The sequence below is a fragment of the Azospirillum sp. NS33 genome, from assembly GCF_059703765.1.
The window spans coordinates 1-57268 of record NZ_BAAKJB010000024.1; the positions used below are offsets into that span (position 1 = coordinate 1).

Sequence of the window (57268 nt, forward strand, 5' to 3'; positions counted from 1 at the left end):
CGTAGAGGGCGTCGGACTGCTGGTTGCCGTAGAGGGCGTCGTCGCCGAAGTCGCCGAAGATGGTGTCGTCGCCGAGATCGCCGAAGATGGTGTTGGCGTTGCCGTCGCCGGTCATGGCGTCGTTGGCGCCGGTGCCGAACACGGTCTGGCCGACCACCGGCGGGGTGCCGCCGGAGCCGCCGTCGCCGCCACCGCCCGAACCACCGCCCGAACCACCGCCGTCGGAGCCGCCGCCACCGGTGCCACCGTCACCACCGCCGATGGTGTCGCCGCCGCCACCGCTGCCGCCGTCGCCGCCCGTGCCGCCGTCACCGCCGTCGCCACCATCCGTGGTGTCGTTGCCGGGGCCACCGTCGAGGGTGTCGTTGCCGTCACCACCCGACAGGGTGTCGTTGCCGTCACCGCCCGACAGGGTGTCGTTGCCGTCACCACCGGACAGGGTGTCGTTGCCTTCACCGCCCGACAGGGTGTCGTTGCCGTCGCCACCGGACAGGGTGTCGTTGCCGTCACCGCCCGACAGGGTGTCGTTGCCGTCGCCACCCGACAGGGTGTCGTTGCCGTCACCACCGGACAGGGTGTCGTTGCCGTCGCCACCGGACAGGGTGTCGTTGCCGTCACCGCCCGACAGGGTGTCGTTGCCGTCGCCACCCGACAGGGTGTCGGGGCCGCCCGGCGGGACCGTGCCGGCGAAGTAGATGTCGGAGTAGCCGGCGTGGGGGTCGACCACGAACTGGTCGGCGGTGTACTCGCCGTTGATGCGGATGAAGATCTCGGGGCCGGGGATGGTGTCGGTGCCGATCATGATGACGGTGTTGGTCTCGCCGCCCGGCACGGTCGGGGCGTCGGGGTCGACGCCGCTCTGCAGCTTGACCCGCACCTCGCCCATCAGGATGCCCGACGCGTTGCCCTGGACGATCGTGCCGTTCAGCGTGGTGTCGAGGATGCGGATGACGTCGCCACCGTTGCCGAAATCGGTGAGGAAGTCGCTGTGCAGGCTCGTGAAGGTGAGGTCCAGGTTGTAGTTGTGGGACTTCTCGAAGATGAACAAGTCGTTGCCGGGGCCGCCACCGATCTCGTCGTCGCCCTGGCCGCCGAAGATGGTGTCGTTGCCGACCTTGCCGTAGAGCTCGTCGGAGCGGTCGGAGCCGATGATCCAGTCGTCGCCGGCGCCGCCCTCGACATGGGTGAAGTCGATGTTGTTGAGGCTGACGGCGCTCAGGTCGACGGTCTCGGGGGCGTCCGTGCCCATCACGTTGAGGATGTCGCCGTCGTCGATGCCGGCCGCCGTGGTGACCCGGGTGATGTGGGCGAACTGCTCCGGCGTCAGGGTCAGGACGGTGCCGCCGTCGAAGGTGCCGCGGATCTCGCTGACCCCGGTGAGGTCGACGCCGCGCAGGTCGGCGTCGGCGCCGGTGGCGGTGTAGATGGACCCGGCGGCACCGCCGGCGTCGTCGGTGTACGCCACCGTGATGTCGGCGCCCACCTTGCCGCTGAGGTCGCCCACGTCCTCGGCCGTGCCGACGATGCGCAGCACGTCGCCGGCTCCGCCGGTGATGGAGGTCAGCCCGTTGACCTGGTCGGCCGTCAGCTTGACGTCGTGGGCGCCGCCGCCGGTGAGGTCGACCCGCTCCACCGCGGTCAGCGTCATGCCGGCGAAGTTGACGGATTCCGACGTCGCCACCTCGATCGAGTCGGTGCCATCGCCGCCGTCGAAGCTCATGCCGGCGTTGACGTCGTCGGCGTCGGCGACGACGAAGCGGTCATCGCCGGCCTCGCCGTACATGTGGTCGAGCTGGCCGGCCACCCGGTCCTCACCGTTCTGGGTGAAGAATCCGCGGGCGACGCCGTCGGGGTCGCGGATGTCGTAGGCGCTGTAGAAGGAATCGTTGCCGTCGCCACCATACATGGTGTCGGACTCGGCGTCGCCGGCCATGGAGTCGTCGCCGGCCCCGCCGTACAGCACGTCGGACCCGCCGTCGCCCTCGATCAGGTCGTTGCCCGCGCCGCCATAGGCGACGTCGTCGTCGGCCCGGCCGGCGATGTAGTCGTCGCCCGCCTCGCCGTACTGGGTGTCGTTGCCGCCGCCTGCCTCCAGGCTGTCGTCGCCGAGGCCGCCGTACTCCACGTCGTCGCCGTTGTGGGCCCAGACCTGGTCGTTCCCGTCGCCGCCGACGAAGGTGTCGTCCTGGTTGCCCAGCACGAACAGCTCGACGTTGGCGAAGCTGTCGCCCGCGGCCTCGCCGGCGTTGTTGGCCGGGTTCGCGAGGTCGACCACCAGGCTGCCGGTGGTCTGCTCGTAGGAGACGATGTCGAAATTGGCGCCGCCGTCCATGTGGTCGGCGCCGGGGCCGCCGTCGAGGGTGTCGCCGCCGCTGCCGCCGCTCAGCGTGTCGTCGCCGGCGTTGCCGTAGAGGTAGTCGGCGCCGTCGCCGCCCGACAGCAGGTCGTTGCCGCCCAGGCCGCGGATGGTGTCGGCGGTGGCGAGGCCGCGCAGGTGGTCGTCGCCCTCGGTGCCCGACGCGTCGCCGCTCACCGCCTCGCCGCTGGGGTCGGCGATGAACTCCACGGTGACAGCGGCATCGATCTTGGAGACGTCGACGTCGGCAGCGGTGCCGATGATCCGCACGACGTCGCCGGCCGCACCGGTGACGGTGTCGAGGCCGTTGATCTGGGCCGCGGTGACGGTCACCTGATGGGTGCCGCCACCGGTCAGCTCGACCCGCTCGACATTGGCGAGGGTCATGCCGTTGAAGTCGACGGCTTCGGCCGTCCGCACCTCCACGGTGTCGGTGTCGGCGCCGCCATCGAAGGTCATCGCGGCGTTGACGTCGTCGGCGTCGACCACCACGAAGCGGTCGTTGCCGGCATCGCCGAACATCTGGTCGGCCTGGCCGGCGGCACGGGAGCCGGTCACCCCGTCGGAGATGTCGTAGGCGTTGTAGAAGGTGTCGTCGCCGCTGCCGCCATAGAGCGTGTCGGCCAGCTCGTCGCCGGCCAGCACGTCGTTGCCGGCGTCGCCGTAGAGCACGTCGGCGCCGCCATCGCCCTCGATGGTGTCGTCGCCCTCGCCGCCATAGGCCAGGTCGTTGTCGGCGCGGCCGGCGATGAAGTCGTTGCCGGCCTCGCCGTAGATCGTGTCGTTGCCGCCGCCAGCCTCGAGCTGGTCGTCGCCGCCGCCGCCATACTCCAGGTCGTCGCCGCCATGGGCCCACACGCGGTCGACGCCCTCGCCGCCGCGGAAGGTGTCGTTGTGGGCGCCCAGCACGTAGTAGCCGATGTTGGCGAAGGTATCGCCGGCGCCGTCGCCGACGCCGTTGGCGGGGTTGGTCAGGTCGATGCCCACCGGGCCGCTCGCCGTGTCGTAGACCGCGAAGTTGGTGCCGCTGCCGCCGTCCATGTGGTCGGCCCCGGCGCCGCCTTCCAGCGTGTCACGCCCGGCACCGCCCAGCAGGGTGTCGTCACCGCCGTTGCCGAACAGCACATCGTTGCCGCCGGCGCCGATGAGGGAATCATTGCCGTCCAGGCCCGACACCGTGTCGGCCGCGTCGTCGCTGGTCAGGGTGTCGTCGCCATCCGACGGGGTGCCGGTGACGGCCAGCAGGTGCGGCCAGGCCTCATGGCCATGGAAGGGACCGGCGCTGCGGACGGGCGCGCTGGTGACGTCGAGCGCCCAGCTGCCGCCCTGCGCGCCGTCGCCCACCGGGTGGGACGCCGCGGCCACGCGGGCGCCGGTCGCCGCGGCGAGCCGCGCCACGAAGCGCTGGCCGACGGCACCGGCGCCGACGTCGCAGGCGTGGATCAGGATCTCGGTGCCCGGGGCCTCGGCCCAGGCGCGGTCCGCCAGGCTGTCGGCGGTCAGCGGGTGGGACCCCAGGCGCAGCTCACCCGGCGCGCCATGGGCCACGAGATGGATCGCCGCCGGTCGTTCCGCCAGGACGCTCGCCAACACCGGGTGCGCGTCCGCCCCGTCGGGAACGAGGATGACGCGCAGCGTCGTGGAGCGGTGCTCCAGCAGGTCGGCGAGATCGCGAAGGCCGGCAGCCGCGATGAGAACGTCTTGCACCGTGTGTCCCTTTCTCGGTTATCGGAGGCCCGCCGCGTGCGACACTGGCGGCTGGTCCGGGACATCGGTGTTGAAAAGCCATCCTATAAGCTGTCAAATTTGCCAGTATCGATAGAGACGATCCGCTGCACTCACGGTGTTACGCCCCTCATCAATCGGACATCATCTGGGGCGCCCAAAGTCGTCGAGGCGCACCACCGGCAGGTGGGATTTCCCCGTTGGCCGCATTCCGGACTTGTTCGGCCTCGAACGGGGTATCCAGACGAGGATCAACTTCGATTCCGGGCAACAGGAAGGGGTGGTCGAGCGACGGGAAGGGGGCTCCCCGGATGGCGACCCGCCCATCCCTCTTGCACTGAGATGCATCAAGATATATCTTGATTGGATCGTTGTGCCGGAACACCGCCCATGCGCTCAGCCCCCCACCCTCGCGACGCCGCGCGCCGTCCGCATCATGATGACGGGCCGTCCCGCGGCGACGGCACGCCGCGGGACGGCCGGGGCGGACGCCGGCGGCGGCTCGACGCGTCCGAACTCCGGCTCGTGCTGCTCAAGCTGGTGGCGGACCAGCCGCGCCACGGCTACGACCTGATCCGCGCCGTCGAGGAGATGACGGGAGGCGCCTATGCACCGAGTCCCGGCGTCGTCTACCCCACCTTGACGATGCTGGAGGAGATGAACCACATCGAACGCGCCCGGTCGGAGGGCACCCGCAAGGCGTTCACGGCAACCCCGGAGGGGCGGGCCGTCCTCGCCGACGCGGCGGCGACGGTCGCCGCGGTGTTGGCCCGCCTCGCCCGCCTCGCCGCGCGCCAGGGCCGAACCGACGGTGCCCCGATCCGGCGCGCCATGGACAACCTGCGCACCGCGCTGATGGACCGGCTCGGCCAGGACGAGGTGGGCGCCGGGACGATGCTCGCCGCGGCCGCGATCCTGGACGAGGCCACCCAGCGCATCGAGCGCCTGCCCTGGCCGTCCCGGTCGCCGCCCGCCGGACCCCCATCACCGACCGCACCCCACCCATCCCCTGTGGAGACCATGATGACCCACCGCAGCGCGGCGCACGTGCCGACCGCCAACGCGAGCCGCTATCTTCAGCAACTCTGCAAGCATTGGAGCCACACGCTCCTGGTCGATTTCACGCCCGACAAAGGCAGCGTCGTGTTCCCGCGCAACGCCCGCGGCGCCGACTGGCCGGGCGACGCCACGCTGCTGCTGGCGGCCCATGACGGCCACCTCGCCTGCCGGCTGGAGGCCAGCACCGGCGAGCAGCTCGCCGCCCTTCAGGGGGTGGTGGCGAGCCACCTCGACCGCTTCGCCTTCCGCGAAGCGCCCCTCCAGGTCGACTGGCAGGCGGCGTAGCCGCGGCGGCCCGGTCAGGCGGGGCCCGCGAAGCGCCAGGCCAGGGTCTCGCCGCTGCGGAACGGCAGGATGCCGTCGCCGTCCGCCACCAGCACGGCGTCGGGCACCGTGGCCGCCCGGCGCTCCAGGACCACCCGGTCCGCGTTGACCGGCAGACCGTAGAAGCGGGGGCCGTTCAGGCTGGCGAACGCCTCCAGCCGGTCCAGCGCGCCGGCGGCCTCGAAGGCTTCGGCGTAGAGCTCCAGCGCCGTCGCGGCGGTGAAGCAGCCGGCGCAGCCGCACGCCGATTCCTTCGCGGCGATGGTGTGCGGGGCGGTGTCGGTGCCCAGGAAGAACGGCCCCTCGCCGGAGGTGGCGGCCTCCAACAGGGCGCGCCGGTGCACCTCGCGCTTGGCGATGGGCAGGCAGTAGAGGTGCGGCCGGATGCCGCCGACGAACAGGTCGCTGCGGTTGATCAGCAGGTGCTGCGGCGTGATCGTCGCGCCGACGCGGCCGGTGGCGGCGTGGTCGCGCACGAACGCCACGGCCTCGCGGGTCGTGGCGTGCTCCAGCACCACCTTGAGGCGGGGGAACCGCGCCACCAGCGGGGCCAGCACGCGGTCCAGGAACACCGCCTCGCGGTCGAAGACGTCGACGTCGCCGTCGGTCACCTCGCCGTGCACCAGCAGCGGCAGGCCGACCGCCTCCATCCGCTCCAGGACGCCGTGGATGCGGGCGACGTCGCTGACGCCGTGGGCGCTGTTGGTGGTGGCGTTGGCGGGGTAGAGCTTGGCCGCGGTGAAGACGCCGTCGCGGGCTCCCCGCGCCAGGTCGTCGGGATCGGTGGTGTCGGTGAGGTAGGCGGTCATCAGCGGGGTGAAGGCGGCGCCCGGCGGCAACGCCCCCAGGATTCGCGCGCGGTACGCGGCCGCCTGGCCGGCGGTGGTCACCGGCGGCTTCAGGTTGGGCATGATGATGGCCCGGGCGAACTGGCGCACCGTGAAGGGCAGCACCGCCGCCAACGTGGCGCCGTCGCGCAGGTGGACGTGCCAGTCGTCGGGGCGGCGCAGGATCAGGCGGTCGGCGGTCATGGGCGGGCACCGGGTTGGATCGGGGGCTGGGCGGTGTTTTAACCGGCGTGACGGGGCCGGTGAAAGGGGATAGAAGGGGGGCCTTCCCGCCGTCCGTCCGCAACCGACCTGCATCGAGCCGCCATGAGCCTCGTCACCCCCCGCACCCCGCCCGGAACGATGGAACTCCTGCCGCGCCGCCAGGTGGCGTTCCAGCGCATGCTGGACACCATCCGCCGCGGCTACGAGCGCTTCGGCTTCGTGCCCGTCGAGACCCCGGTGTTCGAGACGGTCGACACCCTGCTCACCAAGTCCGGCGGCGAGACGGAGAAGCAGGTCTATTTCGTGCAATCCACCGGGGCCATCCAGCAGGGCCACAAGCCCGAGATGGCGCTGCGCTTCGACCTCACGGTGCCGCTGGCCCGCTATGTGGCGGAGCACGAGCGCGACCTCGCCTTCCCCTTCCGCCGCTACCAGATCCAGCGCGTCTACCGCGGCGAGCGCGCCCAGCGCGGCCGCTTCCGCGAGTTCTACCAGTGCGATATTGATGTCATCGGCAAGGACAGCTTGTCTTTGCACTACGACGCCGAGATTCCGGCGGTGATCCACCACGTCTTCAAGGAACTGGACTTCGGCGGCTTCACCATCAACATCAACAACCGCAAGGTCCTGCTGGGGCTGCTCGACGGGCTCGGGATCGCCGAGGCGGAGCGGCGGGTGCTGGTGCTGCGCGAGATCGACAAGCTGGACAAGGTGGGCCGCGACGCGGTGCATGCCAGCCTGACCGGGGAGGCGCTGAACGTTCCGGCGGCGGCCGCCGACCGCATCCTGTCGCTGATCGCCGAGACCGCGTCCAACGCCGACACCCTGGACGCCCTGCGCGGCCTGGGCATCGACAACCCGACCTTCATCCAGGGGGTGGAGGAGCTGGGGACGGTGGTCGCCGGACTCGCCGCCTTCGAGGTGCCCGACGACGCGGTGCGCGTCAACCTGGCGATCGCCCGCGGCCTCGACTACTACACCGGCACCGTCTACGAGACCTTCCTCGACGCCCACAAGGGGATCGGCTCGGTCTGCTCGGGCGGGCGCTACGAGAACCTGGCCAGCCACTACACCAAGTCCAAGCTGCCCGGCGTCGGCATCTCGATCGGCGCCACACGCCTGTTCTACCAGCTCATGGAGGCCGGCCTGATCGCCGAGGGCGGCGCCACCGCCCAGGTGCTGGTGACCCAGATGGACCCCGCCCTGCGCGACGACTACTTCCGCCTCGCCGCGCGCCTGCGCGCCGCCGGGCTCAACACCGAGATCCAGCTCGAGGGTGGCAAGATCGCCCGGCAGATGAAGTACGCCGACAAGGCCGGCATTCCCGTGGTCGTGCTGATGGGCGGCGACGAGCGGGCGCGCGGCACCGCCACCGTCAAGCACCTGGCCCGGGGCCAGCAGGTCGAGGTCGCCCAGGACAGCCTGGCGGAAACCATCGGGGCCATGCTGGCGGACGACTGATCCGCCGCCGGACGCTCAGCCCCCGGCGGCGGCGGGGCTGCCCTCCAGCACGCGGTCGGCCGGCAGGGTGATGGTGACGCAGGTGCCGACCCCGAGCCGGCTCTCGATGGCCAGCGTTCCGCCGTGCGCCTCGACCAGGCGCTTGGCGAGCGGCAGGCCGAGGCCGGTCCCCTGGCTGAGGCGCCAGCGCCCGCTGTCGACCTGGCCGAACGGCTCCAGCGCCTTGGGGATGTCCTCGGGGGCGATGCCGACGCCGGTGTCCTCGACCGTCAGGGCGATGGCGCCGTCGCCCTGACGGCGCGCCCGCACCACGGCGCGGCCTCCCGCCGGCGTGAACTTCACCGCATTGGCGATCAGGTTCATCAGGATCTGCCGCAACCGGATGTCGTCGGCGTGCAGGAGCGGCAGGTCGTCCGGAAGGTCGGTTTCGAGCGCCACCTCGGCCTGGCGGGCGGCGGGGTGGAGAATGCGCTGGCAGGCGACCACCGCGGCGGCGAGGTCGACCCGGACCTCGTTGAGGACGATCCGGTCGGCCTCCGCCCGCGCCATGTCGAGGACGTCGTTGATGACCCGCAGCAGATGCCGGCCGGCGTCGTTCACGTCCGAGGCGAAGTCGCGGTAGCGGTCGTCCAGCGGCGCCACCTCGGCGTCGCGGATCATCTGCGAGAAACCGATGATGGAGTTGAGCGGCGTGCGCAGCTCGTGGCTCATGGTGGTCAGGAACTCGGACTTCGCCCGGCTGGCCCGCAGCGCGTCGTCGCGCGCCGCTTCCGCCGTGGCGACCATCTGCTCCAGCCGGTCCAGCATCCGGTTGAACTCGGCCCCCAGCACCGCCACTTCGCCGCTGCCTCCCGCCTCCGTCACCCGACGCGACAGGTCCGCCGCGGAGGTCACCGCCAGCACCCCCTCGGTCAGCCGGCCGACCGGCCGGAGCACCAGGCCGCGCAGCAGGACCCACATCAGGACCTTCACGGCGATGCCGACCGCCAGCAGGGACAGGACGCCGATCCAGACGCTGCGCGCCCCCAGCGCCGAGATGCTGCGGGGCGTCATCGCCTCCGCCGCCAGCAGCGGCCGGCCCCGCAGGTCGGCGACGACCCGCCGGGCCGTGATGGTGTCGGCGCCCACCGACACCGCGTCGGCCGGAGCGGCAGCGGGCGGCACCGGCCGCAGGTCGACGCGCTGGCGCAGGCGATCGGCGAGCCCGCCGACCATCGCCTCATCGATCAGCCGGCCGAACACCACCGTCCCGCGCGCCGGCCCGTCGCCGGCCGAGGTGACGATCGGCCGCGCCCCGACCAGCATCGGACCGGCGTCGGTGGCGACCAGCCCGTCCACCTCCCCGGTCCCGCCGTCGTCCCCCCGCAACGCCGCCGGCGCGGTGTCGCCCCCGTCCAACCGGGGCAGGGCGATCGGTTCCGCCGTCGCCGGATCGATCGCACGCCCCCACACCAGACGGCCGCCGGCATCGAAGAAGTACATCGCCGTCAGGCCGAGATTCTGCAGGGCTGCCGGGGTGAGATCCGCGGCGTAGCCGTCGTTGGCGTCGACGATGAAGCGGTAGGTCTCGTCCCACGCCGCGTAGTCGGCGGCGGCGCGACCCAGCGCCTCCGCCTCGCCGTCCACGGCACCCACCAGCCGTGTCACGGCGCGAGTCGCCTCCTCCAGCTCCAGCCGCTGATAGCCTGGCAACACCGCCTCGCGCAGCACCAGAATGTTGATGGCCAGCATGAAGGTGAACAGCGCCACGATCGCTAGCAGGATGCGCGCTTGCAGGGACACCGACACTTCCTCCGGTACTGGCCGATGGCCACCTCAGATGAAAAATACATGAAGGGGCCACGTTAACAAGTCCTGTCTTTATACAAACGAGTTCATATTGATTTGCGACTATGCATTTATCCCTTTGGCAAAGTATCTCCGGCGAAAACAACGCACGCAAAGCAAATAAGTCGAAAACTGGCAATGAAATCCTCACCATGGGATCGGCCGTCGCCGCGGCCGCGTTACCCCCGCAACCACAGCGCGACAGCGTTGCGTCACGGCAACGCCGTGTGACAATCGCAGCGGCGGGCGCCCGGATCGGGGGATTTCACCGCGAACCCCGCCCAGGATATACCCGCCATTTACCAACACCGCCGTACGGTGAGCGTCGTGCCCCAGTGTTTCCCGCGCTTCGCGGTCGGCACAGGGCGGGGTGCTTAACCATTCTCGCGAGCGAAGTGGACGGTCCATGGCCCGATCGGTGTGGCGCAGCGTGGTGGCGGGGGTCAGCGCGGTGGCGGTCCTGGCCGGGGCCTGCGCCCTTGCGGTCGAGGAGGCCCGCACGTCGCGGTTGCAGGCGCGCGTGCTGTCGGCCTATGCGGGCGACCTCACCTTCGCGCTGCGCGAGGGGCCGAACCCCGCGTCCCGCCACCCGGCCGAAGGCCCCTACGACGTCCGCCTCGGCTACGTCGCCCTGCCCGACCGCCTGCGCGCCCTGCGCGCCGATGGCTACACCATCGAGATGCAGGCGGTCGCCTCGCCGCGGCTCGACGGGCTGATGGCGGCGACCGGGACCGCGATCTACCGCGAGAAGACCCGGGCCGGGCTGACCCTGCTGGACCGCGGCGGCGCGACCCTCCACGCCGCCCGCTTCCCGGAGCGGGTGTTCGAGCGCTTCGAGGACGTGCCGGCCCTGGTGGCCGACACCCTGCTGTTCATCGAGAACCGCGAGTTGCTGGACCCATCCCAGCCACGGCGCAACCCGGCGGTGGAATGGGACCGCTTCGCCGGCGCCGTGCTGACCCTGCCGCTCAAGTACATCCATCCCGGCACGCGGGTGGCCGGCGGCTCAACCCTGGCCACCCAGATCGAGAAGTACCGCCACTCGCCCGACGGCCAGACCGAAGGGCCGCTGGAGAAGCTGCGGCAGATGACGGCCGCCAGCGTGCGCGCCTACCTCGACGGCGAGGACACCGGCGCGGCGCGGCGGCGCATCGTCGTCGACTACCTCAACTCCACGCCGTTGTCGGCCCGCCCCGGCTTCGGCGAGGTCAACGGCCTGGGCGACGGGCTGTGGGCGTGGTTCGGCACCGATCTGGCCACGGCCATGGCGGTGCTGCGGCAGCCCGCGGGGGACAAGCGGACGCTGCGTCTGAAGGCGCTGGCCTACAAGCAGGTCCTGGCGCTGATCCTGGCCCAGCGCCGGCCGTCCTTCTACCTGGCCGCCGGCCGCGACGCCCTGGAGGCGCTGGCCGACCGTCACCTCCGCCTGCTCGCCGCCCAAGGGGTGATCGACCCGGCGCTGGCCGACGCCGCGCTGGCCACCACCCTGGCCTTCCGCGCGGAACCGCCGCCGCCGCCCGCCACGTCCTTCGTCGAGCAGAAGGCGCCCAACGCCATCCGCGCCCGCCTCCTGTCCATGCTGGGGGTGCCCAGCCTCTACGAGCTCGACCGCACCGACCTCACGGTGGAAGCGACGCTCGACGCGCCGACCCAGCAGCGGGTGGTCGACGTGCTGGCGCGCCTCGGCGATCCCGCCTTCGCCCGCGCCATGGGACTGACCGGCGAGCGGCTGCTGGACACGCGGGGCAACGACCTCGCCCGGATCGTCTACAGCTTCACCCTCTACGAGCGCGGCGCCGAAGCCAACTACCTGCGCGTCCAGGCCGACAACCTGGACCAGCCCCTGGACATCAACGAGGGCGCCAAGCTCGATCTCGGGTCGACGGCCAAGCTGCGCACCCTGGTCACCTACCTGCAGATCGTCGCCGAGCTGCACGCCCGCTACGCCCATCTGCCGCGCGACTTCCTGACCGACGTCGAGCGCGAAGCCTCCGACCCCCTGACGCGCTGGGCGGCGGGCTGGCTGCGCGGCACCGCCGAACGCGGCCTGCCCGCCCTGCTGGACGCGGCCATGGCGCGGCGCTATTCGGCGAGCCCCGGCGAGGCGTTCTTCACCGGCGGCGGCGTGCACCACTTCGTCAATTTCGACAGCCGCCACAACGGAAGCGTCCTCAGCGTGGCGGAGGCGCTGCGCCACTCGATCAACCTGCCCTTCATCCGCATCATGCGCGACGTCGTGCAGTTCTACATGGCCGAGGGCGGCGAGGACACGGCGGCGATCCTCCACGACCCCGAGCATCCCGCCCGCCAGGCCTATCTCGCCCGCTTCGCCGACAAGGAGGGGTCGGAGTTCCTGAACCGCTTCTACACCCTCTACCGCGGCCACTCGCCCGACGAGATGCTGGCCCTGCTGGCCAGCCGCTCGCGCCCGGCGCCGTACCGCATGGCCGTGGTCTACCGCACCGCCCGGCCCGACGCCGGGATGGACGACTTCGCCGCCTTCCTGCGCCGGCGCCTGCCCGACGCCCGCCTGGGCGAGCGCGACATCGCGGCGCTCTACGGGAAATACGCCCCCGGCTCTTTCCCGCTCAACGACCTCGGCTATCTCGCCCGGGTGCATCCCCTGGAACTGTGGCTGGTCGGCCACCTCACCCGCAACCCCGGCGCCACCCGCGCCGAGGTGCTGAAGGCCAGCGCCGCGGAACGCCAGGAGAGCTACCGCTGGCTGTTCCGCAAGGGGCTGAAGGCGCAGAACAGCCGCATCCGCGTCGGCCTGGAGGAGGAGGCCTTCCAACGCATCACCGCGGCGTGGCGGCGCCTGGGCTATCCCTTCGAGACCCTGGTGCCGTCGCTGGCCACCGCCATCGGCAGCTCGGCGGACCGGCCGGCAGCCCTGGCGGAGCTGATGGGGATCGTGCTCAACGACGGCGTCCGCCAGCCCACCGTGCGGGTGCGCAAGCTGCACTTCGCCGCCGGGACGCCCTACGAGACGGTGGTCGGGCTGGGTCCCCTGGCCGGCGAGCGGGTGCTGAACGCCGAGGTCTGCCGCACCGTGCGCAAGGCGCTGGAGGACGTGGCGCGCAACGGCACCGCCAAGCGGGTGTGGGGCGCCTTCACCGACACCGCCGGGCACGTCATTCCCGTCGGCGGCAAGACCGGCACCGGCGACCACCGCCTGGACCGCTACGGCCCCGGCGGCCGCCTCATCGAATCGCGCGCCGTGGCACGGACCGCCACCTTCGTCTTCCACATCGGCGACCGATTCTTCGGCACCATGACGGCGTTCGTGTCGGGGGAGGAGGCCGACGCCTACCGCTTCACCAGCGCCCTGCCCGCCCAGCTCCTCAAGGGGCTGGCGCCGGCGCTGGGTCCGCTGATCGACCCCACCAGCGCCGCCACCGCCGACGCCGCACGCCCCCAGACCGAACTGTAGGCGCGGCGCCGGCGGCGACCGGCGGGATCAGTGGCGGAAATGGCGCATCCCGGTGAACACCATGGCCAGGCCTTTGTCGTCGGCGGCCGCGATCACCTCGTTGTCGCGGATCGAGCCACCGGGCTGGATCACCGCGGTGACGCCGGCCTCGGCCGCCGCCAGCAGGCCGTCGGCGAAGGGGAAGAAGGCATCCGACGCCACCACCGAGCCGCGGGTCAGCGGCTCCGCCAGGCCGGCCGCGGTGGCCGCCTCGGCCGCCTTGATGGCGGCGATGCGGGCGCTGTCGACCCGGCTCATCTGCCCGGCACCGATGCCCGCGGTGGCGCCGTCCTTGGCGTAGACGATGGCGTTGGACTTCACGTGCTTGGCCACGCGGAAGGCGAACAGCAGGTCCGCCAGCTCCCGCGCGTCGGGCGCGCGCTTCGTCACCACCGTGAGGTCGGCCGCCGCGACCCGGCCGGAGTCGCGGTCCTGCAGCAGGAAGCCGCCGGACAGCTGCTTGACCATCACCCCGGGCTCCGCCGGGTCCGGCATGTCCTTGGTCAGCAGCACCCGCAGGTTCTTCTTGGCGGCCAGCACGGCGCGCGCCGCGTCGTCGGCGTCCGGGGCGATCACCACCTCGGCGAACAGCTTGGCCACCTCGGCCGCGGTGTCCGCGTCGAGCGGCCGGTTGAGCGCGATGATGCCGCCGAACGCGCTGACCGGGTCGCACAGCAGGGCGCGGCGGTAGGCGTCCACCAGGCTGTCGCCCTCGGCCACGCCGCAGGGGTTGGCGTGCTTGATGATGGCCACCGCCGGGCGCTCGAACTCGGCGACCAGCTCGAAGGCGGCGTCCGTGTCGTTCAGGTTGTTGTAGGACAGCTCCTTGCCTTGCAGCTGGATCGCCGTCGCCACCCCCGGGCGCGCCGTGCCGGCAACGTAGAAGGCCGCCTGCTGGTGCGGGTTCTCGCCGTAGCGCAGGGTCTGCGCCAGCCGGCCGGACAGGGTGTGGCGCGGCGGGAACGCCTCGCCCAGCTGGCCGGCCATCCAGTGGGCGATCGCGGCGTCGTAGGCCGCGGTGCGGGCGTAGGCGCGCTGCGCCAGGGTCTTGCGCAGCGCCAGCGTGGTGCCGCCGTCGGTGCGCTCCAGCTCGGCCAGAACCGCCTCGTAGTCGCCGGGGTCGGTGACCACGGCGACGAAGTCATGGTTCTTGGCGGCGGCGCGGATCATCGCCGGGCCGCCGATGTCGACGTTCTCCACGCAGTCGTCGTAGGAGGCCCCCTTCGCGACCGTCGCCTCGAAGGGATAAAGGTTCACCACCACCAGGTCGATGCCGGGGATGTCATGGGCCGCCATGGCCTCGGCGTGGTCGTCGCGGCGCGCCAGGATGCCGCCGTGGATGCGCGGGTGCAGCGTCTTCACCCGGCCGTCCATGATCTCCGGAAAGCCGGTGTGGGCCGCGACCTCGGTCACCGCGACCCCGGCCTCGGCCAGGCGCTGGGCGGAGCCGCCGGTGGACAGGATCTCCACGCCGCGCGCGGCCAGGGCCTGGCCGAGGGCCACCAGCCCGGTCTTGTCGGAAACGGAGATGAGGGCGCGGGCGATCCGGACGGTGCCGGCGGCGGACGAGGCGGTCATGGCGGAGCAATCCTGGCTGGGGCGGACCCGGTCCACCCCAAGCGGAGGGGGCCCGCGGTTGCCGCGGGGTTTACCCCCCCTTGCGTTCGCGGCGCAAGGCCCATTTGACGGTGGCACCCCGTGCGTCGGCCTGGCCGGTGATGGTGACCTGGGTGGCGCGCTGCGGCTCGTCGCCGCCGCCGAGGTAGACGCTCTCCGCGATCTCCAGAACGCCGCCGGTGGCGCGCAGCCGCCAGCCGGTGCCGCTGGGCAGGCGCAGCAGCACCGCGGCGCCGTCCGCCGTCGCCTCGACCGCCACGCCGGGGTGGAGGTGGAAGCGGGCGACGAAGGGCTGCGGCGCGGGGTTGGCGCCCAGCACCGGCTCCAGCGTGTCCTCGCCGCGCAGGTCCTCGCCGTTCTCGGCCAGATAGACGCGCCGGCGGTGCAGGTAGCCGAAGCCGCGGGCGTAACCGTTGTGGGTGGCCACCACCAGCACCGCGCCGTCCGCCTCCTGGCGCTCGCAGCCGACGTGGCCGGGCCGCCGGCCGAGGCCGCCGGCCTCCTCCACCTCGGCGGAGTTGGTCTCGCCCAAGGTCACCGTGGAGTGGGCGGCGGTGGCGGCGAGCGCCGCCCGCCACGGCCCGGCCTGGGCGGGGTGGCTGCCGCAATTGACGATCAGCCGTTCCTTGCCCACCGACACCTCCAGCGCCAGCGTGCCGGCGTGGGCGTGATCGTCGAGCCCGGGCGGTGCCGGCGCTCCGGTGTCCATCAGCACCAGCGTGCGGCCGGCGATCAGCCGCTCGAACCCGGTGTGCGGCGCGCTCTTCAACGGCCGGCCGCGGGCGTCCGCCTGGGCCAGCACGGTGTCGACCAGCGCCGCATCCTCTTCCCGGCTGCCGTTGAACAGGGCCAGCCCGCCGTCGCCATGACGGAAGAAGCGCAGGGCCGGCGTCATCCGGTCGATGGCGTGCTGCAGGGCGTCGGGGGTGTCGGCACGGGCGGCGCGCAGCACGGCGCGCAGGTCGACCAGGTCGCGCAGCACCTGGAGCTGCAGCGTCGGGCTGCGCTCCACATGGCCGCCGTCGGGCAGGATCTGGCGCGGCAGCTCGCGCTCCATCAGGCGCAGCGCCTCGCCGCCCAGCTTCTCGTGGCCGGGCAGGCACAGGCCGCCATAGGCCAGGCCCTTCAGGGCGCCGATCAGCGGGGCGCCGTCCAGCGGTCCGGGGACCACCCGGGCGAGGTGGCGGGTCTGGCGCGCCAGGCTGTCGAAGACGCGGGCCCGGAACTCGTCGTCGGCGCTGGCGCAGTAGAAGTCGTGCAGCCCGATCCAGTTGGCGATGCGCGCCGCCAGCACCGACGGGGCCCAGGTCTGGGCGTTCCACGAGCCGTTGTGGTCGAGCCACGAGGTGACCAGGGCGCGCGCCCGGCGCCGCGCCGCGTCGCCGCCGACGGCCCGCAGGTCGCGCATCCACTCGAACCCGTTCAGCGCCGCGATCCAGCGCGCCGCCGCCCCGGCGGGCTGCCAGTCCGGCTCGCCCGCCGGGGCGGTGGCCACGCTGTGGCCGGCGAAGCGGAAGACGCCCGCCAGGACCGCGGCGCCATCCTCGGCCCGGCCCGGCCAGGGATCGGACGGCACCACCGCCAGCGCGGTGGGCGCCCGCCCGCCCAGCATGAGCTGGTAGATCGGGTTGCCGTAAGCGATCTGGGCGACGCCATCGCGCAGCCGGCCGAAGGTGTCGCGCCCCGACGACATGGCCCTACCGCGCCCGGCTGGACACGGGGCCGGACGGGCCTCGACGGCGGACGGAGCTCGGGCGGATGGATGGCATGGCTTGGTTCCTAACAAATTCGCGACCGCCACCGCAAGCCGGCACCACGTTTTGCCGGTTGCTACTCAGCCACGGCGTCGCAATCTTGCAACAAAGAAGCCGTCGATTCCGCCGGCCTCCGCCAGCATGCCGGGCAGCGCACGGATCTCGCCGCGGGCGTTGAGAAGCGCGTCCAGGCCGTCCAGTTCCGCGGCGGCGATCGGCGCCCGCTCCACCCGGTCGTCGGCGGCCAGCAGCCGCTCGACCTGCGCCTCGCCCTCCTCGGGCTGCAGCGAGCAGGTGCAGTACACGAGCAGCCCGCCGGGCCGGACCAGCGCGACGGCGTGGGCGAGCAGGCGCCCCTGGGCGCGGCCCAGCTTGGCCACGTCCTCGGCGGACTTCAGGCGCTGCACGTCGGGGTGGCGGCGGATCGCCCCGGTGGCGGTGCAGGGCGCATCCAGCAGCACCGCGTCGGCCGGCTCCGCCGGCAGCCAGGTCGCGGCGTCGGCCTCCACCGTCTCCGCCGACAGGCGCAGCCGGGCGAGGTTCTCCGCCACCCGCTCCAGCCGTCGGGCCGAGCGGTCGAGGGCCACCACCGAGGCCCCGGCGGCGCTGAGCTGCGCCGTCTTGCCGCCGGGCGCCGCGCACAGGTCGTAGACGCGCTGGCCGCGCAGGTCGCCCATCACCTTGGCCGGCAGCGAGGCGGCCAGGTCCTGCACCCACCACGCCCCCTCCGCGAACCCGGGCAGCTCGGCCACCGCGCCGCCGGCGTCACGGCGCAGGGTGCCGGTGGGCAGCACGGTCGCCTCCAGCCGCTCGGCCCAGCCCTGCGGGTCGTCGCGCACGGTGAGGTCGAGCGGGGCCTCGCCCAGATGCGCCTCGACCATGGCGCGGGTGCGCGCGGTGCCGTAAGCCCGGCGCCAGGCCAGCCACAGCCAGTCCGGCGTGTTGAGCCGGCCGGCGTCCTGGGCGGCGACGATCGCCGCGCCCTCGCGGGCGAGACGGCGCAGCACCGCGTTGACGAGGCCCTTGTAGGGCGCCGCGCCGCGCTGCGTCGCCAGGCCGACCGCGGTGTCGACGGCGGCATGGGCGGGCGTGCCGAGGAACAGGAGCTGCGCCGCCCCCAGGCGCAGGATGTCGAGCACCGTCGCCTTGGGCATGCCGGGATTGGCCAGCGACGCCTCGACGGCGGCGTCGATCTGGCCGAGCCGCCGCAGCACGGTGGCCACCAGCAGCCGGGCGAAGGCACGGTCGCGCACCTCCAGGGCGCCCAGGCCCGGGTGGGCCTCGAACGACTCGTCGAGGGGCAGGGACTTGCGCAGCACGTCGCGCAGCAGGTCGAGGGCGACGGCCCGCGCGGCCAGGGTGGGTTCGGTCATGAAGGCGATGTAGCGCGCGCGGGCGGCGCTGTCGATGGGGATCGCACGGCCCGGCGCGGCGTCACCCCGGCGGGCTGCCCTGCTCCGGGTGCCGGCGCAGCCACGCCGCGGCGTAGCTGCACACCGGCACCACCCGGCACCCCTCGGCCCGGGCGAGCGCCATGATGCCCGCCATCAGCCGTCCGGCCGCCCCGGTGCCGCGCAGGGGCGGCGGCGCCTCGACGTGGCGGATGTGCAGCGCGCCGCCGATCCGCCGGTAATCGGCGAAGACGGTCATGCCGTCGACCTCCAGCTCGAATCGGCCACGCGCGGCCACGTCCCTCACCGGCTGATCCATGCCCTCTCCCGCTTCATGGCGAGGTGCGCCCGGGGTCATCACGTCCCACCCCCACCCTCTGTTCCCGGTCGCACCACCAATGCGCCCGAGGCGTCGATGCTGCCACTTTCGGCGTGGCGACCGCCATGTTCGGTTTGTTGAACGTCCCCGGTCACCGACCCATGTGTGGTCAAGGCCATCCGTCGATCCAGGGGACGCAGGGCATCACCATGTCGGATCTCATCACCACGGGCGTCGCCGGACTGGACCACGTGCTGCGCGGCGGGCTGCCGCGGGGCAACCTGCATCTTCTGCAGGGGCCGCCGGGCGCCGGAAAGACCACCTTGGCGCTGCAATTTCTGCGGGCCGGCGTGGCCGCCGGAGAGCGCGCCCTGTACGTGACCTTAAGCCAGACGACGGCGGAGCTGCACAAGATCGCACACTCCCATGGCTGGACGCTGGACGGGATCGACGTGGTGGAGCTGCATTCGCAGAGCGACATCGCCCGCGACGAGCAGACCATCTTCCAGACCTCGGATCTGCGCCTGGACCGCACGCGGTCGGCCATCGAACGGGCCGTCGCGACGGTCGCGCCGCAACGGATCGTCTACGACAGCCTGCTCGAAGTGCGGCTGCTGACGGCTGATTTCCCGCGCTACCAGCGCGAGCTGATCGGGCTGCGCACCTATCTCAGCGAACGGGGCATCACCGCGCTGCTGCTGGACACCGAGCCGGCGGGCGAGCCCATCCACGACACCCAGTCGCGCGGCGTGGTGCATGGCGTCCTGACCCTCGACAAGGCGCTGCCGGAGTTCGGGCGCGCCAGACGCCGCATCGAAGTGTCGAAGATGCGCGGCGTCGCGATCCTCGACGGCTGGCACGACATGGACATCCGCGAGGGCACCGGGGTCGTCGTGTTCCCGCGGGTCGTCGCCAGTTCGACCGACGGCACCCCCACCGTGGACCGGCAATCGGGCTCGCTCATCCGCTCCGGCCTCGATCGCCTGGACGGCGTGCTGGGCGGCGGCATGGAGCCGGGGACGACCACCATGGTGGTGGGGCAGGCGGGCACCGGCAAGTCGACGATCGCCTCCCTCTACGCGACCGCTGCCCTGGAGCGCGGGGAGGCGGTGTCGCTGTTCCTGTTCGAGGAGCGGCTGGAGACCTTCTTCCGGCGGTCCGAGGGGCTCGGGATGGCGCTGCGCCGCCATCATGACGCGGGAAGCCTCACCATCCACGAGTTCAACCCGGGCGAGTTCTCCGCCGGCGAGTTCTGCCAGATCGTCCAGACCGAGGCGCGCAAGCCCGACCTGCGGGTGATCGTCATCGACAGCTTCACCGGCTTCATGGCGTCCCTGTCGAACGAGCAGCAGGCGCTGTTCGACATCCAGGCGCTGCTGAAGTTCCTGGCCCGGCAGAACATCCTCACCATCCTCATCGTCGCCCAGCACGGTCTGCTGGGCCGTGGCCACGAGATCCGCCTCGACATGAGCTTCCTCGGCGACACCGTGCTGCTGCTGCGCATGAAGGAAGGCGAGCGCGGGCTGCGGCGCAGCATCGTCGCGGTGAAGAAGCGCCATGGACCGCACGCCCTGGCGGCGTACGACTTCGTGATCGAATCCAACCACGTGGACGTCGGCGACCCGCAGCCGGCGGGGGGCGATGACTGACGCCACGCCACGGGTCCAGCACGGGCTGCCCGCCGCCATCCTGGCGACGACGCGGCGCGCCGACGCCGAGGTGCTGGCCACCGCGCTGCGCCACGCCGGGCAGAACCCGGCGGCGCCCGCCGGCCTGCCGGAGATCATCGCCGCCTTGCCCGACGCCGGTTGCCTGGTGGTCGCCCAGGAGGCGCTGGGTCCCGGCTTCCTCGACGCGGTGGGCGAGGCGCTGGCGGCGCAGCCGGGCTGGTCGGAGCTGCCGATCCTGGTCCTCACGGCGGCCGAGGCGGACGGGCTGGCGATCCGCGACACCCTGGCCCGGCGCTGGCCGCATGTCCGGGTCACGGTCTACGCCCGTCCGGTCCAGCCGGTGGAGCTGCTGACCGGCGTCCAGCTGGCGGTGAGCACGCGCCTGAAGCAGTTCCGCATCCGCGACCAGCTGCTCCAGGAAACGGAGCTCCGCCGCGAGCTCAACCACCGCGTCAAGAACATCCTGGCGACGGTTCAGGCCATCGCCGCCATGTCGCGCCGCGGCGGCGGCCCGCCGGACTCGCTGTTCGACGACTTCCAGGCCCGCCTCGCCGCCCTGTCCACGGTGCACGCCATGCTCCACGACGAGCACCACGGCGGCGTCCCCTACGCCGTGGTGCTGGACGGCGTGATCAAGCCCTACGACGGCGCCGTCCGGGACCGGGTGACCGTGGAGGCGCCGGCCGCCCTTCTGACCCCCGAGGCGGCCAAGTCCCTGGCGCTGTGCCTGCACGAGCTGACGACCAACGCGGTGAAGTACGGCGCCCTGTCGGGGGCCGGCACCATCCGCACGACGCTCAGCGGCACCAACGACCTGGCAACCCTGCGGTGGGAGGAGCGGGACGGCCCGCCGGTGGTCGCGCCGACGCGCACCGGCTACGGAACGCGCTTTCTCTCCGGGGCGTTGCGCAGCCTCTTCAACGCCCGGCCGCGGCTGGACTACGACGCCGACGGCTTCCGCCTCGTCGCCTCGGGGCGGGCACCCACCCTGTTCCAGGTGTGACGGTGGCCGCTACGGGCCGGCGCGGCGCTGCGCCGGACCGACGGCGCGGGCCAGGTTGTGGGCGGAGTTCACCAGGGCGACGTGGGAAAAGGCCTGGGGGAAGTTGCCGAGCATGCGGCGGTGCACCGGATCGTACTCCTCCGCCAACAGGCCGACGTCGTTGGTCAGGCCCAGCAGGCGCTCGAACAGGGCGCGCGCCTCCTCGTGGCGGCCCAGCATGACCTTGGCGTCGACCATCCAGAACGAGCAGGCGAGGAAGCACCCTTCGCCGGGCGGCAGGCCGTCGATCGACGGGTCGGTGGGGTAGCGCACGACCAGCCCGTCCTGGGTGAGGTCGCGCTCGATCGCCGCCACCGTGCCGACGACCCGCGGGTCCTCCGGCGGCAGGAACCCGACCTGCGGGATCAGCAGCAGCGCGGCGTCGGGGTGACCGGCGCCGTAGTACTGGACGAAGCTGTTGCGCCGGCGGTCGAAGCCCTTCTCGCAGACCTCGGCGTGGATGCGCGCGGCGAGCGCGCGCCAGCGCTCCACCGGGCCGTCGAGGCCCAGGCCCTCGACCGCCTTGACGGCGCGGTCCATGGCGACCCAGGCCATGATCTTGGAGTGGGTGAAATGGCGCGGCGGCCCGCGCACCTCCCACAGGCCGTTGTCGGCGTCCTGCCAGACCTCCTCAAGGTAGTGCAGCAGCGCCCGCTGCACCCTCCAGCCGTAGTCGTCGGCCTCCACCCCGCTGCGCCGGGCGAGGTGGAAGGCGTCCATGATCTCGCCGACCGCGTCGAGCTGGCGTTGGTCGTAGGCGCCGTTGCCGATGCGCACCGGCGCGCTGCCCTGGAAGCCGGCGAGCCACGGCAGCTCGCGCTCGTCCAGGCGGCGCTCGCCGGCCAGCCCGTACATGATCTGGAGCTGCGACGGCATCCCGGCCACCGCGCGCATCAGCCATCCCCGCCACGCCTTGGCCTCCTCGCGGTAGCCGGAGGTGAGCAGCGCGTAAAGGGTGAAGGTGGCGTCGCGCACCCAGCAGTAGCGGTAGTCCCAGTTGCGCGAGCCTCCCATCTTTTCCGGAAGCGAGGTGGTGGGTGCGGCGACGATCCCGCCGGTCGGCTCGTAGGTCAGCGCCTTCAGGGTGATCAGCGAGCGGTGCACCGGCTCGCGCCAGGGCCCCTCGTACTGGCACTGCGACGACCACCGCCGCCACCACGCCTCGGTCTCGCGCAGCAGGTCGTCGGGGTCCTCCGGGACGGGTTCGGGCCGGTGGGAGGGGTGCCAGGTGAGGGTGAAGGGCATCCGCTCCCCCTCCCCCACGCTGAACCGGGCGGCGGTGTGGTAGTCGGCCCCCTGCGGGATGGCCGGGGTGTGCAGATGGACGGAATCCGGGCCGGCGACCGCCACCACGCCGTCGCGGCTGCGCCGCACCCACGGCACCACGGAGCCGTAGTCGAAGCGGAACACCAGGTCCATCTCCAGCGCGACGCGGCCGCGCCGGCCCTCGACCACGCGCACCAGGTCGGCGCGGATGTCGGCGGTCTGGGGTGGCATGAAGTCGATCACCGCCACCACCCCGTCAGCGGTCTCCAGCTCGGTCTCCAGGACCAGGGTGCCGTCGCGGTAGGACCGGCGCGTCGCCCGCACCGGGGCGGTCGGGGCGATCCGCCAGCGGCCGTTCTCGGCGTCGCCCAGCAGGCCCGCGAAGCAGGCGGGGGAGTCGAAGCGCGGCAGGCACATCCAGTCGATCGACCCGTCGCGCCCCACCAGGGCGGCCGTGTGCGTGTTGCCGATGAGGGCATAGTCTTCGATGCGGGTGTTCATGCAGACAACAACGGTGTGGCTCGGCCAGGTTCCCGCCGCCGCGCGGCCAGGCCGGCGGCACGGGGGACGGTGCGGCGGCACGGGGGACGGTGCGGCGGGCCGGGCGGGCGGGCTCAGCCGCGGCGCGCCAGCAGAGACAGGCCGGTCGCGGCGTCGGTCTGGCGCACCAGGTGGCCCGGTGTTTCGGTGACGATCACCTCCAGCGTCGGCCGCACCGCGGCCTCCAGCAGGTGCCCGGCGACGGCGCGGCCGTCGCGCAGGCCGAGCACCAGGTGGACGTGCAGCTTGGGCGCCCCCTCGAAGCAGGTGAGGTTGCCGACCAGCGCCGCGACCTCCGCCTGCTCCTCCACCGGGATGCGCACGTAGTCCTTGGCCGCCATGTCGAAGAAACCGAGGGTGGCGCCGGAAAAGGCGCCCACCGCGGTCATGCTGGCGGCGCCGATGCCGTGCTCCCGGGCGAAGGCCTTGAGGCCGGCCAGGGGGTCGTCGCCGTCGCCGAAGACGACGGCGTGGATGCGGGGGTTGGCGTCCTGCAGGACGGTGACCTTCATCGTTGTGTCCTCCGCTGGTGGGGCGTCAGGCCCTGCGCCAGGACCTCCGGCAGGGTGACGGCGCGGCGGCCGCCGCCGGGGGCGGTCAGGGCCTGGTTGATCTGCTCGCGGCAGCTGAAGCCGTCGGCGATCACGAGGTCGGCGTCGGTCTTGCGCACCGCCGGCAGCAGCACCTGCTCGGCGATGGTCATGGACACCGGGTATTTCGCGGTCTCGTAGCCGAACGCGCCGGCCATGCCGCAGCACCCGCTGTCGAGCAGCTCGGCGTCGACGCCGGCGCGTGCCAGCACGGCGCGGTCGGCCTCCATCCCCATCACCGCCGTGTGGTGGCAGTGGCCATGCACGATGGCGCTCGTGCCCAGGGTGGGCCAGGGCAGGTCGGCGCCGTAGCGGTGCAGGAACTCGGCCAGGGTCAGCGTGCGGCCGGCCAGCCGCTCCGCCTCGGCGTCGCCGGGGAAGAGGTTGACCAGCTCGTCGCGCAGCACGCTGAGGCAGCTCGGCTCCACCCCCACGACCACGGCCCCGGCGTCGAGACGCGGCTTCAGCGCGGCCATGATCCCGGCGAGGTGGCGCCGCGCCTCGTCGAGCCAGCCGAAATCGTAGAGCGGGCGGCCGCAGCACAGGTTGCGCCGGGCGATCTCGACGGGGTGGCCGGTGGCGTTCAGGACCGTGTTGGCGGCCTCCAGGACCCAGGGCGTGAAGTGGTTGTTGAAGCTGTCGGTCCACAAGATGACCGGCACCCGGCCCGGCGTGCCGCGCGCCGGGCGGAAGCGCGGCCGGAAGGGGCGGTGGAAGGCGGGCACCGCGCGGTCGGGGTGGATGCCGGCGCCCCAGCGGGCCAGGCGGCCGAGCCCGGGGGTCTTCACCACGGCGTTGGGCAGCCAGGGCAGCGGCGCGAACAGGCGGGCCCACTGGTGGATGCGCCCCATGACGTAGCCGGCCCGCGGCCGGAGCCGGCCGGCGAAGTGGTGGGCCAGGAACTCCGCCTTGTAGGTCGCCATGTCGACGTTGACCGGGCAGTCGCTCTTGCAGCCCTTGCAGGCGAGGCAGAGGTCCAGGGCCTCGTGCACCGCCTCGCTCCTCCAGCGCTCCCGGATCGGGTCGCCCATCATCATCTCCTGGAGGAGATGGGCACGGCCGCGGGTCGAGTGCTTCTCCTCGCGGGTCGCCTTGAAGGACGGGCACATGGTGCCGCCGTACTCGGCGTGGCGCCGGCACTTGCCGACGCCGACGCAGCGCAGGGTGGCGCGGGCGAACGAGCCCCCGTCCTCGGGAAAGCCGAAATGGGTGTCGAGGTCGGGCGGGCGGTAGCGCGTGCCCATGCGCAGGTGGCTGTCCAGGGGGTAGGCGTGGACGACGCGTCCGGGATTCATCCGGTTGCCGGGATCCCACACCGCCTTGAAGCGCTCGAAGGCGCGGACGATGCGCTCGCCGTACATCACCGGCAGCAGCTCGGCCCGGGCCAGCCCGTCGCCGTGCTCGCCCGACAGGCTGCCGTCGTAGCGGGCGACCAGTTCGGCCGCCGCGCGCATGAAGCGGCGGAAGCGGCGGATGTCCTCCTCGCTGTGCAGCCCGAAGTCGATGCGGGTGTGGATCAGCCCGTCGCCGAAATGGCCGTACATGGCGCCGTGGAGGTCGAACCGCGCGTAGAGCGCCTTGAGGTCGCGGATGTAGTTGCCGAGGTCCTTGCGGTGGACCGCGGAATCCTCCCACCCCGGCCAGGTGTCGCGCTTGGCCCCCGGCACGAAGGCGGTGGCGCCGAGGCCGGACTCGCGCACCCGCCACAGCGCCTGCTGATCCTCCGGCCGGACGTGCAGCGCCAGGCCGCGGACATGGGCGCTGCCGGCCAGCGCGTCCTTGAGCCGCTCCGCCGCCGCCGCCGCGTCCTCCGCGCTGTCCCCGCCGAACTCCGCCAGCAGCCAGTTGTCGCCCTCGGGCAGAAGGTGGATGTCGGCGGTGTGCAGGCATTTCCGGCGCATGTTCTGGACGAGGCGCTCGTCGATGCCCTCCACGCCGATGGGGCCGTACTCCAGCAGGCGCGGCACGACATCGGCGGCGCAGGCGAGGTCGTCGAAGCCGATGGCCAGCAGCACGCGGTGCGCCGGGTCGGGCACCAGACGGACGGTGGCGTTCAGGATGGTGACGCAGGTCCCTTCCGTCCCCACCAGGGCGCGGGCCAGGTGAAAGCCGTTCTCGGGCAGCAGCTGGTTCAGCGGATAGCCCGAGACCCGGCGGGGAATGTCGGGAAAGCGGCGGCGGATCTCGTCGGCGTCAGCGTCGCGCAGGTCGCGCAGGGCGGAATAGATGGCCCCCAGCCGTCCCCCCCCGGCGATCAGCCGCTCCAGCTCGCGCTCGGGCGTCGGCCCGACGGTGAGGCGGAGCCCGTCGTAGGTGACGATGTCCAGGGACTCCACGTTGTCGATGGTCAGCCCGGCCATCACCGCGTGAACCCCGCCGGAGTTGTTGCCGATCATGCCGCCCAGCGTGCAATGGTCGTGGGTCGCCGGGTCCGGTCCGAAGGTCAGCCCGTGCGGCGCCGCGGCACGGCGCAGGTCGTCGAGCACGCAGCCCGGCTCCACCGTGGCACGGCGGTTGGCCGGGTCGAGCTCGACGATGCGGTTGCAGTGCTTGGAGCTGTCGATGACCACCGCCGTGTTGCAGGTCTGCCCCGCCAGCGCGGTGCCGCCGCCGCGGTGGACGATGGGCGCACCGTGGCGGGCGCACGCCGCCACCGCGTCGCGGATCGCCTCGACGTGGCGGGGCACCACCAGACCGATCGGGACCTGCCGGTAGTTGGAGGCGTCGGTGGCATAGAGGGCGCGGCTGCCGGCGTCGAACCGCACCTCGCCGTCGACAGCGCGGCGCAGGTCGGCGGCCAGGGCGTCGACGTCGACGTGACGGGCGAGGGTGTCGGGCATGGCGTCCCCGGGAGCAAGGGCGGGCGGCGGGCGGCGGGCGGCGGGCGCAAGGAGTCGGCCAGCGGGCCTGATCCCTCAACCGCAAGGGCGGCGGTTGCGTTGCCGGCGCAAAAGCGGGATGGGGGTGCCCCCGTCCGGGGGAGGGGGCGGCCGACCGTGCCCCACCCCGTGCCTGACCAACGGCCAGGGCCATGTTCCACCAACGCGGGAATGGACAGATCCGGAGTGCAAGGCCTATAGCTGGTCGCCTAAGGACGTTGCGCCGACTCCTGCGTTTTCTTACTCTGATTTTAACCTTTCTTTTCTGCCGAGCGCGCACACTGGCTGCTTGATGAATGAGGGTCCGCGATGTCGACAGCGCCGGGCTTCGGGTCGAATCCGCAGCGTGCGAAAATGACCCAGAGCCAGCTCAACGCCATCCTGCTGCGCCACCAGGCGTTCCGGAAAAGCCAGCCGGGCGGCGCCCGCGCGAACCTCAAGATGCAGGACCTGTCGCACCTCGACCTGACGGGGATCGACCTGTCCGACGCCGACCTGTCCGGGGCCAAGCTGTACAGCGCCCGCCTCGCCGGCGCCAATCTGCAGAACGCGAACCTCTATGCCGCCGACCTGCGCCTGGCCAACCTCGAGAAGGCCGACCTGCGGCGTGCCGATCTGCGCGGCGCGTGCCTGCGCGGTGCGGTGCTGAGCGATGCCTCCCTGGTCGAGGTCGACCTGCGCGACGGCACGCTGCTGCACTACGGCAACAACGGCGTGATGCGCGAGCACAGCTTCGACAACGGGGTCATCACCTCCGAGCTGACGGCGGCGACGGTGCGCGGGGCCGACCTGTCGCGGGCCAAGCTGGCGAACGCCTTCGTCATGCAGACCGACATGACCGACGCGGTGTTGCGCGGCACCAAGTTCATGCGCGCCAACCTGACCAACGCCAACATGACGGGCTGCGACCTGACCGACGCCGACCTGTCCGAGGCCAACCTGTCGGGGGTCCGGCTGTCGGGGGCGGTGCTGACCGGGGCGGCCATCAACCGTGCCAACTTCACCAACACGGTGCTGATCGGCGCGATCCTCGACGCCGCCCAGCTGCGCTCCCCCAACCTCAGCGGCGCCGTGCTCGCCAAGGCGATGGACAACCCGGAGAAGGAGCTGCGGGAGATCCTGGCCGCCCACATCGCCTGGATCGACAGCGGCGGCAAGGCCGGCAAGCGTGCCGACCTGTCCGCGCTGGACCTGTCGGGGCAGAGCCTCGACGGCCTCAACCTCTCGGCCGCGGTGCTCCAGTGCATCACGCTGCGCGGCGCCTCGCTGATCGGGGCGACGCTGGCCATCGCCGATCTGTCGCTGTCGGACCTGCGCAAGGTCGACTTCACCGACGCCGACCTGCGCGGCGTGAACCTCGAACGGGCGACCCTGTCCAACGCCAACCTCACCAACGCCCGGCTCGGCCCGGTGCACATCAACACCATGAGCGGCCACGTCTGGCGCGCCAACCTGCAGCGCGCCCGCATGAGCATGGCGATCCTCAATGGCGCCGACCTCAGCAAGGCCAACCTGGCCGGCGCGAACCTCACCGGCGCCGACCTGCGCGGTGCCAGCCTGGCGGGCGCCGATCTCACCGGCGCCGATCTCACCGGGGCCGACCTCACCGGGGCGAGCCTCGCCGGGGCCCGGACCACCGACGCGCTCGGCCTGCCGGCTCCGGCGGAGACCTGACGGCGCCGGTGCGCCCGCCGGGCGGCGCCCACGCTCAGTCGCGGCGGCGCAACAGGTAGAAGACGTAGTCGAAGCTGGCGCCGAACCGCCGCCACACGTCGATCTCCGCCGCCTCGGCGTCCAGCACGGCGGTCCACGCGGGGTCGCCGGCGTGGCGCTCCCGCCGCTCGGCGATGCGCTCCTCCAGCGGCCCGTAATACTCGTCCCACCACGCGGCGCGCGGCAGCGCGACGGTGTCGAGCACCGCATAGCCCAGGCGTTGGGCGGCGGCCCGGTTGGCCGCGTCGTCGCGCATGGCCGGGTAGGCGTCGGCCCAGAACGCGGCCGCACCGGCCGGCGGCGTCCCGGTGCGCCAGGTGAGCTCGCTGACCGCGGCCAGGCCGCCCGGGCGCAGCAGCCGGCGCCAGCGCTCCAGACCGGCGTCGAAGCCGGCGATGTAGATCGCGCCTTCCGCCCACAGCAGGTCGAAGCGCTGCGCCGGCAGCTCGCCCAGGTCGAGCATCGAGCGCCGTTCCACCGCCACCCGCCGGCCCAGGCCGGCCTCGGCGATGCGGCGCCGGGCCTCGGCCAGATAGGGCGGGTGGGTGTCGATGCCGGTGACCCGGCCGGTGGTGGCCCGGCCCAGCACCATCAGCGAGCGGCCGGGGCCGCAGCCGATGTCCAGCGCCTCGGGCGCGTCGGGCAGGCCGTGGGACCGCAGGCGGCGCAGCGCCTCCCCGGTGGCCGCGTCGGAGCCGGGGGCCTGGCGCGGCAGCCCGTCGTGCAGATCCAGGACGCGCGCCATGTCCATGCCCGCTACTCCCCGCTCGCCTCGATGCGGTCCATGTCGTCGTCGGAGAAGCCGAAATGGTGGCCGATCTCGTGGATCAGCACGTGGCGCACCACGTGGAACAGGTCCTCGCCGGTCTCGCACCAGTAGTCGAGGATCGGCCGGCGGTACAGGAAGATGGCGTCGAGGTCGGTGCGGACCTGCGAGACGCTCTGCTGCGTCATGCCGATGCCGCGGTAGAGCCCCAGCAGATCGAAGGGACTCTCCAGCTCCATGTCGCGCTCGGTCTCCGCGTCGGGGAACTCCTCGACGCGGATCACCACGCCGCGCACGTGGCCGCGCAGCGCCTCGGGGATCGTGGCGAGGGCATCCTCCGCCATCGCCTCCATCTCGACCAGCGAGGGCGGGTGCAGCGGCGGGCGGGGCGGGGCATCCTGCGTCATGGCGCGCACCCTAGCCGAGCTTGACCCCCGCGCCAAGCGGCGCTAAGCCGGATCCCCTTTTGCCAACCACACGAAAACACGGGAGGAGCGGCCATGTCCGAGAAGCTGGTGGGCGTGAAGCGCCAGTCGGCGCTGAAGGAACTGCACGGCTGGGCCGAGGTCCTGGAGCGCGACGCGATCCGCAAGACCTATCATCTCCCGAGCTTCGCGGCCGCCTGGGGCTTCATGAGCCAGGCCGCCCTGATGGCCGAGAAGATGGATCACCACCCCGAATGGTTCAACGACGTCGGCCGGGTCGAGGTCATCCTCTACACCCGGTCCGTCGACGGCGTGACCGGCAAGGACGTGGAGTTCGCCCACCGCCTCGACCAGATGGCCCCGCTGCACGACCGCTGAGCCGGACCGCCCCGGCCCCGACGCCTCAACGGGGCCGGCGCACCGGGGCGATGTGGTCGGTGACCAGGACGCCGATGGTGCCGAGCAGCCCGGCCAGGACCACTGCCTCGGCGGCGCCGACCCAGGGGGCCACGGCGGCGACACCGTCGCCCGTCACCCCGCCGGCCAGCGCGGCGTGAAGGAACACGAGCGTGAACGCCGCGCTCAGGACGAGGATCGCGGCGAGGCTACCGAGGCGCGGATGCGGCCGGCCGCCCGCTTGCGGCCTGCCGACCACGGCAAGCGCATTGCTGGTTTCAATGATCATTCCCAGTCCCTATGTATTGATCGCGTCACGCGACTTCCGCGTCACAACGCGGACAGTGCCGGACCCCGATCCAACACGCCACATGCACCCGCGAAAACCGATTCATTTGAAACAAAACCGCGTTCCGCAGGTGTAGTCACCGACATCATACCTGATTTTCTTTTCACTTCATGCGCAACCGGAGTTACACACTGTCGCAGGGATTCACCCACCCGGCCGACTCGGCAAACCCCCCATACATAAAGATATCTTTATGCTTGCATGCCGAGCGGCGCGCTGCTACACCCTGGACCCCAGGGGCACGGCGCCCGCGCGGACGCCCGCCCGCCCATCGAACTGCGCTCCAGGAGACCTCCATGCCCGACGCCGCGACCTTCACGGACTACAAGGTCAAGGACATCTCGCTTGCCGGCTGGGGCCGCAAGGAGATCGCCATCGCCGAGACCGAGATGCCGGGCCTGATGGCCCTGCGCGAGGAGTACGGCGATTCCAAGCCGCTGAAGGGCGCCCGCATCGTCGGTTGCCTGCACATGACGATCCAGACCGCGGTGCTGATCGAGACGCTGACCCATCTGGGCGCGACGGTCCGCTGGTCCTCGTGCAACATCTTCTCCACCCAGGACCAGGCCGCCGCGGCCATGGCCGCCGCCGGCATCCCCGTGTTCGCCTGGAAGGGCGAGACGGAGGAGGAGTTCTGGTGGTGCATCGAGCAGACGCTGCGCGGCCCGGCCGATGGTCCCTTTGCCGGTTGGACGCCGAACATGATCCTGGACGACGGCGGCGACGTCACCCAGATCATGCACGAGAAGTACCCGGAGATGATGAAGGACGTGCGCGGCCTGTCGGAGGAAACGACGACCGGTGTGCACCGCCTCTATGAGATGATGAAGAAGGGCACGCTGCTGGTGCCCGCCATCAACGTCAACGACAGCGTCACCAAGTCGAAGTTCGACAACCTCTACGGCTGCCGCGAGAGCCTGGTGGACGGCATCAAGCGCGCCACCGACGTGATGATGGCCGGCAAGGTCGCGGTGGTCGCCGGCTACGGCGACGTCGGCAAGGGCTCGGCCGCGTCCCTGCGCAGCCAGGGCGCCCGCGTCATGGTGACCGAGATCGACCCGATCACCGCGCTCCAGGCGGCCATGGAAGGCTACCAGGTGGTGACGATGGACGAGGCCGCGCCGCTGGGCGACATCTTCGTCACCTGCACCGGCAACGTCGACGTCATCACGTTGGACCACATGCGGGTGATGAAGGACCGGGCCATCGTCTGCAACATCGGCCACTTCGACAGCGAGATCCAGATCGACTCGCTCAAGAACCTGGTGTGGGACGAGGTGAAGCCGCAGGTGGACGAGGTCGTGTTCCCCGACGGCAAGCGCCTGATCGTGCTGGCCAAGGGCCGCCTGGTGAACCTGGGCTGCGCGACCGGCCATCCCAGCTTCGTGATGAGCGCCAGCTTCACCAACCAGGTGTTGGCCCAGATCGAGCTGTGGAAGAACCACGCCAACTACGAGCGCAAGGTCTACGTGCTGCCCAAGCACCTGGATGAGAAGGTCGCCCGTCTGCACCTGGAGAAGATCGGCGCCAAGCTGTCGACCCTGAGCGACAAGCAGGCCGCCTACATCGGCGTCGACGTCGCCGGCCCCTACAAGCCGGACCACTACCGCTACTGACGCCGCCGCCACGCACGCCAACGTCCCGGCGCGCCGGACCAGCCCCCCTCCGCACGGAGGGGGGCTTTTTCGTGGCTCAGCGCACCACCATCGGGGCGAGGTCGCGGCGGATGCCGGCGTCGAGGCGGGCGTCCACGTCCTCCACCAGGCGGCGGGTCAGCTCCTGGAGCGCGGCCTCGCGGGCCGCCAGGGAGACGTCCTCCGGCACCGTGGTCGACTGGGTGGCCACGGCCTTGGCGAAGCCGCCGAAGCTGGTGGTCGCCCCGGCCCGCGCGCCATGCACCTCGACCTCGAGGCGGCCGTCGTAGCGCTGGGCCTGGTCCTTGGTGAAGAAGCCCTTGATCCCCTCGGTGCGCGGCAGCGCCACCTCGACGATGCTGGCGTCCTTGACCACGACCTGCACGCTGCCGGCCTGTCCGGCCGCCTGCAACCGCTGCGCCGTCCATTGGCGCATCGCCGCCAGGGGCGACGTCGGCGCGCTGCCCTCGACGCGGCCGGCGTCGCTGGAAGGTCGGGTGGAGTCGACGAATCCGACGCTGGCGGCGTTCAGCAGGATCGGGCCTCGCTGCGAATAATCCAGCGGCCGGGGCACGGCCGGTGGCGGCGTGCTTTGGCAGGCGGCGAGGACTGTCAGGCCGATGACAGTCAGCAACAATCGGCGATGGAGCATGGCGGATCCGAGGCAGAGTGTCCAAAGGACAGCAGTGTAGCACAAGGCCGGTCATCCCCGACGCCTCCCGCGTCGATGCCCGAAATCCGCACAGAAGGCCTGACTGTTCTCGAAATAATGAAGCACGCACAGCGGATGTCCACTGCCTGCTACCGGTTCGCCACCGCTCGCTTTGATATTCGAATCCGTCTCAGGATCTCAATGCGGCCCCAAGTCTGAACGCCGACTCGCCCATGCTGAATTGTGTGCCAAGGCGAGACCGTTCCGGCTCTCTCTTTTCGCATACATACATCGATATGGCGAAAAAATGCCACGCACGGTCAAACGCTAGTTAAATTTTTTTGCGATTGAATTCGAAAGGAAAATTTGTAAGCGTGTCATACACGCTAACGACGTATTTTTTGCAAGCAGGCATTGAAGATGCGATTATGGTCTGGTATGGCTCCCTTACTGATGGCCCCGACGCGATCCAGGTTCCTACCTCTGGTACTTATGCGGGTGACTGGTACGTCGACGCATGGGGCGGAGCGGACACCGTCATCGGCGGTTTGGGAAACGACACGTTGGTAGGATGGGATGGGAACGATCGTCTCGTCGGTCTCGGCGGCGATGACGACCTGTTCGGCCTGAACGGCAACGACTGGCTATACGGCGACACGGGCAGCGACTACCTTGACGGCGGTGCCGGCACGGACATTTTGTATGGCAACAGCGGCAATGATTACCTCTGGGGCGGCGGCGCGCCGGCCGGGTTCGACAACAACGCGGACGTCCTCATCGGCGGCAGCGGCAACGACCTCTACGGCCACGACTTTTCCCTTGGCGGGGTCACCTACATCGATGATGTCAGCGGATCGGAATTCAACAACGGGGACATCCTTTATCTGCTGAATGCAGATTCGTTGTTTCTCCGATGGGGGAATGATCAGTCCACGCTCTTCATCTATGAGTCCGGGGAGTGGGACGATGGCACGTTCGACAACGGGGTGGTGATCCACGGTGCCCTGACGAATACAGGCGCGCTAGGCGTCGGCACCATTGAGAACGCCTACGTAGACGGCGGCTACATCGCCGGCTGGACCAATATCGTGCAGGACGGCTGGATCGGCGAGTTCGGCTGAGAACGCCAGCACAGGCGCCGAGCCGACGGGCTCGGTCGGTGGAGAGGACAGGTGTGATCATGGACATTGCAAGTGTTCCCCCAAGCGCGGTAGCCGGCGTCGGTCAGCGCACGAAGGCCCCGCTCTCAACGACGCAGCCACCCGCCGGGACGTCGGCCACGGCCCGTGGCGGGGCCAGCGGCGATACTGTGTCGCTGAGCCCGTTGGCGTCGTCGTTGCACGACGAGTCGCTGACCGCCTTCAACGCGCTGTCGCCCGAAATGCAGGCGCAGATCTCTTCCCTGGTCGACGGTGGCCAGTTATCCGGAGACGAGGTCCACGAAGCTCTCAAACACCGCCTGAAAGAGGCGCGAGCAAACGCCTATTTCGGCACGTTCCGAATGGCGGCCAACGAGCATCCCGAGGTGTCAACCGCCAACGGCTCCAGCCTCGACGACTTCCGAAATGTGTTGACCGCAACGTCAGAGCGCCGCGCCGGCCTTATGGCCCAACTCACAGCCCTCGAACAGGCCGGACAGGTCGGATCCGATGCCTACGCCTCCCTATCCGCGACGCTGACGGCCTACAACCGTAACCCCCAGCTCAACGACTCCGGCCGCGTTGGCCTCAATCCGTACGGTGGGGTCGATTTCGACGAATCCCGGCTGATGCACACCGAGGCCGAGATGACAGCCGCGCACGCGCTCAAGGCGACTGGCATCGACCTCGGCGCCATCGACCGAGCGCTGCGGTCCCTGGGAGAAAAGGACGCCGCGGCGATCCTCGCCGAGAAACTGGGCCGATCGCCGGCCGCTCCCGTTGCCGCCGACCCCGGATTCGATCGCGACCGGGCCTTCATGAAGGGTTTCTCGCCCAACCTGTTCACCAGCCCTCCGGCCAGCAAGGCGAGCGGCCCGGCCAGCTCCGGCGAGCCGCTTCAGGAGGTGACGTTCATCGACGGGGTGTTCCAGGCCACCGGGCGGACGGTGTGGCGGAGCGCACCGGAAAGCCATCGCATCGAACTCGGGCCCCAGCCGGCGGCAAATACAGCCGATCTGGAGGCCCGGCGCCGGTATTTCGACGAGGTTCGCGCCCGCTACTGACCCCTCACGCGTCTTTCACCCTGTAGACGTCGTCGAGGTCGGCGTCGGTGAAATTGTAGGCCGTGGAGCAGAACTGGCAGACCACCTCCACGGTGTTGTCCGCCACCCGCAGGGTCTCCACCTCGGCGCGCGGCAGGCCGGTGAGCATGCCGACCACCCGCTCACGCGAGCAGCGGCAGCCGAAGCGCAGGTGGTTGGGCGACCACACCCGCACGCCGTCCTCGTGGAACAGGCGGAACAGCAGGTCGCTGGCCGCCAGGCCCGGCGCCAGCATCTCCTGCGGCGTCGTGCTGGACATCAGCACCATGGCGCGGCGCCAGTCGTCCTCGCGGTCGCTGCCGAGCGCCGCGGCCCCCGGCTCCGGCGGCAGGCGCTGCAGCATCAGGGCGCCGGCGCGCCAGCGCCCGTCGACCTTGCCGGCGTGCACCGCCAGGCCGGTGTCGATCTGCTCCGACTGGCGGAAATAGTGCTGCACGCAGTCGGCCAGCGTCTTGCCGTAGAGCGCGACGATGCCCTGGTAGCGGTCGGTGTTGCCGCCCTGGTCGACGGTAAAGGCGATGTGGCCCTTGCCCAGCAGCGCCGGCGCCGGGGCGATGGCGATGTCGTCGGCCGCCGCCGCCACCGCCGCCTCGTCGAACTGGGCGTAGGCGCGTACGTCGCCGACCGAGGTGATGTCCGCCACCATCAGGCGGATCGGTCCGTCGCCCTTGGTCTGCAGGGTGAACACCCCCTCGTACTTCAGCATGCTGGCGAGCGCCACGGCGAGCGCCGTGGTCTCGGCCAGGAACTGCGCCACCGCGTCCGGGTAGGCGTGACGGGTCAGGATCTCGTCCAGGCTGTCGCCCAGCTTGACGAGGCGGCCGCGCAGGCGCGACGCCTCGATCTGGAAGGACTGGACGAGGTCGTCGTTCCCCGGATGGGAGGGGCCGGGGTGGGAAACCGGGGTGTCGCTCATGCTGTTCCGATCGGACTTGGGGCTCAGGCCTCCAGGCACCAGGCGAGGATGGCCTTCTGGGCGTGCAGGCGGTTCTCGGCCTCGTCCCACACGACGGATTGCGGCCCGTCGATGACGCTGTCGGTCACCTCCTCCCCGCGGTGGGCGGGGAGGCAGTGCATGAACAGCGCATCCGGCTTCGCCAGGGCCATCAGATGGTCATTCACCTGGTAGGGTGCCAGCCGGTCCAAGCGGGTCTGCCTTTCCGCTCCCTCATGGTTCATCGACGTCCAGGTGTCGGTGACCACGCAGTCGGCGCCGCGCACCGCTGCCGCCGCGTCCTCCACATGGAAGACGCGGCCCCCCTCGCCCGCCGCCCACGCCATCAGCTCGCGCGGCAGGCACAGGGCGTCGGGGCAGGCGACCCGAAGCTCGAAGCCGAAGCGGACGGCGGCGTGCACCCAGCTCGCCGCCACGTTGTTGCCGTCGCCGCTCCACGCCACCACGCGGCCCTGGATGGGGCCGCGGTGCTCCTCGAAGGTCAGCACGTCGGCCATGATCTGGCACGGGTGGGACTCGTTGGTGAGGCCGTTGATGACCGGCACGCTGGCGTGGTCCGCCAGCTCGCGCAGGCGGTCCTCGCCGCTGGTGCGCACCATGATGGCGTCGACGTAGCGCGACAGGACACGGGCGGTGTCGGCCACGGTCTCGCCGCGGCCGAGCTGCATGTCGTCCTGCTTCAGCACCAGGGCGTCGCCGCCGAGCTGGCGCATGCCGACCTCGAAGGACACGCGGGTGCGGGTCGACGGCTTCTCGAAGATCATCGCGAGCGTGCGGCCGCGCAGCACGTCGCGGAACGCCGCACGGTCGCGCTTCATCGCCACCGCGCGGTCGAGGATGCGGCGCAGGGTGGTGGTGTCGTGGTGGTCGAGGTCGAGGAAATGGCGCGGCGCGGTCATGCCGCCATCTCCCGTGCCACGCCGTCCAGCACCGCCAGCGCCTCGGCCACGTGCGGCTCGCCGATGATGAGCGGCGGCAGCAGGCGCACGACGTTGTCGCCGGCCGGGACGCTGAGCAGCCCGCCGGCGCGCAGGCGCGCCACCACGTCGGTGTTGGCCGCCACGCAGGCCAGCCCCAGCATCAGCCCCATGCCGCGGACCTCGCGGAACACCTTGGGATGGCGGGCCACCAGCTCCTCCAGCCCCTGGTGCAGGCGGGCGCCGACGCGCACCACCCCGTCCAGGAATCCCGGCTCCAGCGCCAGGTCCAGGACCGCGTCGCCCACCGCCATCGCCAGCGGGTTGCCGCCATAAGTGCTGCCGTGGGTGCCGGCGTTCATGCCGACGGCCGCCGCCTCGGTCGCCAGGCAGGCGCCCAGCGGGAAGCCCCCGCCGATGCCCTTGGCCACCGCCATGACGTCGGGCGTGATGCCGGCCCATTCGTGGGCGAACAGCTTGCCGGTGCGGCCCATGCCGGTCTGGATCTCGTCCAGGAACAGCAGGATGCCGTACTCGTCGCAGACCTCGCGCAGCCCCTTCAGGAAGCGGTCGTCGCCGACGCGGATGCCGCCCTCGCCCTGCACCGGTTCGACGCAGATCGCCGCGGTCTCGTCGGTGATGGCGTTGCGCACCTCGTTCAGGTTGCCGAAGGCGACCTGGTCGAAGCCGTCCACCAGGGGGCCGAAGCCCTTGACCAGCTTCTCCTGCTTGGCGGCGGAGATGGCCGTCAGGGTGCGGCCGTGGAACGCCTGCTCGAAGGTGACCACGCGCCAGCGCTGCGGGTTGCCGGTGGCGCTGTGGTACTTGCGGCAGACCTTCAGCCCGCACTCCCACGCTTCCGCACCGGAATTGGTGAAGAACACGGTGTCGGCGAAGGTGTTGGCCACCAGCCGCTCGGCCAGCCGCTCCTGCCCGGCGACCCGGAACAGGTTGGAGGTGTGCCACACCTTGTTGGCCTGCCGGGTCAGCGCCTCGACGAGATGGGGATGGGCGTGCCCGAACGCCGTCACGGCCACGCCGGCGGCGAAATCCAGGTATCGTCGCCCGGCCGTATCGAAGAGATACGGGCCTTCGCCCCGCTCGAACACGACGTCGGCGCGGGAGTACGTGGGCATGACGACCGGAATCACGGCAGGGATCTCCCCAAAGACAAAAGTCCCGGCGGACAGGGTGCCCGCCGGGAAACGGCCAATATCGGGAGATCTCCGGGTGCTGTCAACGGAGGTTTTTCGGCCTCAGGCCTTGAGCCGGTACCCGGTCGCCAGCATCCGCCAGGCGAGCAGCCAGAGGGCCGCGTTGGTCGCCAGCATGACCACCACACCGACCGCCAGCGTGCCGTCGGACTGGCCGATGAAGCCGTACCGGAAGCCGTCGATCATGTAGAAGAACGGGTCGAAATGGGCGATCCACCAGAACGCCGTGGGCAGCGATTCCACCGAGTAGAAGGTCCCGGACAGGAAGGACAGCGGCGTCACCACGAAGTTGGTGACGGCGGCGATGTGGTCGAACTTCTCCGACCAGATGCCGCCGATGAGGCCGAGCAGCGACAGCAGCATCGACGCCATGACCGCGTGGAACACCACGAAGCCGAGGCTGGCGATGCCCAGCGGCACGAACAGGGCGATCGCCACCGTCGCCACCAGGCCAACCGCCAGGCCCCGCGTCACGCCGCCCATCACGAAGCCCAGCACCAGTTCCAGCGGCGACAGCGGCGGCATCAGCGTGTCGACGATGTTGCCCTGGACCTTGGCGATCACCACCGACGAGGAGGTGTTGGCGAACGCGTTCTGGGTCATCGTCATCATGACCAGACCGGGCGCCAGGAACAGCATGTAGGGCACGTCGCCCATGGAGCGCCCGGCGCCGCCGAGCGCCAGGGCGAACACCGCGTAGAACAGCAAGGTGGTGACCACCGGGGCCCAGATCGTCTGCTGGTGCACCTTGATGAACCGGCGCACCTCGCGCAGGTAGAGAGTCCACAGGCCGATCCAGTTGACCGTCCCGACGGTGCGCGGCAGGGGAGGAAGAGGATGTGTCATCACGGCCCGTTCGGCGCTAGGGTGGCGGGGGTTAACTAAGGCGGCACCCCGGTCGGGGCAACCGCCGGGCACGCGAGGCAGCCATGAGCGCGAGAGCGGGCGCACGACCGGGGACCGCGGCACCGACCCGGCGCGAGCCGCGGCGGGTCACGCCGCAGTACCTGGAGAACGCGGCGCTGCACTACCTGGAGCGCTTCGCCAGCTCCACCGCCAACCTGCGGCGCGTGCTGATGCGCAAGGTCGACCTGTCGGCCCGCGCCCACGGCACCGACCGCGAGGAGGGGGCCGCCTGGGTCGATGCGCTGCTCGCCCGCTACCGGGCGAGCGGCCTGCTCGACGACGCCGGCTACGCCGAGATGCGCGCCGGCTCGCTGCACCGCCGCGGCGCGTCCACCCGGGCGATCCGGGAGAAACTGGCCGCCAAGGGCGTGGCCGCAAGCGAGGTCGCCGCCGCCCTGGACCGGCTCGACGGCGACACCGACGGCAGCCTCGACGCCGCCGCCGCCCTGGCCCTGGCCCGCCGCCGCCGGCTCGGCCCGTTCCGCGCGGCGGACACCCGGGCGGCGCTGCGCGACAAGGACCTGGCGGCGCTGGGCCGCGCCGGCTTCGACTACGCCACCGCGCGGCGGGTGGTCGACGCCGCCACCCCGGAGGACCTGGAGGCCCCGGACGACCAGGCGTGACGGCCTGGACGGCCGATCGCGCGCGCCAACGCCGAAAGCCGTCGCAGCCCCTCGCGAGGGGGCCGGACGGCGTCGGTTGGGCGTCGCGGATCCCGGCCTTGCGCCTGTCCGGGGCCGTGCCCCGGATCCGGGGCTTACGCCTCGGCGGTGACGGCCTGGGCCTTGGCGATGCGGCGCTTCACGCGGCGCGCGTCGAGGCTCAGCACCTCGTCCTTCGCGTCGAGCAGGAAGGCGTCGAGGCCACCCTTGTGCTCGATCGAGCGGATGGCGTTGGTGGAGACGCGCAGGCGCACCATCTGGTTCAGCGTGTCGCTGAGCAGCGAGGTGATCTGCAGGTTCGGCTGGAAACGCCGGCGGGACTTGTTGTTGGCGTGGCTGACGTTGTTGCCAAACTGCGTGCCCTTGCCGGTCACGGAGCACCGACGAGCCATCGGACTGTTCCTTTTATCGATTAGCACATGAAACCCGGTTCCGGACGGTGCTCCGCCCGAGAGAGGCGGCGTTATAGTCGAACACCCGCGCGTCCGTCAAGGAGGGAGTCCCGGCCGGGCGCATCACCGCAGGTTCAGGTGGAAATGGTGCGCCACGAACTGCTTGAAGCCGCGGACGGTGGCCAGGGCCGCGTTCAGGCGGTCGCGCGCCGGCCGCTCCAGCGCCGCGGGGTGGACCAGGTTGTCCACCGCCGATCCGCCGGCGGCGGCGAGGTGCGCCTCGAGTCGCAGCACGGACAGCGTGGTGAAGGCCTCCGCCAGCGCCGCCGCCTGGGCCGCGTCGAGGACGCCGCGCTCGCCCAGCGCGCGCAGCCGCGCCAGGGTGTTGACCTGGGGCAGGCGCGCCTCCAGGGCCAGGGCCCGCACCCCGTGCACCAGGGGAAAGACGCCGGCCTTCTTGATGTCCACGGGGCGCGAGCGACGCCAGTCGAGCAGGCCGCCGAAGCGGCCCCCCGGGGTGTCGAACGCCAGCGCCGGGCGGGCGAAATGGTAGAAGAACGCCTGGTTGGCCTGCACGCGCTCCAGCAGCCAGCCCCGCGCCGCGTCCAGCAGCGCGGCGTCGCCGGCGACGGCCGAGGCGTCGTAGAAGATCGCGAGGTTGAGCGGCGCCGTGTCGTCGGGCCGGTGGATCCAGTGGAGGATGGCGTCCTTGTAGCCCGCCAGCGGGCGTGCCCAGTGCGGGTTGGACACCATGACACCGCCGGGACAGGGCGGGTAGCCGAAGGCGGCGAGGTTCCCGGTGAAGGCGCGCAGCACCCCCTCCAGCGCGGCGCAGGTGTAGCCGTCGCGCAGGATCAGGCCGTTGTCCTGGTCGGTCCTGAGCAGTTGCTCGCCCCGCCCCTCGCTGCCCATGACGATCAGGCAGGCGTTGGCCAGCAGGTCGGGCGGCGCCAGCAGCTCGAACAGGCGGCGGAAGACCTTGCGGTTCAGTTCCGTCACCAGCTCGGCGATGAACGGCATCTTGACCCCGGTGGCGTGCAGGGTGCGGATCAGGCCGACCGTGTCCCGGCTCGCCCGGGCCAGGTCCTCCGGCCCGGCGGCCCGCGCCACCGCCAGGGCGAGGACTTGGGAATGGTGTGACAGCGCGCCCAGCAGCTCGGTCTGCTCCAGCACGCCGACGATGGCGCCGCCGGCCGCCGCGTCGGTGACGACGACGCGGCGCACCGAGTGCCGGGCCATGACGATCAGCGCGTCGAACAGCAGGTCGTCGGCGTCGCGGGCGATCAGGTCGTAGCGGGCGTGGGGTCCCACCGGCGCCGAGGACGGCACCCCGTCGATCACCACGAGGTCGCGCAGGTCGGTGCCGGTGAGGATGCCGGTGCGCACGCCGTCGCCGACCAGCACCGCCCGGGCCCGCCGGTCGCGCATCGCCACGGCCGCGTCGCGCAGGCTGGCGGCGGCGTCGACGCGGACGGGGGATTGCAGGTGCGCCTCGCGGATGCGGGCCACCGCCAGCGCCGCCATCTCGCGTTCGGCGCGTTCGTCGGCCGGTGGGCGGTCCGCCGTCAGGCAACCGGCCGGCCGGTCGACGGCGGTGGGCGCTTCGGACATGGCATCCGGCTCCCCGGTTTGGCAAGGCACCGCCGCCCGCCCGCGGGCGGGCGGCGGGCGGAGTGACGGGTCAGTGGGCCGACGCGCCCTCCGCGCCGAGGCCGGTCTGGGCCCGGATGTACTGCGCCGCGTAGGCCTTCTGCTCGGCCTTGGCGGTCTGGCTCCGGTCGGTGATCGAGAAGAACCAGATCGACGCGAAGGCCAGCGTCACCGAGAACAGCCCGGGGTTCTGGTAGGGGAAGATGGCGGCGTCGTGCCCCAGCACCGCCTTCCACACCGTCGGCCCCAGCACCAGCATCACCACCGCCGAGAGCAGGCCGATCCAGCCGCCGACGACGGCGCCGCGGGTGGTCATGCCACCCCAGAACATCGACATCAGCAGCACCGGGAAGTTGGCCGAGGCGGCGATGGCGAAGGCGAGACCCACCATGAAGGCGACGTTCTGGTTCTCGAAGGCGATGCCCAGCCCGATGGCGACGATCCCCAGCACCACGGTGGCCATCTTGGAGACGCGGATCTCGTCCCGCTCGTTGGCGCGGCCACGGGCGAACACCGAGGCGTAGAGGTCGTGGGAGATCGCCGAGGCGCCGGCCAGGGTGAGGCCGGCCACCACCGCCAGGATGGTGGCGAACGCCACGGCCGAGATGAAGCCGTAGAAGAGGTCGCCGCCGACGGCGTGGGCGAGGTGGATGGCGGCCATGTTGTTGCCGCCGCGGATCGCCGTCAGCGGGTTGAAGGCGCCGTCGGCCCCGGCCGTCATGTAGGCCGGGTCGGTCATCACCAGGGTGATGGCGCCGAAGCCGATGATGAAGGTCAGGATGTAGAAGTAGCCGATGAAGCCGGTGGCGTAGAACACCGACTTGCGCGCCTCCTTGGCGTCGGCGACGGTGAAGAAGCGCATCAGGATGTGGGGCAGTCCGGCGGTGCCGAACATCAGCGCCATGGCCAGGGAGATGGCGTCGACGGGATCGCTGATGAGCGCGCCGGGAGCCATGATGCTGGCGCCCTTGGGATGGATCTCGACCGCCTTCTGGAACATCGCTTCCGGCGAGAAGTCGAAGGCCAGCAGCACCGCCAGCGCCATGAAGGTGGCGCCGGCCAGCAGCAGACAGGCCTTGATGATCTGCACCCAGGTGGTGGCGAGCATGCCGCCGAAGGTGACGTAGGCGATCATCAGCACGCCGACGATGACCACGGCGTAGACATAGTCCATGCCGAACAGAAGCTGGATCAGCTTCCCCGCGCCGACCATCTGGGCGATGAGGTACAGGGCCACCGTCGCCAGCGAGCCGCAGGCCGCCAGCGAGCGGATCGGCGTCTGCTGGAAGCGGTAGGAGGCGACGTCGGCGAAGGTGTATTTGCCCAGGTTGCGCAGCCGTTCGGCGATCAGGAACAGGATGATCGGCCAGCCCACCAGCCAGCCCACCGAGTAGATCAGCCCGTCGTAGCCGTTGACGTAGACCAGGCCGGAAATGCCGAGGAACGAGGCCGCGGACATGTAGTCGCCAGCGATCGCCAAGCCGTTCTGGAAGCCGGAGATGCCGCCGCCGGCGGCATAGAAATCCTTGGCCGAGCGGGTGCGGCGCGCCGCCCAGAAGGTGATGCCGAGCGTGAAGGCGACGAAGATCGCGAACATCACGATCGCCTGGACGTTGACGGCCTGCTGCTCGACGCGGCCGTCGATGGCGGCGGCCGACGCCGCCACCGGCACCAGCGCGGCCAGCGCGGCCGGCACCAGCGCGGCCGCGGCGCGGAACGGGACGGGGCGCATCACTTCGTCTCCTCGAGGATCTGGCGGTTCAACTCGTCGAACTCGCCGTTCGCCCGCCGCACATAGAGGCCGGTCAGGACGAAGGCCGAGACGATGATCAGGAGTCCGACCGGCACCCCGATCGTCATCACGCCGCCCGCCAGGGGCGCCCCGAGGATGCCCTTCCCGAAGGCAACCAGCAGGATGAAGCCGAAATAGATGACCAGCATCACCGCCGACAGGGTCCACGCGAAAGCAGACCGTTTGGCGACCAACTGCTGGAACTTGGGATTCTTCAGGATTTTCTGAGTGTCGTTTTGCATCGTGCGTCCCCTCGCGAGTACCCTAGCGTTTTGTTAGGTCATGAGCGGGCACTCGGCTCGCATCGTCTTTACAACGACGTCGTCCGTCAACAGGATTGATGTGTTCGTCCGCGGAAATGATTCTTGACGCCGGATTCGGCGGACCGGACCGGCACACGCGGCGGAGGGAACCTTTGAACCCGATACGTATTTCTACGTAGATCGGCGTCCTGTATTTCAAACGGTCATGAGTTTGTTTGCCGCACCCACGGTATGGCACCCACCGAGACGCCCTCTTCGTGCAGCTCGGCGACGTCGGCGGCGCTGGCCTCGCCGTAGATCCCGCGCGGGTCGGTCTCGCCGTAGTGGATGCGGCGCGCCTCTTCGGCGAACCGGTCGCCGACGTAGTCGCAGCTCTCCTCCACCTTGCGGCGCACCTCGGCCAGCTGGCGCAGGATCTCCGTCCGGATCTGCCGCGTGTGTCCGTCGGCGGGCGGCGACTTGGCGATGCGCGGCGCCATCGGCGCCTTCGCCACCGCCGTGGCGCCGCACTCGGGGCAGGCGATCGCCCCCTCGGCCACCTGCGCCTCGTAGGCGGCGCCGTCGCGGAACCACACGTCGAACCGATGGTCCGAGGGGCACTTCAACTGGAACACAATCATGCGGCGAACCCATCCTCGCGAGGATCGGCCCGGCGCTCTACAGTGGGTCCGTTCCGCGCTCCGGCCCGATCCGGGGGGAACTATAGGGGAGTCGGCCGATGAATGCTTGTGATTCCGCTGCGCACGCCTGTGCCGGGGGGGCCTCGCCGTGGGTGGCCCGCTTCGCCGCCCTGGTCGGCGGCGGCGGGCCGGTGCTCGACCTCGCCTGCGGCGGCGGGCGCCACCTGCGCCTGCTCCATGGCCGCGGCCACCCGGTCACCGGGGTCGACCGCGACCTGTCGGGGGTCGCCGACCTCGCCGGCACGGCCGGGATCGACCTGCTGCGGGCCGACCTCGAGGACGGCGCGCCGTGGCCCCTGCCCGGCCGCCGCTTCGCCGGCATCGTCGTCACCAACTACCTGCACCGGCCGCTGTTCCCGGCCATCCTCGACGCCCTGGCGCCGGGCGGCGCGCTGATCTACGAAACCTTCGCCCTGGGCAACGAGCGGCTGGGCAAGCCCTCCAACCCCGCGTTCCTGCTGCGGCCCGGAGAGCTGCTGGACGCGGTGGCCGGCCGCCTGCAGGTCGTCGCCTACGAGCACGGGCGGACCGGCGGGCCGCGCCCGGCGGTGGTGCAGCGCCTCGCCGCGGTCGCCGGCGCGGACCCGTGTCCCCTGCCCTGACCGGCCGTCCCGGTCAGGCCGCGCCCGCCGCCGCGTCAGCCTGATGGCGGTCGGCCCGGTGGCGGTCCGCCCAGCGCTCCGGGGCGTGGAGATAGGCGTGGATCTCCGCCTGCGCGGCGTCGTCCAGAAGGTGGTCGCGCGCCGCCACCTCCAGCACGTCCCACCAGTCGGCCAGGGCGTGGAGCGTGATGCCGAGCGGGGCGAGGTGCTCGTGGATGCGGTCGAAGATGCCGTACTGGAACAGCAAGAAGACATCGCGCAGGTCGCAGCCGGCCGCCCGCAGCGGTTCGGCGAAGCGGGCCTTGCGATGGCCGTCGGTGGCGAGCTGCTCGACCAGCAGGACGCGCCAGCCCGGCTCGACCCGGCCTTCGATGCGGTGCTTGTGGGCCTCGCCGGCCGGCGCGTCCTTGCGCACGAAGACCAGCGGCACCGCGAGGCGCTCGGCCAGCAGCGCGGCGAAGGCCACCCCGGCCCCTTCCGCCGCGGCGACCGCGTCGGGCGGACGCTCGGCCGTCTCCTGGCCGATCATGCGTTCCGCGAAATCCAGCACGGTGCGGCGCGCCGCGACGTCCGCCAGCAGGCCGCGGGCGTCGACGTGGAGCGGGCCGGCCAGCCCGTCGGCGTGGCGGCAGGGATGGACGGGATCGTAGCGGATGCACCCCGTCTCCAGCAGAAGCCGCGCGGTGTCGAGCGCGCCGCGGCGCAGCTCGATGTCCCAGGCATCGGGTATCATGGCGCCCCCCTGGCGTGGTCTCGGTGTCCAGGGGGGCATGGTGTCCGTGGCCGGGTGCTGGCGTCCACCGCGACGGGGCGGGCCGCGCCGGCGCACAATGGGTAACCCCGACGGATGGCTACCCCCGCCCGCCCCGCGTGAACTGCTCCAGCCCCTCCTTCAGCTTCTGCGGGTGGTCGGCGATCCGGGTCGAGCGGTCGAGCACCGTGCGGGCGGCGGTGTCGGCGGCCCGGACCGCGTCGTTGACGCCGCCCACCGCGCGGGCGATCTCGGCGGTGGCGGCCGACTGCTCCTCCATCGCCGCCGACACGGTCAGCGACGCGTCGCTGATGCGGCCGATCCGCTCGCGCACCCGCTGGAAGGCGCCGACGGTCTCGCCGGTGGCCGATTGGATCGCGTTGACGTTGGTGACGATCTCCTCGGTGGCGCGGGCGGTCTGGGTGGCCAGCGCCTTCACCTCGCCGGCGACGACGGCGAAGCCTTTTCCAGCTTCGCCCGCTCGGGCCGCTTCGATGGTGGCGTTGAGCGCCAGCAGGTTGGTCTGGCCGGCGATGGTCTTGATCATCTGCACCACCTTGCCGATGGCGTCCGCGGCCTGGGACAGCACGCCGATCAGGTGCTCCGACTGCTCCGACTCGCGGACCGCCTCCGCCGCGGAGGAGGCGGCCGCGTTCATCTGCCGGCTGATCTCGGCGCCCGAGGCCTCGATCTCCTCGATGGCGGCGGAGGCCGCGGCGGCCATGGAGGCCGCCGAGGCGACGGCGCCCACCATGTGCTCGGCCGACTGGTTCATGTCCGCGGCGGCGCTGCCCATCTCCTGCGCCATGCCGGCCACGTGCTCCGACAGGCGCACCGTCGCGGTGACCACCGACCAGGTCAGCATGGCGGCGACGTAGGTCTGGCCGTCCATGATGGCGGAGACGCGCAGGTTCAGCACCTCCGGCCCGAGCTTGATGTTGGCCTCGAACGGCAGGTTCCTGGGGTCGGACAGGATGCGGCGCTGGTGCGCCGGGTGGCGGTGGAAGATGTCCACGGACTTGCCGACGATCTCCTCCACCTTGACCGGCAGGTATTTCTCGACGGTGGCCAGGGTGCGCCGGCTGGTGCCGTTCATGTAGGTGATCGTGAAGTCGTCCCGGGGGTCGCACATCATGACCGCGGTGGGCATGTCGTCCATCATGTGGAGCAGCCGCCTGGTCTCGCGCTCGGCGCGCACCGTCTCGGTGACGACGCTCCAGGTCAGCATGGCCTTGCGGTAGGTGCCGCCCTCGAAGACCGGGGTGATGTAGAGGTCGAGCACCTCCTCCCCCAGGTCGATCTTGGCGGAGAACGGCAGGTTCTTCGAATCCGACAGGATGCGGCGCTGGTGCTCCGGCCGCTTGTGGAAGACGTCGACGCTGGTGCCGACGATCGCCGCGGGGTCGATGGGCAGCAGGTGGCGCAGCGACGTCAGGAGATCCACCGAGCGCCGGTTGGCGTAGCAGATGCGGAAATCGGTGACGTCGCACAGCATGATCGCCGCCGGCACCTGATCCAAAAGCGCCGTCGCCCCCGTATTGCGATTCGGCACCACGCCTTCCGGCAACAGCTTCGTGAACCCCAGCATGACCCTATCCCCTGCCTGTGCATAGGCCGTTCGTAAGCAGCGGCTGTGCCAGAGGCGGAGCCGCCACGGGTGCCAGGGCGCCCTGACGCCTCGGCATCGTCGTTACGGAGTCGGATCGGAATTCTCCGGCGGCCCTCCGCGTTGCGGTCGCCGTCGGCGTCATTGTGATGTGCGAAACGCGTGGCGCGTTCGCAAAATGCCAGCGCCTGCGCGCAAGGAGTCGCCATGACGGGCGTGAGGCCACGGGACCGCCCCGCCAAGCCGTGCGCGGCCTGCGGCCGCCCCTTCACCTGGCGCCGGAAATGGGCCCGGGTGTGGGACGAGGTGCGCTATTGTTCCGACCGGTGCCGCGCCGCCGCCCGCCCCGCCCGGGGACGCCGGGCCGCCCAGGCGCCGGCCGACGAGTCATAGGCGTTCGCCGCGGTCCAGCCGTTCCAGCACCGCCGCGGCGCTGGCCCGGCTGCCGGCCTGCGCCGCCGCGTCCATGCGGTCCCAGGTGCGGTAGACCGGGGCCAGCCGCGGGTTGCCGCCCAGCCGGTCGCGGTGGCGGGCCAGGAAATCCCAGTAGAGCGGGTTGAAGGGGCAGGCCCGCGGCCCGGTCCGCACACGGGGATCGTAGCGGCAGCCGTCGCAATGGTTGGACATGCGCCGGATGTAGGCGCCCGATGCGGCGTAGGGCTTGGACGCCAGCAGGCCGCCGTCGGCGTACTGGCTCATGCCCAGCGTGTTGGGAAGCTCCACCCACTCGAAGGCGTCGGCATAGACCGCCAGATACCACTCGTGCAGGGCGTGGGGGTCCACCCCGGCCAGCAGGGCGAAGGTGCCGGTCACCATCAGGCGCTGGATGTGGTGGGCGTAGGCCTCGGCCATGGTCTGGGCCACGGCCTCGCGCACGCACGCCATGTCGGTGTCGGCGCTCCAGTAGAAGGCGGGCAGCGGGCGCGTCGCCCCCAGCGCGTTCTGGTCGCGGTAATCCGGCATGCGCAGCCAGTACACGCCGCGCACGAACTCGCGCCAGCCGATGATCTGCCGGATGAAGCCTTCCGCCGCGTTCAGCGGCACCGCCCCGGCGTGATAGGCGTGCTCGACGCGCCGGCACAGGGTGCCGGCGTCGAGCAGGCCGGTGTTGAGGTAGGGCGACAGGACGGAGTGGTAGAGGAAGGGCTGGCCGGTGCGCATGGCGTCCTGGTGGTCGCCGAAGTGGCGCAGCGCGCTGTCCAGGAAGTGGTCGGCCGCCGCCTCGGCCTGGGCCGCGGTGACGGCGAAGCCGAACGGGCGCAGGGTGCCGGGGTGGTCGGGGAAGCGGCGCTCGACCAGGTCGAGCACCTCGGCGGTCACGGCGTCGGGGGCGAAGCGGGCCGGGCGCGGCACGAAGAGGTCGCCGTCCAGCGGCTTGCGGTTCTCGGCGTCGAAGTTCCAGCGCCCGCCCTCCGGGGCGTCGCCGCGCATCAGGAGGCCGGTGCGCCGGCGCATGGCGCGGTAGAAGGTCTCCATGCGCAGCGAGCGCCGCCCGTCCGCCCAGGCGGCGAAGGTGTCGAGGCCGCACAGGAAGCGGTCGTCGTCGCGGATCTCCACGGGCAGGCCCAGCGCCCGGCCCCAGCCGCGCATGGCCTGCAGCACCCGCCATTCCCCGGGGTGGGTGGCGACCACCCGCGTGGCGCCGTGCCGGGCGGCGGCCCGGGCGAGCTCGCCGGTCAGGCTGCCGCGGTTGCCGTCGGCGTCGAGCCGGACGTAGTCGACCCGCCAGCCATCCTCCCGCAGCGCCGCCGCGTGGTGGCGCATGGCGGCGAAGACGAAGGCCAGCTTCTTGGTGTGGTGGCGGACATAGCCGGCCTCCTCCGCCACCTCGGCCATGACGACGACGCTGCCCTGCCGGTCCTGCCCGGCCAGCGCCGACAGGCGGGGGGAGAGCTGGTCGCCCAGCACGGGGATGAGCACGGTCATCGGCGTCAGTCCGGCAGGCGCCGGCCGTCCCAGGCGAACAGCCCGCCGCTGTCGGCCGGCGTCAGCCCGTCCAGCACGGCCAGCAGATGGCCGGCCGCGGTGTCCGGCGTCACCAGCCCGCCCGGCGGCACGGCGCCCTGGAAGGGCCGCGACAGGCCGGTGTCGACGGTGCCGGGGTGCAGGGCGACGCAGAGGGCGTCGGGCCGGGAGCGGGCCAGCTCGATGGCGGCGGTGCGGATCAGTTGGTTGAGCGCCGCCTTGGCGGCGCGGTAGCCGTACCAGCCGCCCAGCCGGTTGTCGCCAATGCTGCCCACCTTGGCGGACACCGCGGCGAACACGCCGCGCCCGCGCCGCGGCAGGCGCGGCAGGACATGCTTGGCCACCAGCGCCGGCCCAACCGCATTGATCTGATAAAGGCGCAGCAGCGCCTCCGCGTCGAGCGCCCGCCAGCTCTTCTCCGGCTGCAGCCCCGGACCGTGCAGCAGGCCGGTGGCCACCAGCACCAGATCGACCTCGCCCGCCGCCTCGGCCGCCGCGGCGATGGACGCCTCGTCGGTGAGGTCGAGCGTCCCGCGGCGCAGCCGGCCGCCGGCGCCGGCCGCGCCAGCCGCGGCGGCCGCGTCCGCCGCCGCGTCGTCCCACGGCCGGCGCGCCAGGGCCCACACCTCCGCCACCCCGGGATCGGCCAGCAGCCGCCGCGTCACCGCCCCGCCGATGCCGCCATTGGCACCGACGACCACGGCCCGCACGGGGCGGGAAAAGCCGACGAGGGAGGGGGGCGGGGGGTGCGGTGTCGTCATGCCACGGAGATAGCGCCGGCCGCCCCTGCGCCCAGCGGCGCAGCCCGGCCATGCCCGGTGATCCGCCGGCCGGGGCCGGCCGTACGCGGCGGCCGGAGTGGCCACGCGGTTGGGATGACTGCAGAGCCCGACGCGAACCGGCGGTGTCCATGGTCGAGCCGATCCCCCGGCGCCACCGCATCACGGTGGCGGATCACGACCACGGCGCGCAAATCCGCTTGACGGTCCCCTTGAAAGAACATATCATGAACAAATTAACTAGCGTTGCGAGTTCGCGTGAGTCCTTCACCCCCACAGGAATCGAACGCATGCCAACGCCATCGCAGCACGACATCGATGCACTCATTGGGGCACCCGCCTATCGAGATGCGCGCCATCCTCGAAGCGCAGAAACGCGCGCGACTGTTACAGATTGGTTTACGATGCGGTATGGCGCCGACGATTCATTCAACGAAAAATTCATCGCCTTGGCTGGCCAAAACCATGCCCGATATGCAAATCAGAATTATATCGTAGGTCGGGCATTAACCGGACAAACTCTCCTTGTTGGGGAAGGAAATCTCAGCTTTACTGTATCGCTCGTGTTTGATCACGGTATCGACCCGGCCTTCATCACTGCGACAATACATGAATTCGACGGCAATATCTCGCATGAAACCGAAATAAATGTCCAAAAATTGTCGAGAGCCGGCGCCAGTATATTTGATAATGTGGATGCAACTCGGCTGAATCTCGTGTTTCCGCATCGGAAATTCGATACGGTCATTTTCCAATTCCCCAACGCCGGCAGTCGGGAACCGAACCGGGGGCACAACCCGAATTTTGTCCTTTTTCGCCGCTTTTTGAAGAGTGCGGCCGAACACACCATCCACAACGGTGAAATAATATCCACTGTTGTCAATAGTTCATATTATGATGGACGCTTTCGCATCGAAGAGGCTGCAGAATATGCGGGAATCAGGGATTTTCATGCCATCCCGTTCTATCTTAGAGATTTTCCATCTTATGTACACGTTAACACCAACGAAGAAGACAGCGCTTTGAAAGAGTATATCTCGTTTGAAACATGGATTTTTCAGCCATGATGACAGAACTTCGCGGTTCACTCACCCTTGCGGAAGACGCGCCCATTCCGGGACTGACCCGATTCGACGACTGGATCGGCATCGCAGAGGAAATGCGGTTCCTGGGTTTGGTCGACGCCGGGACTTGGCGGACCGACATCAAACGTCGGGTGCAACACTTCGGCTACCGCTATGATTATCGCGCCCGCTCGGTTTCGCTTGCGGACCATCTAGGGCCATTGCCGGATTGGTTGTCCGAACTCGCCGGGCGCCTAGCCGACCGGGGCGCGTTCTCCAAACCGCCTGATCAGGTCATCATCAACGAGTACCTGCCGGGCCAGGGTATTTCAGCGCATATCGACTGCGTTCCCTGTTTCGGCGAGACCATCGCCATCCTCAGCCTTGGCGGTTCGGTCGTTATGACGTTCCAGTGCGCCGCCACCGGCACGCGGCGGGACCTGGTGCTGCCGACGTGCAGTCTTCTGACCCTGTCGGGTCCGGCGCGCTACGACTGGCTTCATGCGATCCCCGCACGAAAGTGCGACGTCATCGACGGCGTGACAACGCCCCGCGTCCGGCGGGTCTCCCTGACCTTCCGCTCGGTCATCATCGGCGCTTGAGCGTCGACCGTCGTGCCGTGCCGGGTCGGTGACGCGCCAACTCCGGCAACACGTGTGTGGGAAACGTCTGTGGAAGCCCGGAGATGCGGCCTGCGAAGGGGCAGGCTTTTCCACTATTTTCGGGCTTGGAAGAAAGTGGCGGAGGGAGAGGGATTCGAACCCTCGATACCCTTTTGGGGTATACTCACTTTCCAGGCGAGCGCCTTCGACCACTCGGCCACCCCTCCGCGGAGCCCGGACCATAACGATCCGGCAACGCCCACGCAAGCCCTTTGAGCGGCCAAAAACACCGGCTGCGGCGGGCCGTCGGGGCGGCCTTTTCCGGGGTGGACGACGCCGCCCGCGCCGTCCCGTGCCGGTGATCGGGGGCCACACCATCGCCCCGTCCTAAGGGCAGAGCTCCTCCACGGTGCGGGCGATCAGCGCCAGGTCGGCGTCGCGGGACAGGCGGTGGTCGCCGTCGCCGACCAGGGTCACCCGCACGTCGGCGCTGGCCAGGGCCTCGGCCAGGCGGGTGCTGGTCTGCCAGGGCACGTCGGCGTCGCGCATGCCGTGGAGCAGGCGCACCGGGACGTCCAGGGCGATCGGGCCGCGCAGCACCAGGTGGTCCCGCCCCTCCTCGATCAGGGTGCGGGTGATCGGCTTGGGCTCGTCGACATAGGCCGAGGGGCGGGACCAGCGGCCCTCGGCCAGCAGGGTGGCTCGGGCCACGGCGTCGAGGCGGCCCCACACCAGGTCCTCGGTGAAGTCGGGGGCGGCGGCGATGCCGAGCAGGCCGGCCACCCGCTGCGGCCGGCGCAGCGCCGCCAGCACCGCCAGCCACCCGCCCATGGAGGAGCCCACCAGCACCTGCGGCCCGGTGGTCACCCGGTCGAGCACCGCCAGCGCGTCGTCGAGCCAGCAACCGACCGTGCCGTCCTCGAAGCGGCCGCTCGACGCGCCGTGACCCTGGTAGTCGAAGCGGGTGCAGGCGACGCCGCGGCCGACCGCCCAGGACTCCAGCGCGCGCGCCTTCGTCCCGGTCATGTCGGACATGAAGCCGCCGAAGAACATCACCCCGGGCCGGTCGGCGTGCCCGTCACGGCCCCGGGTGTGACGATAGGCTATGGTGGCGTCGCCGCGCGACAGGGTATGGTGCGCGCCGTTTTCCGGAGCGGTCGTGGCGGGTCGGGTCATGGTCGGTGGTCCGGGAAGGGTCCAGAAGCGAGCGCCCCCATGGAAGCGGACAGCCACCTTAGCACCGGTCGCGATGGCCGCACCACGGCGTCGCCGTTCGGCACCGGCGCCGGGCGCCGGCCGCCGGTGGTGCTGCAGGTGCTGCCCACCCTGGTCACCGGCGGCGCCGAGCGCGGCTGCATCGACGTGGCCCTGGCGCTGGCCGAGGCCGGGGCGACGCCGCTGGTGGCCTCCCAGGGCGGGCCGATGGTGCGCGAGCTGGACCGCGCCGGCATCGCCCACCTCACCCTGCCGCTGGCCGCCAAGAGCCCCCTGGCGATCCGCCGCAACGCCAAGCGCCTGGTCGAGATCATCGGCGATTTCGGCGTCGACATCGTCCACGCCCGCTCGCGCGCCCCGGCGTGGAGCGCCTGGCTGGCCTGCCGGCGCACCCGGGCCCGCTACATGACCACCTTCCACGCCCCCTACAATTTCTCCAACGGGCTGAAGCGCTGGTACAACTCGGTGATGGCCCGGGGCGAGCGGGTGATCGCCATCTCCGAGTTCGTGCGCGAGCACATCCTGGCCAACTACGCCGTCGACCCCGCGGTGGTGCGGGTGGTGCACCGCGGCATCGACGCCGCCGTCTTCGCCCCGGAGCGGGTGGCCGCCGCCCGGGTCATCCAGCTGGCGACCAAGTGGCGGCTGCCCGACGACCGGCCGGTGGTCCTGCTGCCCGGCCGGCTGACCCGCTGGAAGGGCCAGACGGTGCTGGTCGACGCCCTGGCCCGCCTCGGCCGGCGCGACGTCCACTGCCTGCTGGTGGGCGCCGACCAGGGCCGCACCGCGTTCCGCCAGGAACTGATCGACCAGGCCCGCCGCCTCGGCGTCGACGGCCAGGTCCACATCACCGACCACTGCAACGACATGGCCGCCGCCTACCGCCTGGCCACCGTCGTGGTGTCCGCCTCGCGCGAGCCGGAGGCGTTCGGCCGGGTCATCGTCGAGGCCCAGGCCATGGGCAAGCCGGTCATCGTCACCGCCACCGGCGCCTTCAAGGAGACGGTGGTGGAGGGCGAGACCGCCTGGGTCGTGCCGCCCGACGACCCCGCCGCCCTGGCCGGCGCCCTGGACGCCGCCCTGGCGCTGGGCGATGCGGAGCGCGAGGCGATGGGCGAGCGGGCCCGCGCCTTCGTGGCCGGGCGCTACACCAAGGAGCGCATGTGCGCCGACACGCTGGCGATCTACGCCGAGCTGCTGGCGGCGCGCTGACGGGGCGCGCGCCAGGCGGGCGCGGCGGCGCTGCGCTTGACAGGGGCGGCGACGCCTTTAGAGTTCCCCTTCCCGGCACGGCGCCGGGACGCGTTGCAACGGTGAATACGGTGAACCCGGTGTCGTCCAACATTGCCATCACGCTGCCCGACGGCAGCGTGCGTGAATTCGACCGTCCGGTCACGGGGGCCGACGTGGCCGCCGCGATCGGCGCCCGCCTCGCCAAGGACGCGCTCGCCGTCAAGGTCGACGGCGTGGTGCGCGACCTGACCGCGCCGATCACCGGCGACGCCCGCATCGAAATCGTCACCCGCAGCCACGCCGACGCGCTCGACGTCATCCGCCACGACGCCGCCCACGTCCTGGCCGAGGCGGTGCAGACCCTCTACCCCGGCACCCAGGTCACCATCGGCCCGTCGATCGCCAACGGCTTCTACTACGACTTCGCCCGCGACGAGCCCTTCACGCCCGACGATCTGGAGAGGATCGAGGCGAAGATGCGCGAGATCGTCGCCAAGGACTTGCCGATCGTCCGCGAGGAGTGGGACCGCGACGCGGCGATCGCGCACTTCAAGGGCATCGGCGAGACGTACAAGGCCGAAATCATCGCCGACCTGCCGGCGACCGAGACCATCTCGGTCTACCACCAGGGCCCGTGGAAGGACCTGTGCCGCGGCCCCCACGCGCCGTCGACCGGCAAGGTCGGCACCGCCTTCAAGCTGATGAAGGTGGCCGGGGCCTACTGGCGGGGCGACCACCGCAACGCCATGCTGCAGCGCATCTACGGCACGGCGTGGCGCGACGAGAAGGAGCTGAAGGCCTACCTGACCCAGCTCGAGGAGGCGGAGAAGCGCGACCACCGCCGCCTGGGCCGCGAGATGGACCTGTTCCACCTGCAGGAGGAGGCCGCCGGCTCGGTGTTCTGGCACGCCAAGGGCTGGCAGCTCTGGCGCGCGCTGGAGACCTACATGCGCACCAAGCTGGAGCGCGCCGGCTACGTCGAGGTGAAGACGCCGCAGCTGATCGACCGCACCTTGTGGGAGCAGTCGGGTCACTGGGAGAAGTTCCGCGAGAACATGTTCACGGTGCAGGCCGACGAGGACAAGACGCTGGCCGTCAAGCCGATGAACTGTCCCGGGCACGTCCAGATCTTCCGCCAGGGGCTGAAGAGCTACCGCGACCTGCCCATGCGCATGGCCGAGTTCGGGGCCTGCCACCGCAATGAGCCGTCGGGGGCGCTGCACGGCATCATGCGGGTGCGGGCCTTCACCCAGGACGACGCGCACATCTTCTGCACCGAGGAGCAGATCACCGCGGAGAGCATCGCCTTCTGCAACCTGCTGCTGTCCATCTACAAGGACTTCGGGTTCGAGAACGTGCTGGTGAAGTTCTCCGACCGCCCGGCCAAGCGGGCCGGGTCCGACGCCACCTGGGACAAGGCCGAGGCCGGGTTGAAGGACGCCTGCGACGCGGCGGGCCTGGCCTACGAGTTGAACCCCGGCGAGGGCGCCTTCTACGGCCCGAAGCTGGAGTTCACCCTGGTCGACGCGATCGGCCGGGAATGGCAGTGCGGCACCCTGCAGCTCGACTTCGTGCTGCCCGAGCGCCTCGACGCCTCCTACATCGGCGAGGACGGCCAGCGCCACCGCCCGGTGATGCTGCACCGCGCCGTGCTCGGCTCGTTCGAGCGCTTCATCGGCATCCTGATCGAGCACTACGCCGGCCGCTTCCCGCTGTGGCTGGCGCCGGTCCAGGCGGTGGTGGCGACCATCACCAACGACGCCGATTCGTACGCCGCCGACGTCCTGAAGGCCCTCAAGGCGCGGGGCATCCGGGCCGTCGCCGACACCCGGAACGAGAAGATCAACCTGAAGGTCCGCGAGCACAGCCTGCAGAAGGTGCCGGTCCTGATGGTGGTCGGCAAGCGCGAGGCGGAGGAGCGCACCGTCGCGCTGCGCCACCTCGGCAGCAAGGACCAGGAAGTGCTTGCTCTCGACGCGGCGCTGGATAAATTGGTGGAGTCCGCGTGCTCGCCCGCCGGCGAGCCCGCGTTCGATTCGCCGTTCTGATGACGACCTGCCTGCGATCGGGCCACCGCATGGGGCGGCGGCCTGCGCGGGCTTCAACCAGCGAATGGAGAAGCGTCCATAGCCAGGATACCGTCCGAAGCCATCCCGACCCGCGAAGGGCCCCGGGTCAATCGGGAGATCACGGCGCGTTCCGTCCGTCTCGTCGGTGCCGACGGTGAGATGGTGGGGGTGGTGTCGCTGCGCGACGCCCTCATCGCGGCGGAAGAGGCCAACCTCGATCTGGTCGAGGTGGCGCCGCAGGCCGAACCGCCGGTCTGCAAGATCCTCGATTACGGCAAGTTCAAGTTCGAGGCCCAGAAGAAGGCCGCCGAGGCCCGCAAGCGTCAGAAGGTCATCGAGGTCAAGGAGATCAAGCTCCGGCCGAACATCGACGACAACGATTATGACGTGAAGATGCGCGCCGCGCGGCGGTTCCTGGAGGAAGGGGACAAGGTCAAGGTGACCCTGCGCTTCCGCGGACGCGAGATGGCGCACCAGGACCTGGGCATGAACGTGCTGATGCGGGTGCGCGACCATTTGGACGAGCTGGCCAAGGTCGAGCAGATGCCGAAGCTCGAAGGCCGCCAGATGGTCATGGTGATGTCCCCCCGCTGAGGGCGGGACCGGCACCGCGCCCCCAGCCCCCGGAGCGGCTTGCCCGGTCCGGGCCCGGGATGGTTGTCCGCGGTTCACGAAGAGCCCGCCGGCCCCGGCGGGCTCTTCCCGTTCGTGCCCGCCGGCGCTGCCGCGGCGGCGGCGGCGGCGGCCGGCGGAACCGTCCACGTGAGCGCCGTCGCGGCCTCGGCCACCGTCGTGGGGCCCGGCCGGCACGGCACGGCCACCGCCGGACCGGCGGTGCGAGGAGAGCGACATCATGGAGCCAACCGGGATGGACCCAACCGGGGCTGCGGCCCTGAACGCCGGGCTGGTCGGCCAGCCGGGATCGCGCTGGGCGCTGGAGACCCCGGCCCTCGTCCTCGACCTCGACGCGCTGGAGGCGAACCTCGCGCTGATGGCCCGCCGCGCCGCGGCCCGCGGCGTCCGCCTGCGCCCCCACGCCAAGACCCACAAATGCCTGTCCCTGGCCCGCGCGCAGATCGCCGCGGGCGCGGCCGGCGTGTGCGTCGCCAAGCTGGGCGAGCTGGAGGTGTTCCACCGCGCCGGCGTGCCGGGGCTGCTGCTGACCGCGCCGCTGGCCAGCCCGCGCAAGATCGCCCGCCTCGCCGCCCTGGCGGCGTCGGGTGCGCCGCTCACGGTCGCCATCGACCGCCTCGACCTGGTGGACGCGCTGGAGGGCGCGTGCGCCGCCGCCGGCGCCGGCCTGGACGTGCTGGTCGATCTGGACATCGGGCAGAACCGCACCGGCCTGGCCGGGCCGGACGCCGCGGTGGCGGTGGCGCGGCGGCTGGCCGCCTGCGACCGGCTGCGCTACGCCGGGGTGCAGGCCTATG

At 71.2% G+C, this 57268-nt stretch carries 47 protein-coding genes and 1 tRNA gene (1 of these 48 cut by a window edge); 19 read left to right on the forward strand and 29 right to left on the reverse strand.

Annotation, left to right across the window (positions count from 1 at the left end):
* Positions 1-4063: DUF4347 domain-containing protein (locus tag AC6H2I_RS20125; RefSeq protein WP_497502484.1), on the reverse strand; the 4063-nt coding region annotated here is incomplete at its 3' end.
* 543 nt (positions 4064-4606) lie between these two features.
* Between AC6H2I_RS20125 and AC6H2I_RS20130 the strand changes: the two genes are divergently transcribed.
* Positions 4607-5425: a DUF2218 domain-containing protein gene (locus tag AC6H2I_RS20130; RefSeq protein WP_497502485.1), complete on the forward strand. Its 819-nt coding sequence runs from the start codon at positions 4607-4609 to the stop codon at positions 5423-5425.
* Positions 5426-5439: 14 nt separating this feature from the next.
* On the opposite strand, the gene pyrC is transcribed toward AC6H2I_RS20130, so the two are convergent.
* Entirely contained in the window at positions 5440-6495 is a 1056-nt protein-coding gene (pyrC, locus tag AC6H2I_RS20135; protein WP_497502486.1) for a dihydroorotase, read from the reverse strand.
* Between the two features lie 123 nt (positions 6496-6618).
* Between pyrC and hisS the strand changes: the two genes are divergently transcribed.
* Positions 6619-7977 carry a histidine--tRNA ligase gene (gene hisS, locus AC6H2I_RS20140; protein WP_497502487.1) on the forward strand — a complete coding sequence of 453 codons (1359 nt, stop codon included), beginning with the start codon at positions 6619-6621 and terminating at the stop codon, positions 7975-7977.
* Between the two features lie 15 nt (positions 7978-7992).
* Here the strand turns inward: hisS and AC6H2I_RS20145 are convergent, their stop codons facing one another.
* Entirely contained in the window at positions 7993-9759 is a 1767-nt protein-coding gene (locus AC6H2I_RS20145; protein WP_497502488.1) for a sensor histidine kinase, read from the reverse strand.
* A 451-nt stretch (positions 9760-10210) separates the two neighbouring features.
* On the opposite strand from AC6H2I_RS20145, the gene AC6H2I_RS20150 reads away from it, so the two are divergent.
* Positions 10211-13237, forward strand: a complete 3027-nt coding sequence (locus AC6H2I_RS20150; RefSeq protein WP_497502489.1) for a transglycosylase domain-containing protein — start codon at positions 10211-10213, stop codon at positions 13235-13237.
* Between the two features lie 27 nt (positions 13238-13264).
* On the opposite strand, the gene purH is transcribed toward AC6H2I_RS20150, so the two are convergent.
* The 4 genes from purH to AC6H2I_RS20170 form a co-directional block, all read right to left on the reverse strand.
* On the reverse strand, positions 13265-14854 hold the full coding sequence (purH, locus tag AC6H2I_RS20155; RefSeq protein ID WP_497502490.1) for a bifunctional phosphoribosylaminoimidazolecarboxamide formyltransferase/IMP cyclohydrolase: 1590 nt from the start codon (positions 14852-14854) through the stop codon (positions 13265-13267).
* A gap of 70 nt (positions 14855-14924) precedes the next feature.
* The gene (locus AC6H2I_RS20160) at positions 14925-16586 is read right to left on the reverse strand and encodes a heparinase II/III family protein (RefSeq protein ID WP_497502491.1); all 1662 of its coding nucleotides are present in this window, start codon (positions 16584-16586) and stop codon (positions 14925-14927) included.
* A 141-nt stretch (positions 16587-16727) separates the two neighbouring features.
* Complete coding sequence (locus tag AC6H2I_RS20165; protein ID WP_497502492.1) at positions 16728-18020, reverse strand: RsmB/NOP family class I SAM-dependent RNA methyltransferase; 1293 nt, start codon at positions 18018-18020, stop codon at positions 16728-16730.
* A 61-nt stretch (positions 18021-18081) separates the two neighbouring features.
* Positions 18082-18357: a GNAT family N-acetyltransferase gene (locus tag AC6H2I_RS20170; RefSeq protein WP_497502493.1), complete on the reverse strand. Its 276-nt coding sequence runs from the start codon at positions 18355-18357 to the stop codon at positions 18082-18084.
* Between the two features lie 209 nt (positions 18358-18566).
* On the opposite strand from AC6H2I_RS20170, the gene AC6H2I_RS20175 reads away from it, so the two are divergent.
* Positions 18567-20006 carry a DUF7125 family protein gene (locus tag AC6H2I_RS20175; RefSeq protein WP_497502494.1) on the forward strand — a complete coding sequence of 480 codons (1440 nt, stop codon included), beginning with the start codon at positions 18567-18569 and terminating at the stop codon, positions 20004-20006.
* Positions 19999-21030: a sensor histidine kinase gene (locus AC6H2I_RS20180; protein ID WP_497502495.1), complete on the forward strand. Its 1032-nt coding sequence runs from the start codon at positions 19999-20001 to the stop codon at positions 21028-21030. The genes AC6H2I_RS20175 and AC6H2I_RS20180 overlap by 8 nt, the downstream gene beginning before the upstream one ends.
* Positions 21031-21039: 9 nt before the next feature.
* Here AC6H2I_RS20180 and AC6H2I_RS20185 read toward each other — a convergent pair whose 3' ends face one another.
* The 3 genes from AC6H2I_RS20185 to AC6H2I_RS20195 all read right to left on the reverse strand — a co-directional run bounded on the left by AC6H2I_RS20185 (position 21040) and on the right by AC6H2I_RS20195 (position 26305).
* Positions 21040-22836 (reverse strand): glycoside hydrolase family 15 protein, encoded by a 1797-nt coding sequence (locus AC6H2I_RS20185; RefSeq protein WP_497502496.1) that lies wholly within the window; start codon positions 22834-22836, stop codon positions 21040-21042.
* Positions 22837-22949: 113 nt separating this feature from the next.
* Positions 22950-23387 (reverse strand): PPC domain-containing DNA-binding protein, encoded by a 438-nt coding sequence (locus tag AC6H2I_RS20190; protein WP_497502497.1) that lies wholly within the window; start codon positions 23385-23387, stop codon positions 22950-22952.
* The gene (locus AC6H2I_RS20195) at positions 23384-26305 is read right to left on the reverse strand and encodes an FAD-binding and (Fe-S)-binding domain-containing protein (protein ID WP_497502498.1); all 2922 of its coding nucleotides are present in this window, start codon (positions 26303-26305) and stop codon (positions 23384-23386) included. Before AC6H2I_RS20195 ends, AC6H2I_RS20190 begins: the two co-directional genes overlap by 4 nt.
* Before the next feature lie 393 nt (positions 26306-26698).
* Between AC6H2I_RS20195 and AC6H2I_RS20200 the strand changes: the two genes are divergently transcribed.
* Entirely contained in the window at positions 26699-28018 is a 1320-nt protein-coding gene (locus tag AC6H2I_RS20200) for a pentapeptide repeat-containing protein (RefSeq protein WP_497502499.1), read from the forward strand.
* Positions 28019-28052: 34 nt separating this feature from the next.
* On the opposite strand, the gene AC6H2I_RS20205 is transcribed toward AC6H2I_RS20200, so the two are convergent.
* Positions 28053-28808: a class I SAM-dependent methyltransferase gene (locus AC6H2I_RS20205; protein ID WP_497502500.1), complete on the reverse strand. Its 756-nt coding sequence runs from the start codon at positions 28806-28808 to the stop codon at positions 28053-28055.
* A 5-nt stretch (positions 28809-28813) separates the two neighbouring features.
* Positions 28814-29167, reverse strand: coding sequence for a metallopeptidase family protein (locus tag AC6H2I_RS20210; protein WP_497502583.1), 354 nt, complete (start codon positions 29165-29167; stop codon positions 28814-28816).
* Between the two features lie 156 nt (positions 29168-29323).
* On the opposite strand from AC6H2I_RS20210, the gene AC6H2I_RS20215 reads away from it, so the two are divergent.
* Positions 29324-29626, forward strand: a complete 303-nt coding sequence (locus AC6H2I_RS20215; protein ID WP_497502501.1) for a 4a-hydroxytetrahydrobiopterin dehydratase — start codon at positions 29324-29326, stop codon at positions 29624-29626.
* A 25-nt stretch (positions 29627-29651) separates the two neighbouring features.
* On the opposite strand, the gene AC6H2I_RS20220 is transcribed toward AC6H2I_RS20215, so the two are convergent.
* Positions 29652-29933 carry a hypothetical protein gene (locus tag AC6H2I_RS20220; RefSeq protein ID WP_497502502.1) on the reverse strand — a complete coding sequence of 94 codons (282 nt, stop codon included), beginning with the start codon at positions 29931-29933 and terminating at the stop codon, positions 29652-29654.
* A gap of 356 nt (positions 29934-30289) precedes the next feature.
* Between AC6H2I_RS20220 and ahcY the strand changes: the two genes are divergently transcribed.
* Positions 30290-31609, forward strand: coding sequence for an adenosylhomocysteinase (gene ahcY, locus AC6H2I_RS20225; protein ID WP_497502503.1), 1320 nt, complete (start codon positions 30290-30292; stop codon positions 31607-31609).
* Between the two features lie 76 nt (positions 31610-31685).
* Here ahcY and AC6H2I_RS20230 read toward each other — a convergent pair whose 3' ends face one another.
* On the reverse strand, positions 31686-32279 hold the full coding sequence (locus AC6H2I_RS20230; RefSeq protein WP_497502504.1) for a YajG family lipoprotein: 594 nt from the start codon (positions 32277-32279) through the stop codon (positions 31686-31688).
* A 374-nt stretch (positions 32280-32653) separates the two neighbouring features.
* On the opposite strand from AC6H2I_RS20230, the gene AC6H2I_RS20235 reads away from it, so the two are divergent.
* Positions 32654-33400: a calcium-binding protein gene (locus AC6H2I_RS20235; protein ID WP_497502505.1), complete on the forward strand. Its 747-nt coding sequence runs from the start codon at positions 32654-32656 to the stop codon at positions 33398-33400.
* A gap of 53 nt (positions 33401-33453) precedes the next feature.
* On the forward strand, positions 33454-34482 hold the full coding sequence (locus tag AC6H2I_RS20240; protein ID WP_497502506.1) for a hypothetical protein: 1029 nt from the start codon (positions 33454-33456) through the stop codon (positions 34480-34482).
* Between the two features lie 4 nt (positions 34483-34486).
* Here AC6H2I_RS20240 and hslO read toward each other — a convergent pair whose 3' ends face one another.
* The 4 genes from hslO to AC6H2I_RS20260 form a co-directional block, all read right to left on the reverse strand.
* Complete coding sequence (gene hslO / locus AC6H2I_RS20245) at positions 34487-35437, reverse strand: Hsp33 family molecular chaperone HslO (RefSeq protein WP_497502507.1); 951 nt, start codon at positions 35435-35437, stop codon at positions 34487-34489.
* A gap of 23 nt (positions 35438-35460) precedes the next feature.
* Positions 35461-36375: an ornithine carbamoyltransferase gene (argF, locus tag AC6H2I_RS20250; RefSeq protein ID WP_497502508.1), complete on the reverse strand. Its 915-nt coding sequence runs from the start codon at positions 36373-36375 to the stop codon at positions 35461-35463.
* Positions 36372-37544 carry an aspartate aminotransferase family protein gene (locus AC6H2I_RS20255; protein ID WP_497502509.1) on the reverse strand — a complete coding sequence of 391 codons (1173 nt, stop codon included), beginning with the start codon at positions 37542-37544 and terminating at the stop codon, positions 36372-36374. The genes argF and AC6H2I_RS20255 overlap by 4 nt, the downstream gene beginning before the upstream one ends.
* 105 nt (positions 37545-37649) lie before the next feature.
* The gene (locus tag AC6H2I_RS20260) at positions 37650-38453 is read right to left on the reverse strand and encodes an ABC transporter permease (protein ID WP_497502510.1); all 804 of its coding nucleotides are present in this window, start codon (positions 38451-38453) and stop codon (positions 37650-37652) included.
* A gap of 83 nt (positions 38454-38536) precedes the next feature.
* Between AC6H2I_RS20260 and AC6H2I_RS20265 the strand changes: the two genes are divergently transcribed.
* Positions 38537-39136, forward strand: coding sequence for a regulatory protein RecX (locus tag AC6H2I_RS20265; RefSeq protein WP_497502511.1), 600 nt, complete (start codon positions 38537-38539; stop codon positions 39134-39136).
* Between the two features lie 134 nt (positions 39137-39270).
* Here the strand turns inward: AC6H2I_RS20265 and rpmB are convergent, their stop codons facing one another.
* The 5 genes from rpmB to AC6H2I_RS20290 all read right to left on the reverse strand — a co-directional run bounded on the left by rpmB (position 39271) and on the right by AC6H2I_RS20290 (position 43892).
* The gene (rpmB, locus tag AC6H2I_RS20270) at positions 39271-39567 is read right to left on the reverse strand and encodes a 50S ribosomal protein L28 (protein WP_497502512.1); all 297 of its coding nucleotides are present in this window, start codon (positions 39565-39567) and stop codon (positions 39271-39273) included.
* A gap of 123 nt (positions 39568-39690) precedes the next feature.
* Entirely contained in the window at positions 39691-41178 is a 1488-nt protein-coding gene (locus AC6H2I_RS20275) for a DUF294 nucleotidyltransferase-like domain-containing protein (protein ID WP_497502513.1), read from the reverse strand.
* A gap of 70 nt (positions 41179-41248) precedes the next feature.
* Complete coding sequence (locus AC6H2I_RS20280; protein ID WP_497502514.1) at positions 41249-42949, reverse strand: cation acetate symporter; 1701 nt, start codon at positions 42947-42949, stop codon at positions 41249-41251.
* On the reverse strand, positions 42949-43251 hold the full coding sequence (locus AC6H2I_RS20285; RefSeq protein ID WP_497502515.1) for a DUF485 domain-containing protein: 303 nt from the start codon (positions 43249-43251) through the stop codon (positions 42949-42951). The genes AC6H2I_RS20280 and AC6H2I_RS20285 overlap by 1 nt, the downstream gene beginning before the upstream one ends.
* Before the next feature lie 224 nt (positions 43252-43475).
* On the reverse strand, positions 43476-43892 hold the full coding sequence (locus tag AC6H2I_RS20290) for a DUF1178 family protein (protein ID WP_497502516.1): 417 nt from the start codon (positions 43890-43892) through the stop codon (positions 43476-43478).
* Positions 43893-44044: 152 nt separating this feature from the next.
* Here AC6H2I_RS20290 and AC6H2I_RS20295 point away from each other — a divergent pair, with 152 nt between their 5' ends.
* On the forward strand, positions 44045-44554 hold the full coding sequence (locus AC6H2I_RS20295; RefSeq protein WP_497502517.1) for a class I SAM-dependent methyltransferase: 510 nt from the start codon (positions 44045-44047) through the stop codon (positions 44552-44554).
* A gap of 13 nt (positions 44555-44567) precedes the next feature.
* Here AC6H2I_RS20295 and AC6H2I_RS20300 read toward each other — a convergent pair whose 3' ends face one another.
* Complete coding sequence (locus AC6H2I_RS20300; RefSeq protein WP_497502518.1) at positions 44568-45287, reverse strand: orotate phosphoribosyltransferase; 720 nt, start codon at positions 45285-45287, stop codon at positions 44568-44570.
* Between the two features lie 118 nt (positions 45288-45405).
* The gene (locus AC6H2I_RS20305; RefSeq protein ID WP_497502519.1) at positions 45406-46893 is read right to left on the reverse strand and encodes a methyl-accepting chemotaxis protein; all 1488 of its coding nucleotides are present in this window, start codon (positions 46891-46893) and stop codon (positions 45406-45408) included.
* A 225-nt stretch (positions 46894-47118) separates the two neighbouring features.
* Between AC6H2I_RS20305 and AC6H2I_RS20310 the strand changes: the two genes are divergently transcribed.
* Positions 47119-47304 (forward strand): DUF2256 domain-containing protein, encoded by a 186-nt coding sequence (locus AC6H2I_RS20310; protein WP_497502520.1) that lies wholly within the window; start codon positions 47119-47121, stop codon positions 47302-47304.
* Here AC6H2I_RS20310 and AC6H2I_RS20315 read toward each other — a convergent pair.
* Positions 47299-48837, reverse strand: coding sequence for a cryptochrome/photolyase family protein (locus AC6H2I_RS20315; protein ID WP_497502521.1), 1539 nt, complete (start codon positions 48835-48837; stop codon positions 47299-47301). The genes AC6H2I_RS20310 and AC6H2I_RS20315 overlap by 6 nt on opposite strands.
* Positions 48838-48842: 5 nt before the next feature.
* A complete protein-coding gene (locus AC6H2I_RS20320) occupies positions 48843-49637 on the reverse strand; it encodes an SDR family NAD(P)-dependent oxidoreductase (protein WP_497502522.1) in 795 nt (264 codons plus the stop codon).
* Between the two features lie 149 nt (positions 49638-49786).
* On the opposite strand from AC6H2I_RS20320, the gene AC6H2I_RS20325 reads away from it, so the two are divergent.
* Positions 49787-50722 carry a Rossmann-like fold-containing protein gene (locus AC6H2I_RS20325; RefSeq protein WP_497502523.1) on the forward strand — a complete coding sequence of 312 codons (936 nt, stop codon included), beginning with the start codon at positions 49787-49789 and terminating at the stop codon, positions 50720-50722.
* The gene (locus AC6H2I_RS20330) at positions 50719-51321 is read left to right on the forward strand and encodes an alpha-ketoglutarate-dependent dioxygenase AlkB (protein ID WP_497502524.1); all 603 of its coding nucleotides are present in this window, start codon (positions 50719-50721) and stop codon (positions 51319-51321) included. Before AC6H2I_RS20325 ends, AC6H2I_RS20330 begins: the two co-directional genes overlap by 4 nt.
* A gap of 136 nt (positions 51322-51457) precedes the next feature.
* Here the strand turns inward: AC6H2I_RS20330 and AC6H2I_RS20335 are convergent.
* A tRNA-Ser gene (locus AC6H2I_RS20335) sits at positions 51458-51548 on the reverse strand.
* Positions 51549-51708: 160 nt separating this feature from the next.
* The gene (locus AC6H2I_RS20340) at positions 51709-52497 is read right to left on the reverse strand and encodes an alpha/beta hydrolase (protein WP_497502525.1); all 789 of its coding nucleotides are present in this window, start codon (positions 52495-52497) and stop codon (positions 51709-51711) included.
* Positions 52498-52536: 39 nt separating this feature from the next.
* Here AC6H2I_RS20340 and AC6H2I_RS20345 point away from each other — a divergent pair, with 39 nt between their 5' ends.
* The 4 genes from AC6H2I_RS20345 to AC6H2I_RS20360 form a co-directional block, all read left to right on the forward strand.
* Positions 52537-53748, forward strand: coding sequence for a glycosyltransferase family 4 protein (locus tag AC6H2I_RS20345; protein WP_497502526.1), 1212 nt, complete (start codon positions 52537-52539; stop codon positions 53746-53748).
* A gap of 119 nt (positions 53749-53867) precedes the next feature.
* Entirely contained in the window at positions 53868-55817 is a 1950-nt protein-coding gene (thrS, locus tag AC6H2I_RS20350) for a threonine--tRNA ligase (protein ID WP_497502527.1), read from the forward strand.
* Between the two features lie 102 nt (positions 55818-55919).
* Entirely contained in the window at positions 55920-56432 is a 513-nt protein-coding gene (gene infC, locus AC6H2I_RS20355; protein ID WP_497502584.1) for a translation initiation factor IF-3, read from the forward strand.
* Between the two features lie 274 nt (positions 56433-56706).
* Positions 56707-57268 carry the beginning of an alanine racemase gene (locus tag AC6H2I_RS20360; RefSeq protein WP_497502528.1) on the forward strand. Its footprint extends 590 nt past the window's final position, so 562 of the gene's 1152 nt are visible here — the first part of the coding sequence; its start codon is at positions 56707-56709; its stop codon lies beyond the right edge, outside the window.

Coding starts and splice junctions, on each gene's coding strand:
- purH (WP_497502490.1), bottom strand. CDS start 14,854: ATGACCGCCTCGTCCGCCGCCGGCACCGTCCGGATCGCCCGCGCCCTC.
- argF (WP_497502508.1), bottom strand. CDS start 36,375: ATGACCGCGCCGCGCCATTTCCTCGACCTCGACCACCACGACACCACC.
- AC6H2I_RS20345 (WP_497502526.1), top strand. CDS start 52,537: ATGGAAGCGGACAGCCACCTTAGCACCGGTCGCGATGGCCGCACCACG.
- AC6H2I_RS20300 (WP_497502518.1), bottom strand. CDS start 45,287: ATGATACCCGATGCCTGGGACATCGAGCTGCGCCGCGGCGCGCTCGAC.
- AC6H2I_RS20195 (WP_497502498.1), bottom strand. CDS start 26,305: ATGCCCGACACCCTCGCCCGTCACGTCGACGTCGACGCCCTGGCCGCC.
- AC6H2I_RS20230 (WP_497502504.1), bottom strand. CDS start 32,279: ATGCTCCATCGCCGATTGTTGCTGACTGTCATCGGCCTGACAGTCCTC.
- hisS (WP_497502487.1), top strand. CDS start 6,619: ATGAGCCTCGTCACCCCCCGCACCCCGCCCGGAACGATGGAACTCCTG.
- AC6H2I_RS20265 (WP_497502511.1), top strand. CDS start 38,537: ATGAGCGCGAGAGCGGGCGCACGACCGGGGACCGCGGCACCGACCCGG.
- AC6H2I_RS20160 (WP_497502491.1), bottom strand. CDS start 16,586: ATGTCGTCGGGGCGCGACACCTTCGGCCGGCTGCGCGATGGCGTCGCC.
- AC6H2I_RS20280 (WP_497502514.1), bottom strand. CDS start 42,949: ATGCGCCCCGTCCCGTTCCGCGCCGCGGCCGCGCTGGTGCCGGCCGCG.
- AC6H2I_RS20220 (WP_497502502.1), bottom strand. CDS start 29,933: ATGATCATTGAAACCAGCAATGCGCTTGCCGTGGTCGGCAGGCCGCAA.
- AC6H2I_RS20190 (WP_497502497.1), bottom strand. CDS start 23,387: ATGAAGGTCACCGTCCTGCAGGACGCCAACCCCCGCATCCACGCCGTC.
- pyrC (WP_497502486.1), bottom strand. CDS start 6,495: ATGACCGCCGACCGCCTGATCCTGCGCCGCCCCGACGACTGGCACGTC.
- AC6H2I_RS20325 (WP_497502523.1), top strand. CDS start 49,787: ATGGTCGAGCCGATCCCCCGGCGCCACCGCATCACGGTGGCGGATCAC.
- AC6H2I_RS20215 (WP_497502501.1), top strand. CDS start 29,324: ATGTCCGAGAAGCTGGTGGGCGTGAAGCGCCAGTCGGCGCTGAAGGAA.
- AC6H2I_RS20320 (WP_497502522.1), bottom strand. CDS start 49,637: ATGACGACACCGCACCCCCCGCCCCCCTCCCTCGTCGGCTTTTCCCGC.
- AC6H2I_RS20305 (WP_497502519.1), bottom strand. CDS start 46,893: ATGCTGGGGTTCACGAAGCTGTTGCCGGAAGGCGTGGTGCCGAATCGC.
- AC6H2I_RS20285 (WP_497502515.1), bottom strand. CDS start 43,251: ATGCAAAACGACACTCAGAAAATCCTGAAGAATCCCAAGTTCCAGCAG.
- AC6H2I_RS20290 (WP_497502516.1), bottom strand. CDS start 43,892: ATGATTGTGTTCCAGTTGAAGTGCCCCTCGGACCATCGGTTCGACGTG.
- AC6H2I_RS20200 (WP_497502499.1), top strand. CDS start 26,699: ATGACCCAGAGCCAGCTCAACGCCATCCTGCTGCGCCACCAGGCGTTC.
- AC6H2I_RS20165 (WP_497502492.1), bottom strand. CDS start 18,020: ATGACCGAACCCACCCTGGCCGCGCGGGCCGTCGCCCTCGACCTGCTG.
- AC6H2I_RS20275 (WP_497502513.1), bottom strand. CDS start 41,178: ATGTCCGAAGCGCCCACCGCCGTCGACCGGCCGGCCGGTTGCCTGACG.
- AC6H2I_RS20330 (WP_497502524.1), top strand. CDS start 50,719: ATGATGACAGAACTTCGCGGTTCACTCACCCTTGCGGAAGACGCGCCC.
- AC6H2I_RS20315 (WP_497502521.1), bottom strand. CDS start 48,837: ATGACCGTGCTCATCCCCGTGCTGGGCGACCAGCTCTCCCCCCGCCTG.
- AC6H2I_RS20210 (WP_497502583.1), bottom strand. CDS start 29,167: ATGGCGGAGGATGCCCTCGCCACGATCCCCGAGGCGCTGCGCGGCCAC.
- AC6H2I_RS20205 (WP_497502500.1), bottom strand. CDS start 28,808: ATGGACATGGCGCGCGTCCTGGATCTGCACGACGGGCTGCCGCGCCAG.
- AC6H2I_RS20340 (WP_497502525.1), bottom strand. CDS start 52,497: ATGACCCGACCCGCCACGACCGCTCCGGAAAACGGCGCGCACCATACC.
- AC6H2I_RS20185 (WP_497502496.1), bottom strand. CDS start 22,836: ATGAACACCCGCATCGAAGACTATGCCCTCATCGGCAACACGCACACG.
- ahcY (WP_497502503.1), top strand. CDS start 30,290: ATGCCCGACGCCGCGACCTTCACGGACTACAAGGTCAAGGACATCTCG.
- AC6H2I_RS20180 (WP_497502495.1), top strand. CDS start 19,999: ATGACTGACGCCACGCCACGGGTCCAGCACGGGCTGCCCGCCGCCATC.
- AC6H2I_RS20175 (WP_497502494.1), top strand. CDS start 18,567: ATGTCGGATCTCATCACCACGGGCGTCGCCGGACTGGACCACGTGCTG.
- rpmB (WP_497502512.1), bottom strand. CDS start 39,567: ATGGCTCGTCGGTGCTCCGTGACCGGCAAGGGCACGCAGTTTGGCAAC.
- AC6H2I_RS20150 (WP_497502489.1), top strand. CDS start 10,211: ATGGCCCGATCGGTGTGGCGCAGCGTGGTGGCGGGGGTCAGCGCGGTG.
- AC6H2I_RS20170 (WP_497502493.1), bottom strand. CDS start 18,357: ATGGATCAGCCGGTGAGGGACGTGGCCGCGCGTGGCCGATTCGAGCTG.
- AC6H2I_RS20260 (WP_497502510.1), bottom strand. CDS start 38,453: ATGACACATCCTCTTCCTCCCCTGCCGCGCACCGTCGGGACGGTCAAC.
- hslO (WP_497502507.1), bottom strand. CDS start 35,437: ATGAGCGACACCCCGGTTTCCCACCCCGGCCCCTCCCATCCGGGGAAC.
- AC6H2I_RS20310 (WP_497502520.1), top strand. CDS start 47,119: ATGACGGGCGTGAGGCCACGGGACCGCCCCGCCAAGCCGTGCGCGGCC.